Source organism: Saccharopolyspora soli, from assembly GCF_022678645.1.
GTDB lineage: Bacteria > Actinomycetota > Actinomycetes > Mycobacteriales > Pseudonocardiaceae > Saccharopolyspora > Saccharopolyspora soli.
Map to the genome: position 1 here is coordinate 115344 of NZ_JALBWV010000007.1, position 57671 is coordinate 173014.

Annotated in this window: 53 protein-coding genes (2 of these 53 cut by a window edge); 34 read left to right on the plus strand and 19 right to left on the minus strand. The window is 68.9% G+C overall.

The features are described 5' to 3' along the window. From MOQ72_RS07605 to MOQ72_RS07630, 6 genes are all read right to left on the minus strand, one after another. Window positions 1–1127 carry the 5' portion of a type III PLP-dependent enzyme gene (locus MOQ72_RS07605; protein WP_242181421.1) on the minus strand. The gene continues 67 nt to the left of window position 1, outside the view, so the window shows 1127 of its 1194 coding nt (coding positions 1–1127); it begins with the start codon at window positions 1125–1127; the stop codon falls past the left edge of the window. Continuing rightward, window positions 1120–2910 (minus strand): IucA/IucC family protein, encoded by a 1791-nt coding sequence (locus MOQ72_RS07610; protein ID WP_242181422.1) that lies wholly within the window; start codon window positions 2908–2910, stop codon window positions 1120–1122. The genes MOQ72_RS07605 and MOQ72_RS07610 overlap by 8 nt, the downstream gene beginning before the upstream one ends. Window positions 2911–3043: 133 nt before the next feature. Continuing rightward, window positions 3044–4681 carry an IucA/IucC family protein gene (locus MOQ72_RS07615; RefSeq protein ID WP_242181423.1) on the minus strand — a complete coding sequence of 546 codons (1638 nt, stop codon included), beginning with the start codon at window positions 4679–4681 and terminating at the stop codon, window positions 3044–3046. After that, window positions 4678–6423, minus strand: a complete 1746-nt coding sequence (locus MOQ72_RS07620) for an IucA/IucC family protein (protein WP_242181424.1) — start codon at window positions 6421–6423, stop codon at window positions 4678–4680. Before MOQ72_RS07620 ends, MOQ72_RS07615 begins: the two co-directional genes overlap by 4 nt. Window positions 6424–6438: 15 nt before the next feature. Beyond that, window positions 6439–7422, minus strand: a complete 984-nt coding sequence (sbnA, locus tag MOQ72_RS07625; RefSeq protein WP_242181425.1) for a 2,3-diaminopropionate biosynthesis protein SbnA — start codon at window positions 7420–7422, stop codon at window positions 6439–6441. Window positions 7423–7718: 296 nt separating this feature from the next. After that, complete coding sequence (locus MOQ72_RS07630) at window positions 7719–8717, minus strand: pirin family protein (RefSeq protein ID WP_242181426.1); 999 nt, start codon at window positions 8715–8717, stop codon at window positions 7719–7721. A 168-nt stretch (window positions 8718–8885) separates the two neighbouring features. On the opposite strand from MOQ72_RS07630, the gene MOQ72_RS07635 reads away from it, so the two are divergent. Both MOQ72_RS07635 and MOQ72_RS07640 read left to right on the plus strand, forming a co-directional pair. Then, on the plus strand, window positions 8886–9203 hold the full coding sequence (locus MOQ72_RS07635; protein ID WP_242181427.1) for a GNAT family N-acetyltransferase: 318 nt from the start codon (window positions 8886–8888) through the stop codon (window positions 9201–9203). 97 nt (window positions 9204–9300) lie between these two features. Continuing rightward, on the plus strand, window positions 9301–10293 hold the full coding sequence (locus MOQ72_RS07640; RefSeq protein ID WP_242181428.1) for an aldo/keto reductase: 993 nt from the start codon (window positions 9301–9303) through the stop codon (window positions 10291–10293). 4 nt (window positions 10294–10297) lie between these two features. On the opposite strand, the gene MOQ72_RS07645 is transcribed toward MOQ72_RS07640, so the two are convergent. From MOQ72_RS07645 to MOQ72_RS07660, 4 genes are all read right to left on the minus strand, one after another. Further along, a complete protein-coding gene (locus MOQ72_RS07645) occupies window positions 10298–11383 on the minus strand; it encodes a VIT1/CCC1 transporter family protein (protein ID WP_242181429.1) in 1086 nt (361 codons plus the stop codon). Between the two features lie 120 nt (window positions 11384–11503). Further along, on the minus strand, window positions 11504–12394 hold the full coding sequence (locus MOQ72_RS07650) for a nitroreductase family protein (protein WP_242181430.1): 891 nt from the start codon (window positions 12392–12394) through the stop codon (window positions 11504–11506). Window positions 12395–12809: 415 nt separating this feature from the next. Further along, the gene (locus MOQ72_RS07655; RefSeq protein WP_242181431.1) at window positions 12810–13589 is read right to left on the minus strand and encodes an enoyl-CoA hydratase-related protein; all 780 of its coding nucleotides are present in this window, start codon (window positions 13587–13589) and stop codon (window positions 12810–12812) included. 86 nt (window positions 13590–13675) lie between these two features. Continuing rightward, entirely contained in the window at window positions 13676–14629 is a 954-nt protein-coding gene (locus MOQ72_RS07660; protein ID WP_242181432.1) for a DUF1177 domain-containing protein, read from the minus strand. Window positions 14630–14813: 184 nt separating this feature from the next. On the opposite strand from MOQ72_RS07660, the gene MOQ72_RS07665 reads away from it, so the two are divergent. Both MOQ72_RS07665 and MOQ72_RS07670 read left to right on the plus strand, forming a co-directional pair. After that, window positions 14814–15623: an IclR family transcriptional regulator gene (locus tag MOQ72_RS07665; RefSeq protein ID WP_242181433.1), complete on the plus strand. Its 810-nt coding sequence runs from the start codon at window positions 14814–14816 to the stop codon at window positions 15621–15623. Window positions 15624–15694: 71 nt separating this feature from the next. Beyond that, complete coding sequence (locus tag MOQ72_RS07670; RefSeq protein WP_242181434.1) at window positions 15695–15880, plus strand: hypothetical protein; 186 nt, start codon at window positions 15695–15697, stop codon at window positions 15878–15880. A 7-nt stretch (window positions 15881–15887) separates the two neighbouring features. On the opposite strand, the gene MOQ72_RS07675 is transcribed toward MOQ72_RS07670, so the two are convergent. Continuing rightward, window positions 15888–16838 (minus strand): zinc-binding dehydrogenase, encoded by a 951-nt coding sequence (locus MOQ72_RS07675; RefSeq protein WP_242181435.1) that lies wholly within the window; start codon window positions 16836–16838, stop codon window positions 15888–15890. A 699-nt stretch (window positions 16839–17537) separates the two neighbouring features. Between MOQ72_RS07675 and MOQ72_RS07680 the strand changes: the two genes are divergently transcribed. Continuing rightward, window positions 17538–17717 carry a hypothetical protein gene (locus MOQ72_RS07680; RefSeq protein WP_242181436.1) on the plus strand — a complete coding sequence of 60 codons (180 nt, stop codon included), beginning with the start codon at window positions 17538–17540 and terminating at the stop codon, window positions 17715–17717. 161 nt (window positions 17718–17878) lie between these two features. After that, the gene (locus MOQ72_RS07685) at window positions 17879–19726 is read left to right on the plus strand and encodes an ABC transporter ATP-binding protein (RefSeq protein WP_242181511.1); all 1848 of its coding nucleotides are present in this window, start codon (window positions 17879–17881) and stop codon (window positions 19724–19726) included. Between the two features lie 78 nt (window positions 19727–19804). Here the strand turns inward: MOQ72_RS07685 and MOQ72_RS07690 are convergent, their stop codons facing one another. Further along, window positions 19805–20998 (minus strand): FAD-dependent monooxygenase, encoded by a 1194-nt coding sequence (locus MOQ72_RS07690; RefSeq protein ID WP_242181437.1) that lies wholly within the window; start codon window positions 20996–20998, stop codon window positions 19805–19807. A 241-nt stretch (window positions 20999–21239) separates the two neighbouring features. On the opposite strand from MOQ72_RS07690, the gene MOQ72_RS07695 reads away from it, so the two are divergent. Continuing rightward, window positions 21240–22046, plus strand: coding sequence for an SDR family NAD(P)-dependent oxidoreductase (locus tag MOQ72_RS07695; RefSeq protein WP_242181438.1), 807 nt, complete (start codon window positions 21240–21242; stop codon window positions 22044–22046). Here the strand turns inward: MOQ72_RS07695 and MOQ72_RS07700 are convergent. The 3 genes from MOQ72_RS07700 to MOQ72_RS07710 all read right to left on the minus strand — a co-directional run bounded on the left by MOQ72_RS07700 (window position 22008) and on the right by MOQ72_RS07710 (window position 25484). Beyond that, window positions 22008–23999: a beta-galactosidase gene (locus MOQ72_RS07700; RefSeq protein ID WP_242181439.1), complete on the minus strand. Its 1992-nt coding sequence runs from the start codon at window positions 23997–23999 to the stop codon at window positions 22008–22010. The genes MOQ72_RS07695 and MOQ72_RS07700 overlap by 39 nt on opposite strands. Before the next feature lie 103 nt (window positions 24000–24102). Further along, window positions 24103–25023 (minus strand): dihydrodipicolinate synthase family protein, encoded by a 921-nt coding sequence (locus tag MOQ72_RS07705; protein WP_242181440.1) that lies wholly within the window; start codon window positions 25021–25023, stop codon window positions 24103–24105. Window positions 25024–25148: 125 nt separating this feature from the next. Next, a complete protein-coding gene (locus tag MOQ72_RS07710; protein WP_242181441.1) occupies window positions 25149–25484 on the minus strand; it encodes a TetR family transcriptional regulator C-terminal domain-containing protein in 336 nt (111 codons plus the stop codon). A gap of 316 nt (window positions 25485–25800) precedes the next feature. On the opposite strand from MOQ72_RS07710, the gene qcrB reads away from it, so the two are divergent. After that, complete coding sequence (qcrB, locus tag MOQ72_RS07715; RefSeq protein WP_277953694.1) at window positions 25801–27453, plus strand: cytochrome bc1 complex cytochrome b subunit; 1653 nt, start codon at window positions 25801–25803, stop codon at window positions 27451–27453. An 18-nt stretch (window positions 27454–27471) separates the two neighbouring features. On the opposite strand, the gene abc-f is transcribed toward qcrB, so the two are convergent. After that, a complete protein-coding gene (gene abc-f, locus MOQ72_RS07720) occupies window positions 27472–29109 on the minus strand; it encodes a ribosomal protection-like ABC-F family protein (protein ID WP_242181442.1) in 1638 nt (545 codons plus the stop codon). A 298-nt stretch (window positions 29110–29407) separates the two neighbouring features. Here abc-f and MOQ72_RS07725 point away from each other — a divergent pair, with 298 nt between their 5' ends. The 23 genes from MOQ72_RS07725 (at window position 29408) to MOQ72_RS07835 (ending at window position 53090) form a co-directional block, all read left to right on the plus strand. After that, window positions 29408–30448, plus strand: a complete 1041-nt coding sequence (locus MOQ72_RS07725) for a helix-turn-helix domain-containing protein (protein ID WP_242181443.1) — start codon at window positions 29408–29410, stop codon at window positions 30446–30448. 125 nt (window positions 30449–30573) lie between these two features. Continuing rightward, window positions 30574–31545 (plus strand): alpha/beta hydrolase, encoded by a 972-nt coding sequence (locus tag MOQ72_RS07730; protein WP_242181444.1) that lies wholly within the window; start codon window positions 30574–30576, stop codon window positions 31543–31545. 105 nt (window positions 31546–31650) lie between these two features. Further along, window positions 31651–32565 (plus strand): ribonuclease Z, encoded by a 915-nt coding sequence (locus MOQ72_RS07735; RefSeq protein WP_242181445.1) that lies wholly within the window; start codon window positions 31651–31653, stop codon window positions 32563–32565. Between the two features lie 75 nt (window positions 32566–32640). Next, window positions 32641–33669, plus strand: a complete 1029-nt coding sequence (locus MOQ72_RS07740) for a CobW family GTP-binding protein (protein WP_242181446.1) — start codon at window positions 32641–32643, stop codon at window positions 33667–33669. Window positions 33670–33743: 74 nt separating this feature from the next. Further along, window positions 33744–34454: an SAM-dependent methyltransferase gene (locus MOQ72_RS07745; RefSeq protein WP_242181447.1), complete on the plus strand. Its 711-nt coding sequence runs from the start codon at window positions 33744–33746 to the stop codon at window positions 34452–34454. Window positions 34455–34539: 85 nt separating this feature from the next. Further along, entirely contained in the window at window positions 34540–35052 is a 513-nt protein-coding gene (locus MOQ72_RS07750) for a mycothiol transferase (RefSeq protein ID WP_242181448.1), read from the plus strand. Window positions 35053–35111: 59 nt separating this feature from the next. Then, window positions 35112–35597, plus strand: coding sequence for a DnaJ family domain-containing protein (locus MOQ72_RS07755; RefSeq protein WP_242181449.1), 486 nt, complete (start codon window positions 35112–35114; stop codon window positions 35595–35597). A gap of 310 nt (window positions 35598–35907) precedes the next feature. Further along, entirely contained in the window at window positions 35908–36468 is a 561-nt protein-coding gene (locus tag MOQ72_RS07760; protein ID WP_242181450.1) for a winged helix-turn-helix domain-containing protein, read from the plus strand. Window positions 36469–36512: 44 nt separating this feature from the next. After that, complete coding sequence (locus MOQ72_RS07765; RefSeq protein ID WP_242181451.1) at window positions 36513–36791, plus strand: DUF6343 family protein; 279 nt, start codon at window positions 36513–36515, stop codon at window positions 36789–36791. Between the two features lie 275 nt (window positions 36792–37066). Next, the gene (locus MOQ72_RS07770) at window positions 37067–38359 is read left to right on the plus strand and encodes a helix-turn-helix domain-containing protein (protein WP_242181452.1); all 1293 of its coding nucleotides are present in this window, start codon (window positions 37067–37069) and stop codon (window positions 38357–38359) included. Window positions 38360–38535: 176 nt separating this feature from the next. Beyond that, entirely contained in the window at window positions 38536–39834 is a 1299-nt protein-coding gene (locus MOQ72_RS07775; RefSeq protein WP_242181453.1) for an ABC transporter substrate-binding protein, read from the plus strand. A gap of 8 nt (window positions 39835–39842) precedes the next feature. Next, the gene (locus MOQ72_RS07780) at window positions 39843–40748 is read left to right on the plus strand and encodes a carbohydrate ABC transporter permease (protein WP_242181454.1); all 906 of its coding nucleotides are present in this window, start codon (window positions 39843–39845) and stop codon (window positions 40746–40748) included. Then, window positions 40745–41635, plus strand: coding sequence for a carbohydrate ABC transporter permease (locus MOQ72_RS07785; protein WP_242181455.1), 891 nt, complete (start codon window positions 40745–40747; stop codon window positions 41633–41635). Before MOQ72_RS07780 ends, MOQ72_RS07785 begins: the two co-directional genes overlap by 4 nt. 7 nt (window positions 41636–41642) lie before the next feature. Then, window positions 41643–42740 carry an ABC transporter ATP-binding protein gene (locus tag MOQ72_RS07790; RefSeq protein ID WP_242181456.1) on the plus strand — a complete coding sequence of 366 codons (1098 nt, stop codon included), beginning with the start codon at window positions 41643–41645 and terminating at the stop codon, window positions 42738–42740. A 146-nt stretch (window positions 42741–42886) separates the two neighbouring features. After that, a complete protein-coding gene (locus MOQ72_RS07795) occupies window positions 42887–43822 on the plus strand; it encodes an acetylxylan esterase (RefSeq protein WP_242181457.1) in 936 nt (311 codons plus the stop codon). Next, entirely contained in the window at window positions 43822–44679 is an 858-nt protein-coding gene (locus MOQ72_RS07800) for an acetylxylan esterase (protein WP_242181458.1), read from the plus strand. The genes MOQ72_RS07795 and MOQ72_RS07800 overlap by 1 nt, the downstream gene beginning before the upstream one ends. Next, window positions 44676–45782, plus strand: coding sequence for an aminotransferase class V-fold PLP-dependent enzyme (locus tag MOQ72_RS07805; RefSeq protein WP_242181459.1), 1107 nt, complete (start codon window positions 44676–44678; stop codon window positions 45780–45782). The genes MOQ72_RS07800 and MOQ72_RS07805 overlap by 4 nt, the downstream gene beginning before the upstream one ends. Before the next feature lie 129 nt (window positions 45783–45911). Next, window positions 45912–46904 carry a LacI family DNA-binding transcriptional regulator gene (locus MOQ72_RS07810; protein ID WP_242181460.1) on the plus strand — a complete coding sequence of 331 codons (993 nt, stop codon included), beginning with the start codon at window positions 45912–45914 and terminating at the stop codon, window positions 46902–46904. A 22-nt stretch (window positions 46905–46926) separates the two neighbouring features. Then, window positions 46927–47928, plus strand: coding sequence for a 2-hydroxyacid dehydrogenase (locus MOQ72_RS07815; protein ID WP_242181461.1), 1002 nt, complete (start codon window positions 46927–46929; stop codon window positions 47926–47928). Continuing rightward, a complete protein-coding gene (gene manD, locus MOQ72_RS07820) occupies window positions 47921–49174 on the plus strand; it encodes a D-mannonate dehydratase ManD (protein ID WP_242181462.1) in 1254 nt (417 codons plus the stop codon). Before MOQ72_RS07815 ends, manD begins: the two co-directional genes overlap by 8 nt. A gap of 3 nt (window positions 49175–49177) precedes the next feature. Next, on the plus strand, window positions 49178–50677 hold the full coding sequence (locus MOQ72_RS07825) for a mannitol dehydrogenase family protein (RefSeq protein WP_242181463.1): 1500 nt from the start codon (window positions 49178–49180) through the stop codon (window positions 50675–50677). A 3-nt stretch (window positions 50678–50680) separates the two neighbouring features. Next, the gene (locus MOQ72_RS07830; RefSeq protein WP_242181464.1) at window positions 50681–51715 is read left to right on the plus strand and encodes an NAD(P)-dependent alcohol dehydrogenase; all 1035 of its coding nucleotides are present in this window, start codon (window positions 50681–50683) and stop codon (window positions 51713–51715) included. Between the two features lie 34 nt (window positions 51716–51749). Continuing rightward, on the plus strand, window positions 51750–53090 hold the full coding sequence (locus tag MOQ72_RS07835) for an MFS transporter (protein ID WP_242181465.1): 1341 nt from the start codon (window positions 51750–51752) through the stop codon (window positions 53088–53090). A 148-nt stretch (window positions 53091–53238) separates the two neighbouring features. Here MOQ72_RS07835 and MOQ72_RS07840 read toward each other — a convergent pair whose 3' ends face one another. The 3 genes from MOQ72_RS07840 to MOQ72_RS07850 form a co-directional block, all read right to left on the minus strand. After that, on the minus strand, window positions 53239–53379 hold the full coding sequence (locus tag MOQ72_RS07840; protein WP_242181466.1) for a hypothetical protein: 141 nt from the start codon (window positions 53377–53379) through the stop codon (window positions 53239–53241). Window positions 53380–53565: 186 nt separating this feature from the next. Next, a complete protein-coding gene (locus MOQ72_RS07845; protein WP_242181467.1) occupies window positions 53566–54537 on the minus strand; it encodes a magnesium transporter CorA family protein in 972 nt (323 codons plus the stop codon). 113 nt (window positions 54538–54650) lie between these two features. Next, window positions 54651–55175, minus strand: a complete 525-nt coding sequence (locus tag MOQ72_RS07850; protein WP_242181468.1) for a hypothetical protein — start codon at window positions 55173–55175, stop codon at window positions 54651–54653. Between the two features lie 144 nt (window positions 55176–55319). Between MOQ72_RS07850 and MOQ72_RS07855 the strand changes: the two genes are divergently transcribed. The 3 genes from MOQ72_RS07855 to MOQ72_RS07865 form a co-directional block, all read left to right on the plus strand. Further along, complete coding sequence (locus MOQ72_RS07855; protein WP_242181469.1) at window positions 55320–55871, plus strand: heme-binding beta-barrel domain-containing protein; 552 nt, start codon at window positions 55320–55322, stop codon at window positions 55869–55871. A gap of 362 nt (window positions 55872–56233) precedes the next feature. Further along, window positions 56234–57277, plus strand: a complete 1044-nt coding sequence (locus MOQ72_RS07860) for an amidohydrolase family protein (protein ID WP_242181470.1) — start codon at window positions 56234–56236, stop codon at window positions 57275–57277. A gap of 68 nt (window positions 57278–57345) precedes the next feature. Next, on the plus strand, window positions 57346–57671 hold the beginning of the coding sequence (locus MOQ72_RS07865; RefSeq protein WP_242181471.1) for an amidohydrolase family protein. It continues 781 nt past the right edge of the window; the window shows 326 of its 1107 coding nt (coding positions 1–326); the start codon lies at window positions 57346–57348; its stop codon lies beyond the right edge, outside the window.

The window sequence follows — 57671 nt, forward strand, 5'->3', positions numbered from 1 at the left end:
TCCCAGCCGTAGGCCCCGGTGTGGCTGAACACCAGCACGTCACCGGGCCGCACTCGCGCCACCGGTGCGTCTCGGGCGAGGACGTCCTTGGGTGAGCACAACTCGCCTGCCACGGTGACCCGCGCGTCACGCAGTTCCGGGCGCGGCGCGCTCGACGACCACTGGTCCACCGGCACCACGGTGAACGGGTGGCTGTGCTGCCAGGACACCGGGAGCCGGAAGTGGTGGGTGCCGCCGCGCACCAGCACGTAGTCCACGCCGTGGTTGCGCTTCACGTCCATCACTTCGACCGCGTACTGGCCGCATTCGGCGACCAGGTACCGGCCGCACTCGAAGTCGATTTCCGCCCAGTGGTCCGGGAACTCGTCGATCACGGCGGGCAGTTCGCGGGCGAAGCGCGTCCAGTCGAACTGCTCGGCCAGATCCGCGTAGTTCACCCCGATGCCGCCGCCGACGTTGAGCACCTCGCAGCGGATTCCGAACTCCTGCTCCCAACCCGACACGGTGTGGCGGTAGTGGTCGAGCAGGTCCAGGTGCGCGGGCGCGGAGAGGTTGTTGGACAGCGAATGCAGGTGGAATCCGGCCAACCGGACTCCGGGCAGTGCTTGCGCGGCAGCGACCGCATCGGGCAGCACTGCTTCGGAGATGCCGAACTGGGTGGGACGCCCGGCCATCGCCAAGGTCGCAATGGGGAATGGGCCGGCGAGGTTGACCCGGAGCAACACGTCCGCGGTGCGCCCGAGCCGGGTGGCGACTTCGGAGATCCGGTGCAGTTCCAACACGCTTTCCACGTGCAGCCGCCGGACGTCCTGCACCAACGCCTGCTCTATCTCCGCCGCGGTCTTGGCCGGGCCGCCGAAGATCACCGGCGTCGTCGCGCTGACCGCCCGCGCCTTGGCGAGTTCGCCGCCGGAGGCGACTTCGAACCCGGCGACCAGCGGCGCGATCGTCCGCAGCAATCGATCAGCGCTGTTGGCCTTCATCGCGTAGAACATCCGGCACCGCGGCGGCAGCGATGCCACGACGCCGCGGACGTGTTCGGTGAGCCGGTCCAAGTCGTAGGCGAACAGGCAGACCGGTTCGCCGCCCGCTCTGTCCTGCACGATTTTCGTCAGCTGATCACGCAACGTGGTCCCCAAGCGGTCGTCGGGATCGGTCCACCTCGGCGAGCGGGTTCGGCACGGTGTGCAGCCGGAGTTCGGTGTCCGGCAGCAGGCGGCGGGTGGTCAACTTCTCCACTTCGATGGTAGGGGTGAACACGTCGAACAGCGCGAACCGATCGGCCAGTTCCGGAAACCGCTGCTGGTAGGCGCGGATCTCGTCGCGCACCACCCGCCAGAACGACCGTTCGCCGAATTCGTAGTGGTCGGCCAGGAACATCGCGAACTCGCCCAGGTTGACGAAGCAGAACGCGTCCAGCAGGAAGTCGGTGACCAGGGCGAGATCGTCGGCCTCGACGAACGAGTTGCGGTTCTGGTGGTGCGCGGGCGTCCCGGCCAACTCCGGGCACAACTCCGGTGCGGCCAGGTGCTCGCGGGCGAAGCGCACGCCGTCGTGGAAGTCCTTGAGCGCCACCCTCGTCGGGGCACCGTTGTCGTGCACCAGCACCATGTTCTGCGCGTGCGCTTCCAGTGCGATGCCGTGTCGGCACAACAGGTGCACCAGCGGCAGGACGCTGGCACGCACCATTCGCCGCACCCACTCCAGGATGCCCATTTCCCGCACCCACGGGTCGATCAGCGGTGCGCCGTCGACCTCGCACGCGGTCAACCCGGTGAACGGCACGGCCTGTTCACCGGGAGCGAGGTGACGATGCAGGCTTTCGCGCCATATGCAGGCCAGCGCACCATAGGTGTCCATTCGCAACAGCCCGGCGTCCGGATTCACCGCGGTGCCGAGCACTTCGCCGAGCAGGATCGGCCGCAGCTCGTCGCGCAGGAACTCGTCGCCGGTGACCACCTCGCGCAGCCAGTCGCTGATTCGCGGTGCGTTGCGCACGGTGTGCGCGGCGAGACCCCGGCTGGTCGAAGTGTTCACAATGGACATCGACAGTTTCAGGTAGGGCCGTTGCGGATCGTCTCGGCAGGCCAGGGTGCGGATCGACTGCTGTGCGACGAACTCGTGCGGGTCTTCGCCGAGCAGGATCAACGCGCCGGTGCTGAGCTGGTCGGCGAACGCGCGCGCGATCCGCTCCTGCCACTGCCACGGGTGCACCGGCACCAGCGCGTAGTCCTGCGGGTCGCCACCGGTTTCCGAGATGCGCCGCTGGAAGGCCGTTGCCGATGCATCCAACTGGGCGGGAACGTAGTGCTCATCGATCGTCTGGGATGCGGATACCTCGGTGATGCTGCGATGGGCGGCGAGCCAGAGCGGGCGCAGCGGGCGCGCGAACTCCGGGCCGTAGGCGATGTTGTCGGCGGCATCGAAGCCCAGCCGGGATTTGTACGTGGGGTGGTATCGGTGCCCGTCGGTGATAGCCGATTCCAGGGTGTCGTAGTCCGCCGTGCGCAGGTCGGTCCGCCGCTGGGTGCGGACGTGTTCCGACAGCGCGTCCTTGAACACGGTTTCCTCCAGTTCCCGCGCGAAACCGGTGAGGCGATCCGGGTCGGCGTCCAGCGAACCGAGCACCTCTGCGAGGAAACCGCTGAGCGACTCCGCTTCCCGGTCGCCGCGTCGGACCTCCGAGGTGAGCTGGACCCGGTCGAAGCCGAACCGGCGCACCGCGTGGAACGAGTAGCGGATCTCCTGACCGGCCGGGTCCACGCCTTCGACGACGTGCTCGTCCCCGTTCTGCCGGGTCCGCAGCGCGCCTTCGTACACCAGCGACGACACGAGCTGGCGGAACACCCGGCGCCGCACCCTCCGGAAGCTCGGCGCGGTCAGCGCGGCCTGCACCAGTTCGGCGGTCACTGGTCGGCCTCTCCGCATTTCACAGTTGTGGTCACGCCAAGCCCGATCTCCCGTTTCATGGTTTCTTGTGGCTGGCTTGCGTCACGTTCCCCTGAGGTGCGGCTCGGGAGGACTGAGGTTGACACACAGGGTGTCATCGGTTGACCTCGCAGATCGGGTTGCGGACTTCGACGTACAGCGGGCGTTCGCCGCGCTCGGCGAAGCGGCTGAGCAGGTTCGCCTTCGCGGGCAGGACCGGCGACTCCAGCAGTTCGGCGGCATATCGGCCAGGACATTCCCGGACGAAATCCCGGACCAGCGCCCACAACCGACGCTCACCGGCCGGTGTGTGGCGACCGAGCACGTGCACCAGGTGTCCGAGGTGGTTGGTGATGAAGTGGTAACGCAGCCGCATCCACGCCTCCGCGTCGTCGTAGCTCGCCGGACTGTCCGGCGGCAGGTCGTCGAGGCGAACGCGATCGCGGCTCACGCTGGTTCCTTCCATGTCTCGGACGAAGAAACGCCGCGGCCACCCGTTCTCCGTGTGCAGCAGAGAGTTCTGCACATGGGCCTCGAAGCTGATGCCGTCGTCGGTGAACACCGCCAGCAGCGGCGCCAGGGAGATCCGCAGGTACTCGCGCAGCCACTCGGCTACGTGGTCGGCGGACAGCGGCCCCGCCTGCGCCACGAGATCCACCAGCGCCGGTGCGCTGCCGTCGAGCCGGTCTTCCAGGAGCCCGGCCAGCACCTGCGGGGCCAGTTCCGACCCGACGAACGGAAAGCAGCGGAACAGCACCGCGAAATCCCCGGTCAGCTCCCCGACCACCCGCGGATCGACCGTTCGGTACCCGGTCTCCAACAGCACTTCGAACCCGTCGTGCGGCCAGTCGCGGGCCGCTGCGGCGATCAGCCGACTGGCGTCGGCGGCGCGGCGCAGGTGTTCCACCGGGTTGTTGCGGATGAAGTTGGTGACGCGGACGTGCAACGGCAGCTTCCACACCGTCCCGAAGCCGGGATCGCACACAGTGCGCACCGATGACGTCGCGTACACCGTTGCACCGAGCGGACCCAGCGGCACCAGCTTCCCCGCGTCGATCAGCGCCCGGACAGCAGGTTGCCCACCGAGGTGTGCTGCCTGCCAGGGGTGCACCGGCAGCAGCGCGTAGTCGGCTTGGTCAGCGCGCAGAGCCGTGCGGGCCTTCTCCTCGACGTCCGTCGGAATCCACGGTCCCTCGGTGACGCGCTCCTCGACCACCAACTCGGCGGCCACCGCCAGGTAGTGCAGCTGGAAGGACGCACCGAGTTCTGGCGCGTAGCAGTCCAGTTCGTCATCGTTGAAGCCCTCCGCGCTCTTCGGCGTCGGGTGGAACGGATGCCCCAACAGCACCGACTGCTCCGCCAATCGCGTAATGCCAGCTGGATCGGTCGGCCGACAACCGGGATCGCAGGCCAAATACCGGGCCGATCGGGCGACGCTGTTGGCCACTTGGCTGACGAACGCCGCCTTGGCACCGATTCCGCCGTTGCGTGCGGCGAGCTCGTCCGCCACGAGCGCCACGAGTTCGTCGTGACCGACTGGAACGCGGTCACCTCCGGGGTGTTCCCGGAACAGGTCGTCGCAGTAAGCGTGGTGACCGAACTCGGAGCGGTACCGCAACGCCGCGACCAGCGCACCAGGTGCGGTGCGCAGCGGAATGCGCACTTGATCGTCGCCTGCTTCCGCACCGGTCTCCCGCGCCAGCGCGTTCAGCAGGCGTTGTCGCGCAGCCGCCCGAGCACGAATCTCGTTCACCGCAACACCTTCTCGGAAAGCGGATTCGGCACGGACCCGGTACCAGCGGGCATGCTCACTCCGCCAGCGCGTCCCTGCCTCAACAGTGGACCGAGCACCGACCTGCTCGGCCACGTCGGGGCGTGCAGCAGCTGGGCGCGCAACACGTTTGCGACGGCCTTCGGCAGCGGTGGTAAGCAATCGAGCACCGCTGCTCGCAGTTCGGACCACAGCACGCGTTCGTCCAGGCCGAAATGTCGGCACAGCGCGTCGGCGATGCCGTACAGGTTGACCTGGCAGCCCAACGTCTGGAAATAGCCGACCAACGCCTCCGCGCAGTCCAAGTGCAACGACTGCGGCGCACCGGGTTTGATCGCGTACCGCGGATCCCTCGTTCCGGCCGCCTTCATCCACTGCGGATACAGCCGCAACGTGTCGTGATCGCGGAGCACGAACCGATCCACCGTCCCACCGCGCAGCGTGACCACCACGTTCTGCCCGTGCAGTTCGGGCAGCACGCCATTGCGCAGAAAACCGAACCCGAGCTCGCAGAATGCCCCCGCCAGCTCTCGGAAGAAACGAACCGCGTCGAACCGCTCCGACAACACCGGTGCCAGCACGTCCCACTCGTGGGCGGCCAAGGCGGCCATCGGCAGCGCCAACCCGTCCAGCTCGGGATACACCCGCACCTGCGCGGCGAGCTGGCCGGGCCGGTTGCCGAACTCGTCGGCGGGATCGTGCCAACCGCACCAGATCCGCTCGTCGCAGAGCGCGACACGACGGCTCAGCACCGCATCCCGGTCGATCAGTTCGCGCATGCTCTGCTGGGCTCGTTCGGCGTTGGCGAGGTAGCGCGGCGGCAACAACCGCGTCGCCCCCAGCGTGGCCACGGCGAGCGGAAGTTTGACCTGTCGGGGCGTTTCCGGTGCGGTGGTCAGGGTGCGGATCGAGGCCGTGGGGTGAAACCGGCCGAGCCCGCGCACCAGCGGAACCACCGCGCCATCGGCCAGTTCCGCGGCGAACTGGGTCGGCAGCACGTGATCGAACTGCCACGGATGCACCGGCATCGGCAGGAATTCGTCGGTGTGCGCCACCAGATCACCGAGCATCCGCTGCGCCGCCGGGTCGAGGATCAGCTCGGGAATCCGCTGCGAGTCGGCCCCCTGACCGAAGCGCAGTCGGTCACGTCGCACTGCCACCCAGTCCAAGCCGAGCGGTTCAGCGCGCATCGGGCCGTACCGGGTCAGCTCCGCCGTGGACCAGCCCGATGCGGCGCGCGCAGTCGGGTGGAACGGGCGGTTGCGGGTCGCGGCCAACCGCTCCCCCACCAGCAACTCCCCTGCCTTGGGGAGCAGGTCGAGCCCGTCCCGCTGGCCGAGCAGCACCGCAGTGTGCGACACGGCCGCTCGCACGTCCTCGGCCACGTCGTCGGCGGCCGGGAACTCACCGCACGCCAGCAACAGCAGTTCCTCCGGCGAAATCGGACGCGGCTGCGCACCGTCCCCCGCATACCAGACCGGGCCGCTGGCGTACCGGTAGCGCTGGAGCGCGCCGCCGGGACGAACCCGGCAGCTCACCCAGCCGGTCGGCACCTTCATCCGACACCAGTACGCACCGGCGAACTCGACCAGGTCCTCCTGCAGCAGCGCGTCGATCAGATCACGCATCACCAGCTCGGCCGGTTCGGCGCGCATCGGTCCAACTCCAGCCAAGCGCCGATGCCCGGGTTCGTCGCCCGCACCGAGGAAGACTTCCGCGGACACCAGGTCTCCTCGTCGTCAGTTGGCGCAGCGCTGTCGGGCGGCGGCGAGCCACTCGTCGTCGTAAACCAGATCCAGGTAGCGGTCACCGCGGTCCGGGAACACCGCGACCACCCGGCAGGGACGCGGCAGCTCCGGCAGCACGCGGCGGATGGCCGCGACCACCGCCCCGGTGGATCCACCGGCGAAGATTCCTTCGGCGGCGAGTAGATCCCGACAGCCCATCGCCGCGTCGAAGTCGTTGACGTGCACCACGTCGTCGATCTCGGCCGGGGACAACAGCTCGGGCACCCGGCTGGCGCCGATGCCGGGCACCTCGCGCGGCCCAGCCGGTGCGCCGAAGATCACCGAGCCGACCGCATCGACCGCCACCACTCGCAGCGCCGGGAAGTTCTCCCGCAGCCGTCGGGCGCAGCCGAGGATGCTGCCGGTCGTGCTCACCGCGCCGAACAGGTACGACGGCGCGCGGACCAACTGCGCGGCGAGCTCAGCGCCGGTGCCGTAGTAGTGCGCCTGCCAGTTCCGGTCGTTGGCGTACTGGTTGATCCAGATCGCGCCAGGTGAGCTGGCGAGGATCTGCCGCACTCGACGGATGCGGGTGTGCAGGTAGCCGCCCAGGCCGTCCGGCTCGGTCACCACGTCCACCTCGGTGCCCAGGTGCCGCAGGATCGCCACGTTGGACGAGGCTGCCTTGGGGTCCAGCACGCAGGTGAACCGCAGGCCGTGGACGCGGGCGGCGATCGCCAGCGCGATCCCGAAATTTCCGGAGCTGCTCTCCACCAGGTGGCTGCCGGGGCGGATCGATCCCTCCCGCAGTCCGCATTCGACGATGTGCCGGGCGGCGCGGTCCTTCATGCTGCCGCCGGGATTCATCAGCTCCAGTTTGGCCAGCACCTCGACATCGGGTGCGGGGAACAACCGGTTCAGCGCGACCACGGGCGTGTTGCCCACGCACTCGAAAACCGACTCGGCAACGGATTCGGTCAGGGTGTCGACAGCCACGTGTCTCCTCAGCTCGGCGACCGGAAGGGGCAGAGCGACGGCCGGAACGTTAGCAAAGGTTAGCCTAACTTAATAGATCGAGAGCGCGAGGTCATGATCACACCAAAGCAGCGAAGTTGACCCGAACAGGGCAGCCGACCAGTGGCGTGACGCCGTAGATGTCGGAATCAGTTCGCGCGGGCGACCACCAAGAAATGTCCAGCCAACACAACAGTTCACAGTGGACACGAATGGAATCCGCCGGTGAGCGGATCACGTGCACCGGCACGAGATCCACAATGGACGCAGCGACTCGATCAGGTCGACCGGCGGGCTCGGCCGCGGGCCCGCAGCTCGACGTTCGGCAGCTCCGGCGCGGGCAGTGCCGGACCGGTGTAGCCGCGCACGGTACCGAAACGACCATCCGGGTCGGCCGCGGTGCGACCGTGCTCCCAGTCCGCACGGGCCTGGACGATCTCCTCGTGGGAGCGGCCGACCAGGTTCCACCACATGACCAGCTGCTCCTCGAACGGGATGCCACCCAGCAGCAGCGCACGCGCCGGGCGGTCGGCGCGCACCAGCACGTCCCGGCGCCCAGGTCCGAGGTAGAGCATGCTGCCGTTGGCCAGCGGCTGGTCGTCGACGGAAATCCCGTCCGACATCGCCAGCACCGCGTGCTCGAACTCGGCTTGCACCGGGAGCCGCAACGCCCGGTCCGCGTTGACCGACAGCTCCGCGCCCAGCAACGGCGTGTAGGTCCGCGCCGGTGACTCGGCCTCGGCGAGCTCGCCCATCAGCACCGTCACGTCGCCGTCCGCCGTGGACAGCACCGGAAGCGCACCGTGGTGCTCGAAGTGCGGTGCGACATCGCGCTGGTCACCGGGCAGCGCCACCCACAGCTGCACGCCGTGCAGCACCGGGCCGTGCCCGCTCGGCGACTCCTCCGAATGCGAGATGCCGAAACCAGCGGTCATCAGGTTCAGCTCACCCGGCCGCACCAACTGCTCGTTGCCCAGGCTGTCGCGGTGCAGCACCTCGCCGCCGAGCAGCCAGCTCACCGTCTGCAGCCCGGTGTGCGGATGGGGCGGCACCTGCATGCCCGACTGGCCGGTGATGTCCGTCGGGCCGTAGAAGTCGGCGAAGCACCAGGCGCCCACCATGCGCCGGTCGCGGTTCGGCAGCGTGCGGCTGACCAGCATCGCCCGCGGACCGCCCAGCGGCACGGTGCGCGGTTCGAGAAGTTCGTGCTCCGGTTCGGCCGCGGTCGCCACGCCGCCGCACTGCACTTCGGCCGGATCACGTTCCACGTTGCTCACCGCGCCAGCCTCCCCTACCCACGCCACCGTGCACAATCGATGGCACTGTCCCTGAGCCGGATCGCACACCTGGTCACCGAGCCGAACCGCAGTACGGTGACCCTGCGTGGCGAACCAGCCACCGCGAAGATCCATTAGACCCGCCACGGACCCGTCTGGAGGCCAAACGTGAGCAGCTCCACCCAGAAGGAGATCGCCGACAACCCCGATGCCAGCCGCTTCGAAATCCACGCCGACGGCGAGTTGGCCGGATTCACCGAGTACAAGCTGCACCCGAAGTCGATCGCATTCATGCACACGGAGATCGACTCCCGCTTCGAAGGGCGGGGACTGGGCAGCGCACTCGCGCGCGCGGCGCTGGACGCCGCCCGGCAACGGGGTCTGGCGGTTCTGCCGTACTGCCCGTTCATCCGCGGCTGGATCAGCAAGCACCCGGACTACCTGGATCTCGTTCCCGCCGACAAGCGGGCGAATTTCGAGCTCTGACCGTCCTTTGTGGTCGGTCCAGATGGTGAACCGGGCGGTCCGGGAGTACTAGGCTGGTGGCAGACCGCCTGCCAACCACAGTGATCGGAGTCCGCAAGTGTCTCAAGTCACTCCGCCCCTGGCCCGTCGTCAGCTGGGTTCCAACGGCCCGAAGGTCAGCGCCATCGGTTACGGCGCGATGGGCCTGTCCGGGGTGTACGGCGCCGCCGACGACGCGGAGTCGGCCCGGCTGCTGAACGAACTGCTCGACCTCGGGGTGAACTTCCTGGACACCGCCGACGCCTACGGCGAGGGGCACAACGAAGAACTGATCAGCGGCCTGCTCGCGAAGCGTCGCGACGAGGTCGTGCTGGCCACCAAGTTCGGCGCCAACAAGGACACCGGGGGCGGCCGACCCGAGTACGTGCGCCAGGCGGCGGACGCCAGCCTGGCCCGGCTGGGCACCGACCACATCGACCTCTACTACCTGCACCGCCTCGATCCGACGACGCCGATCGAGGAGACCGTCGGCGCGCTGGCCGAACTCGTGCAGGCGGGCAAGGTCCGGCACCTGGGCCTGTCCGAGATCAGCGCCAGCACCCTGCGCCGCGCCCACTCGGTGCACCCGATCGCCGCGGTGCAGCAGGAGTACTCGCTGTTCACCCGCGACCCGGAGGAGCAGTTGCTGCCCGCACTGCGGGAACTCGGCGTCGCGCTCGTCGCGTACTCACCGCTCGGCCGCGGTGTGCTGACCGGTGCCTTCAGCGACGTTTCGGACGTGGAGAACCTGGAGGTGCGTTCGAAGCGCTATCCGCGCTTCGAAGAGGAGAGCCTGCGCCGCAACATCGAACTGACCCGGCCACTGCGCGAGCGGGCCGAGGCGCTCGGGCTCACCGCCGCGCAACTCGCGCTGGCCTGGCTGCTCGCGCGGGGCGACGACGTGGTGCCGATTCCCGGCAGCCGCCGCATCGAGCGCGTGAAGGACAACATCGCCGCGGCCACGGCGCAGCTGGATCCGGCGGTCGTGGCGGAATTGTCCGAGCAGTTCCCGCCCGGTGCCGCCGCCGGTGAGCGCTACACGCCCGCCGGGATGGCCCGGCTGGACCGGTGATCACTCACCCGGCGACCGCGCCGAAGACCAATCCCAGCAGGTAGGTCGCCGCTGCTGCGCCCGCGCCGATGGCGAGTTGCCGCACGGCGCGGGGCAGCGGTGCCGCGCCGGAGAGCACGCCGACCGCGGCACCGGTGAGCATCAGCGCGAGGCCCACCAGCACGACCGCGACCAGCACCGCCAGGCCGCCGGTGAGGCCGATCAGGAACGGCAGCACCGGAATCAGCGCGCCAGAGGCGAAGAAGACGAAGCTGGACGTCGCGGCTTTGATGCCGGTGCCGACGACTTCGTGCTCGTCGACGGGTGCTTCGGCGGGTGGCACGGGCGGTTTGGGATTGCGCAGCAGGGCATCCGCGCGGCGCTGCGCTTCCTCGGCCGACATCCCCCTGGCCCGGTAGACCAGGGCGAGTTCGTTGGCGTCGACGTCGAGATAGGGCACCACAGCGCGGGCTTCCGGGTTCGGTGCGGCCGCGGCGAGCAGTTCCCGTTGGGAGCGCACCGAGATGTACTCACCGGCCCCCATCGACAGCGCACCGGCCAGCAATCCTGCCAGGCCGGTCAGCAGCACCGTCGAGGTCGGCACCTGCCCACCGATGACGCCCAGCACCAGCGCCAGGTTGCTCACCAGGCCGTCATTGGCGCCGAACACCGCCGCCCGGAAGGTTCCGGACACCCGAGCGCGACCGCGAGCGGCGAGAGCTCGCACCACTTCTTCGTGGATCCGCTCGTCGGCGGCCATGGCCGGTGGTGCGTCGCGGTCGAAGCGGTACGGCGTTCGGCTTTCCGCGCGCTGCGCCAAGGCGAGCACGAACACCGACCCGAACCAGCGGGCCAGCAACACCAGCACGCGCATCCGGAATTGACCGCGCCGCTGCGGCCCGACCTCGTCGCCGAGCAGTTCCGCCCAGTAGGCGGCGTGCCGTTCCTCGGCCTCGGCGAGTCCGAGCAAGATCTCCCGTTCCTCGCCGCTGCGCCGGGCGGCCAGCCCGCGGTAGACCTTGGCTTCTTCGCGCTCGTCAGCGAGCAGACGCCGCCAACGGCGCACCGACCGCGCATCCGCCCTGCTCGTTCGATCCCCGCCGTCACGCACGGGCCAAGCCTCCCAGCGACCCCTGACAGCCACCACTCGAAACGGCCGCGATCAGCAAGTCGACGGCGTCGTGCAGCCAGCGCGCCAAGAGTATCCACTGTAGACGTCCGCTGTGGACTGCTAAGAACGCGGCGGGAGCAGTTCCAGCGAGTCGGCCAGCACGCGGCGCGGTGTGATCGGCGGCGGTTCCCCGGGCCCCGGCCAGCCCACGCGCAGCACGAGCTGGGGATATCCGGCACCGTCGAGCACGGTGGTCCGAACCTGTTCGCGCGCCTCCCAGACCTCGCTGAGGTGGTTCAGCGGACAGGTCACCAAGCCTTCGCGGGCCGCGTTCAACAACACCGCGCTGAGCGCCTCCCCCGCCGCCAGCCAGCTGTCGACCTGGTCGCTGCGGGTCGCCAGCACGGCGAGCACCGCTTTGTCGTCCAACTCCGGAACCGCCGGTTCGGGGTCGTCGAAATCGGCCAGCGCGTGCTGGTATTCGACGGACTCCCGGTACTGCGAAGCCCGTTTCACCGCATCCACCACAGCCGCGCGGTGCTCGGCGGCCCGCACCAGCGCGCCGTGCTCGGTCTCAGCCGCGGCGCGCAGCGTCGTCAACAGCTCCGGCGGAACCAGATCCGGCAGGTAGGCCCGCCGCTCGGTGCGCCGCTGCGCGGCGACACCGGCCAGCGCGACCGTCGCCGGGGCGACGTGGTCACGGGGGCTGAACTGGATCGACGCCAGGTGGCCGGGCTGGGACGGGTTGGGCAGCCGGTGGATCAGCGCACGCCAGCCCAACGAAGCGAACGCGATCCGCACGTGGTGCAGGGCGGCACCGCAGCTGATCACCTGCGCGCGCGTCGACGGGTCCAGCGCCTCGGGTAATCGGGACAGGTCCAGGAACAGCTGCACCGACCGCTCGGCGAGCAGCCACCGCCACGGCTGGCAGTTGTGCACCGATGGTGCGCGGCATGCCAAGGACAGCGCCGAGCACACGGTGTCGTAAGACGGAGCGACGTTGCGCGTCATCCGAGTGCCAACAACCGCCGGACGCGGCGAGGCAGACGCGGCAGCCACCCCTCATTGAGCCAGCGCCGCGATCCTCGCGGGCGCTTCCCGACGATCGAACCGAACACCAGCACCACGACCTAAACGAACTCCGGACCTCACCATCGTTCGCACGGGCCCGCTGATCGGGCCAGAGCACAAAGTCACGGCGCACAGAGCCTGTCCTAGAACTCGTTTTGCATTGCGGTGCGGATAGCGGAACCTCAGACGCCGTCTCGGTCCGGGATCCCCGACATCAGGTATGCCCAATACACCACGTCGAGGTAGGTCCTCCCAGAGAACTCCAGTGGGCACAGTCTGAGAACCCGCGGCGTTGCCAGTGGCGTAGGCGGGCTAAGCGGCTTCGCCGCTTCAAAACAAGAACAAAGACCGGTGTTCAGTCGGTGAAGGTCGGCTTTCGCTTCTCCATGAACGCCCGCATCCGCTCGTTCGCGTCCGGGGTTTGCGAGGTCGCGGCCATCACCTCGGTGGCGATCGCGTAGGCGTCGTCCTCCGGCCGGTCGAGCTGGGCGTAGATGGTCTGCTTGCCCACCGCCTTGGCGTGCCTGCTGCCCCGCGTGGCGCGGGCCATCAACTCGTCGACCGCGGTGTCCAACTCCGCGTCCGGCACCACCTGGTTGACCAAGCCCCACCGCTCGGCGGTCGCGGCGTCGATCGGATCACCGGTGAGCGCCATCTCCAACAGGCGCTTGCGGCCGATCGAGCGGGCCACCGGCACCGCTGGCGTGTGGCAGAACCAGCCGCCGTTGCCGCCCGGCAGCGCGAACCCGGCCGACTCGGCGGCCACCGCCAGGTCGCAGGTCGCGACCAGTTGGCACCCGGCCGCCACCGCCAACCCGTGCACCCGCGCGATCACCACCTGCGGCACAGCGTGGATGGTGCGCATCACCGACTCGCACAGCCGCAGCAGCTCGCGCATCCCGGCCAGGTCGCGGTCGGCCATGTCGCCAAAGTCGTGGCCGGAGCTGAACACCGGGCCCGCACCGGCCAGCACGATCCCGGTCGCCTTCGTCTCACCAGCGGCTTCGAACGCCTGGCGGAGCTCGGCGAGGTGCCCGGCGGACAGCGAGTTGCGCCGCTCGGGGCGGTTCATGGTGATCCGGACGGTCGGACCGTCTTGTTCGGTCAGCAGGTGCTGGTACTGCGGGCTGCTCATCGACGCTCCAGAGAACTCGACCACATCGTCGTTTCCCCGAGCCTCGCACAAAAACCCGTCCGCACCCAGTGCGCGCCGTCCGGTGCTCAGGCGGCTCCGGACGGCCGATTTCCCATGGTCTGCAGGTGCGCGAGCGAGCCGTAGCGGGCCAGCAGGAGGTCGAACTCGGCCTGGTCGTGGAAGGCCAGCTGACCCGCGCCGAACTCCTTGCCGACCTCGACCGCGAACCGGGCCGCGGCGGCGATGTCGATCTCGTGGCTGGCTCCGGTGGCGCAGCCGGGCACGGCGGTCGCGGCCACGATCGCCAGGCCGACCACCGGGGCGTCGGTCGAGGTGGCGGGCTGCAGGATCGAGTTGATGTGGTACGCGCCGTTGCCGTACGGCGTGATGTCCTGGGTGGTCACCGGGTACGTCACCAGCGGCTCGCCGGTGACGGTCTCCAGCAGGGTGCCCAGCCGGTCCGAGACCCGGAGCACCCAGCCCTGCTTGACCGTCGGCGACAGCGCCAGGCCCTTGTGGTTGATGATCCGGTTGCCCCTGGTGGTGTCGATGGACAGCACCGCGTCCATGTCGTCGGTGACCTCGTGGGCGTTCATGGTGGCGATGTCCACCGGCGAGTCCATGAACGGCACGGGTTCGTGCGGCCTGGTGGGGGCGCTCGGGCACACGTGGGTGCTGATCACCACGTCACCCGGCAGGACGTCGCCGCGAGCGCGCATCGACAACAGCTTCGCCGCGGACGCGATGGCCGCCGCGGCGCCGTCACCGTCGGAGACGAAGCCGATCATCTCCGGCCGGGCGCCCACACCGCCGAGACGACCCACCACGCCCAGCGTCGGAGCGTCGCCGCCGCTGGCCCGGCCCCGTGCGCCGGGGACGCGGACCTGCACGAAGTCGGTCGCACCCTTGTCGCCGCGGACGGTGGTGCTGGACGCCAGTCCAGTCTCCCCGGCCACTCGGTCGAGGTAACCGACGACATCGGCGCCGGTCACCTTCGGGTCATCGAGGAGTTCGACCACGTCCAGGACATGCTTGAGCATCCGAGCCCTTCCCAGCAGGGGCCGCGAGCACCGGGCGAGACGGGGGGTCGCCCGATCTCGCGGCCAGGATTGGGTGGCGTTCGCCGAGGCCCCATTCGGGTGACCCCGACGACCGCCCTGCGATTACTGTGCGCGACCAGCGAAGCGACGAGCAAGAAAATCCCGCTATCCGCAAAATGGAGCCATGTCAGCTCTGGAAACCGAGCGCCGCACCCCGCCTGGACTGCCACAGACCGCGGACCGCGCCCTGCAGGTGCTGCTCGCCTTCGACCGCAACCGGCCGGAATGGGGCGTCACGGAGGTGGCCGCCGAGTTCGGCCTGCACACCTCGATCGCGCAGCGACTGCTGGCGACGCTGGCCCACCGCGGGTTCCTGGTGCAGGACACCGCGAACCGCCGGTACCGGATCGGCCCAGCGGCGCTGCATCTCGGGCGGATGTGGGACCAGGCGGGCGGCTTGGGCATCCTGGTGCGGCCACTGCTGACCGAGGTCGCCCAGGAAACCGGGCACAACGTGCTGTTGGCGCTGCCGGACAGCGCGCACATGCGATGCGTCGTCGCGGTGGCGGGCGCCGACGGGATGCTGCGGGAATACCCGCTGACCAACGAGCTCTTCCCGGCGCACGCGGGGGCCACGAGCAAGTCCTTCTACGCGTTCCTGCCCGATGACCAGCGCTCCCAGCTCTTCACCGACCGGCCGCTGGCGCGCTTCACCGAGTACACCGTGACGGATCTGGCCGTGTTGGAGGAGCAGTTCGCCGAAATCCGGGCGGCCGGTTGGGCCTACACGGCAGGCGAGTACGACCGCGACGCGGCGACCCTCGCGGTGCCGATCTTCCTGCGTGATGAGCCCTACGGGAGCCTGAGCATCGCCTGGCTGTCCGAACCGCACCAACCCGCCCCCACCGAGTGGGTCGAGCTGCTGCAGGACACCAGCGCGCGGATCAGCGTGCTGCTGACCAACCCCGTCCTTCGCCGGCGCGGCCAGCCATGATCGGCCAGCCCACCTCGGCCCGGTAAGGTCTCGTCGGCGTCGAGGGTGGCCGGACGACGGAGGCTGATCTCATGAACCGCAAGGCCGTGATCGCGATCGTGGCGCTGCTGGTGGTGGTCTGCGGCTCGCTGCTGGTGCGCGATCCGGTCGGCGCGGCGGGCGTGGTGCGTTCCGGCTGGGAGTTGTTGATCACGGCGATCACCACCATGGTCAACTCGCTGACGACCTTCTTCCAGCACCTGTTCCGAGGCGCCTGACGCCGGATCAGTCCTCGGGCCGCAGCACCACCTTCAACCGGCCCCGCGCCGGTGTCGCGGCCAGTTCGAACGCGCGTTGTGCTTCGGAGACAGCGAAAACGTGGGTGACGTAGTTGTCCGCCAGTTCCGGATGCTCGTGCAGGTACGCCACGGCACGCTCCAGCCAGTGCCGCCAGTTGGTGGTCCCACCAGCGGCAAGCGTGCCGTTCTTGCGGAACAGCTGCCGGAAGGCGACCGCGTAGTGCTCGTCGTCAGGCACCCCGAAGGCGAAGAGGAAACCGCCCGGCGCCAGCGCGTGGATCGCGTCGTTGAGCGTGGCCGCCTGGTGTCCGACCGCCTCGACCACGATCTCCGGCCGCCCCGCCTCGGACAGCTGCCGCGCCCAGCGTTCCGAGTTGTCCCACACCGGCTCGCTGACGCCGAACTTGTCGGCCACATCGGCACGATCGACCCGGTCGACGCCGATCACCGGGGCCGCGCCGCAGGTGTTGAGCACATGGCTGAACAACAACCCGAGCGGCCCTTGGCCGATGACCGCCGCACGGCGCCCAGCGATCTCGGGCACCCGTTGCAGTGCGCAAAGCACCGTGGCCAGTGGCTGGGCGACGGTGGCGTGCACGTCGTCCAGCGGGGTGTCCAGCACGTGGAGCTGTTCGGCCCGTGCGGTGAAGTACTCCGCCAATCCCTGGAAACCACCAGCCCAGCCGACGACGCGAGCACCGACCTCGATGTCCGGTGCGGCGCTGGCGACGACCTCACCGACCACCTCGTGCAGCGGGAAGCCGGGCAGTTGCCGCTCGGTCAGCCCGCCACCGCGGAAGTTCGGCAGATCGCTGCCGCAGATCGCACCGGCGAGCAGCCGCGCGACCACCTCGCCGGAGCGCACCGCGGCGGTGGCGATATCCGTTGTCTCGCAACGGGAAAGCTGTCCTGGTGCGGTCAACGCATAAGCCCACATCCGGCACCCTCCCGCGTCTGGACAGCCGACCGGCAGCAGACTCTAACCGCTGCGCCGCAGTTTAGAAAGATCTTGATCGCCTCGGCACGAGCATGCGGCAGGCAAATCATTCACCGGACATCCTGTTTGACACTTATCAACCGCACATCCGAACATGTTAAGCGCAAACCAAGTCCATGATTGATTTCCCGGCCATGAAAACGCCGCCAACGACATAAAGAGATCGCACCCGAAACCGGATTTCCCGGCACCAAAAACAAGATTCAACGGAACACCAGGGACTTAATGCCCGAGTCCCAGCGCATCATCAGGGCCCCTGGTCACAAAGGCGAAAAAATTCCTTCCAACCAACACAAAAGTCAGCTTGTCCTCCTCGCATCGACGGCTTACGGTGGGAACTGGTCACATCGACGAAAAGAGTCGGCCGAGGTCAGTAGCAATGACATCGGTTACTGGGGATGACATCAGTTACTGGGGATGACCGGCTCAACGGCGACGTGGCCCGGCGCAACGAAAAGGATTCCGGCCAGCCCGCATGCCGCTAGCTCTCCCACCGAGCAGAACTTCGATCCAGGGCCCAGATCGATCCGCTCGGATGGCCTGCGGGGAGCGGAATCACTTGCGCTGCGTGCAAGCGCGTGCCGGACTGCACGGCTGTTCGGCACCCGACGTGCATCGACCATGGAAAGAGTGATTGGAATGCAGATCAAGGACGTCTTCACCAGGTTCGGCCGTGGCACCCAGAGCAACTGGGGTGGCTGGGGCGGCTGGGGCGGCTTTGGCCGCGGCTGGGGCGGCTGGGGCGGCTGGGGCGGTTGGGGCGGCTGGGGCGGCGGCTGGGGCGGTTGGGGCGGCGGCTGGGGCGGCTGGTGGTGCTGAGCCACCTGTTCCGTACCAGTGAGCCCTGATGCCCACCGAACCAGTGAGCCCTGATGCCCACTGAACCAGTGAGTCCTGATGGCCACTGAACCGACGCGTAGCTCCCACTCCGCTGGGGTGGGAGCTACGCCCTTGCTAGCGGGGGTGAGAGTTTGCCGGGATTGGTGAATTGGCTGCTGCGGCCAGCCGAAAGCGACACCGAAGGACTCGTCGAGCACGCACCGGTGGTGCGGGTGCGCGAGGTTTTCCGCCGCTTCTGGCCGTACGCTCGACCGTTCCGCGGCTGGCTGCTGCTCAGCCTGCTGCTGGTGGTGCTCTCGCCACTGCTGGACACCGCCGCGATCTGGCTGTTCAAAGTACTCGTCGATGACGTCCTCACCCCCCGCAACTTCGCCGCTTTTCCCGCCGTGGCGGCGACCTACGCGGCGATCACCCTGGTGTCCGGGGTAATCGATTTCTCGGGGCACTACCTCGCTGTTTGGATCGGCGAAAACTTCCTGCACAAGATGCGCACCAGGGTGTTCGCACACCTGCACACCCTGTCGGTCGGGTTCTTCGACCGGCGGCGCATTGGTGACACGCTCTCCCGGCTCACCGGGGACGTGGGCGCCATCGAGAGCCTGGTGCTCTCCGGTGTCGCCCAGACGTTCTCCTCGGTGGTGAAGGTCGTGCTTTTCACCGGGGTGCTTTTCTACCTCGACTGGGTGCTGGCGCTGGTGTCCCTGATCGCGGTGCCGCTGTTCTGGGTCGTCGCCAAATTCTTCGCGAAGCGGATCAAGGCCGCCTCCCGCGAAGTGCGCGGCCGCAGCGGGTCGATCAGCACCGTCGCCGAGGAGAGCCTCGGCAACGCGCCGCTGATCCAGGCATACGGGCGGGAAAGCGCCGAGGTGGACCGCTTCGCCCGGCAAAGCCGCGGCAACGTCGTCGCCGAACTGGCCTCCACGCGCGTCGGGGCGCTGTTCTCCCCGCTGGTGGACCTGCTGGAGGTCTTCGGCGTGATGGCCATCCTCGGGGTGGGCATCTGGGAGATGTCGGCGGGCCGGATCAGCCTCGGCGGACTGCTGGCGTTCCTGGTCTACCTGTCCCAGCTCTACACCCCGGTGCGCAGCCTCGGCCAGCTGACCAACACGCTCTTCGCCGCCTCGGCCAGCGCGGAGCGCATCATCGAGCTGCTCGACCAGCGCCCGCTGGTGCGCAGTCCGGCGCACCCGATCCCGATGCCGCAGCGGCCGACCGGGCGTTTGGAGGTCGACCGGGTCACCTTCCGCTACCCGGACACCGCCACCGACGTGCTGCACGACGTGAGCTTCTGCGCCCTGCCGGGCCAAACGACCGCCGTGGTCGGGGCCAGCGGAGCGGGCAAGTCCACGCTGACCAAGTTGCTGCTGCGCTTCTACGACCCGACCCGCGGCCGGATCCTGGTGGACGGGCTCGACCTGCGGGCCCTGGATCTGACCGAACTGCGCGCCAACATCGCGATCGTGCTGCAGGAAACCCTGCTGCTGGACGGCACCATCGCGGACAACATCCTGGCCGGACGCCCGGACGCGGACCGCGACCAGCTCGTCGAAGCGGCGGAGGCGGCCGACGCGCACGAGTTCATCCAGCGCTTGCCGGAGGGTTACGACACTCGGGTCGGGCAGCGCGGCCGGTTGCTCTCGGGTGGGCAGCGGCAGCGCATCGCGATCGCCCGCGCGATGATCCGGGACGCGCCGATCCTGCTGCTGGACGAACCGACCACCAGCCTGGACGCCGACGCGACCCGGCGGATCCTGGCCCCGCTCCGCCGCCTGATGGCGGGCCGCACGACGATCGTGATCTCGCACAACCTGCTGACGGTCAGCGACGCGCAGCAGATCATCTACCTGGATCGCGGGTCGATCGCCGAGGCGGGCACGCACACCGAACTGCTCACCAACAACGGCGGCTACGCGCACCTCTACCGGTTGCACCACCCGGAGCACCCGGCCGGGACACCAGCAAGCGGGGACGGGCACTCACCGAACTGACGCGTCCCGTTCTCGAATGCGTACTGCCGGGAACGGGAAGACGCGGGCGCCCCGGACTTCGCCGGGGCGCCCGGAGTGCTAACGCCAGGTCTCGCCGCGACGGCGTGCCCGGTAGACCCGGCGGCAATTGTTGGCCCACCGAAGTCCCTTGCGCACCATCGGCTTCTGGTTGATCATGTGCCGCTGGTACCGCCACGGCGGCTGCCTGCCGTGCCGCGCGGCCAGCGCGTAGCTGAAGTCCAACGCGTTGCGGTCGGTGTAGCGGTCGAGGCTCTCGAACCACGCCATGCTGGTGCGCGCGGCGGCCTGCGCCACGCGCAGCGCGGCGTGGCCTTCCTCGTCGAACGACTTCAACGCCCCGGCCACGTCCTCGTGCTCGAACAGCTTCTGGGCGAGCATGATGCCGTCCACCATGGCCAGCCGGGTACCGGAGCCGATGGTGAAGTGCGTGGTGTGCGCGGCGTCGCCGATCAGGATCACGTTGTCGTGCCGCCAGGTCTGGTTGTAGACCTGGGTGAACCGCTGCCACGACGCGGCTTTGCCGCGGGACTGGCTGATCAGCGTATGACCGCCCAGCATGCGCGCGAAGATCCGCTCCAGCAGCCGGACGCCCTCAGCGTCGCTGAGCCGGTCGAAGCCCAGCGCCTGCCACGTCGATTCCTGGCATTCGACGATGAAGGTGCTGACGCCAGCGCTGGACGGGTAGGCGTGGAACCAGACCCAGCCCTGCGGGGTCTCCTCGAAGTCGAAGGTGAAGTTGTCGAACACCCTGTCGGTGCCGAGCCAGATGTAAGGGTTGCGGCCCTCGTCCACGATGGTGCCGAACTGCTCGCTGTAGCGCTGCCGGATCCGGCTGTTGGCCCCGTCCGCGACCACGATGAGATCGGCGTCGGCGAACTCCGAGAGGTCTTCGGCGGCCCGCTCGTACTCGATGCGGACGCCCAGCTCGGCGGCCCGCGAGGCGAGGATCTCCAACATCGGAGCGCGGTTGACGCTGTAGCCGTACCCGGTGAGGTACGCCGCCTCGTCGGTGCGCAGCGCGATCTTCTGCTCTTGCCACAGGCTCGACTCGGCGCGGATCCGCTGCGCGCTCTCCCGGTCGTTGCTGTACAGCGTGTCCAGGAGGTCGTCCCAGTACACAACGCCCCACCCGTAGGTGGCGCCCGGTGGATCACGTTCGATGACCGTGACGTCGTGCCCGGCATCCCGGAGCTTCGCCGAAATGGCGAAGTACAGCCCGGCTGGACCGGCTCCGATGCACACGATTTTCACAGCACCACCTCCTGGCAACAGGCGGGCAGCTGCGCAGGCATGCCGGGTGGCACGCCGTTGTCCGCGTGACGTCCCTCGTTGTACCCCGCTGAGCGGTTGGTCGCACCCGCACGCCAGCCGTCCACATGTCGGACCAGTCGGCGCTGATCGATTAGCGTTGTCGAGCGGTCGGTCTCCGGTGCCGATCCGGTGGCCACCAGCTGCGAACCGCTCCCGGCAACCGACGATGCGGAGTGACCCGATGACCAACAGGCTCAAGGCGAGGACGGCGATCGTCTTCGGCGCCGGTACTAGCGCGGTCCAGGTACCGCAGGGCTGCGTCAGCAACGGATTCGCCACCGCGGTCACCTTCGCCGCGCACGGCGCACGCGTGGTGGCGGTGGACCGCGACGAAGCCGCGCTGGCAGGCACTCACCAGGCGATCGTCGAGGCGGGCGGTGAATGCACCGCGGTCCTCGCCGACGTCACCGACGGTTCGCAGGTGGCCGTCGCGATCGACCGCGCGGTCAGCACCTACGGACGACTGGACATCGTGCACAACAACGTCGGCGCGACGATGCTGGGCGGCCCGGTGGAGTTGCCCACGCAGGACTGGAACAGGGCCTTCGACATCAACGTGACCAGCGTGTTCCGGACCTGCAAATACGCGATCCCGCACCTGTTGGAACGCGGTGGTGCGATCATCAACGTCTCGTCGCTGGCCTCGATCCGCTGGATCGGCTACCCGTACCCGGCCTACGCGGCGTCGAAGGCGGCGGTCAACCAGCTGACCCAGTCGCTGGCGTTGCAGTACGCCGACCGCGGGATCCGGGTCAACGCCATCCTGCCCGGCCTGATCCACACACCGCTGATCTACCAGCAGCTGGCTGGCCAGCACGGCGACGCCGAGGCGATGCGCGCGGAACGCGACGCGAGCAGCCCGACTGGCCGGATGGGGTCGGCGTGGGACGTCGCCAACGCGGCGCTGTTCCTGGCCTCCGACGAGGCCGCCTACATCAACGGAGTGGCCCTACCGGTGGACGGCGGCCTGCACGCCAAAGCCGGGTGACACCGGGAAAACCGCCACGCCGAATCCCGTTAGCTCGGTCCGCGATTCCCCGACTTCCACCACGACCGGGTCCGCGTTGTGGTTCAGCACGAAAATCCGGTTACCTCGACGGACCGCCTGGACCCCGGCAGGTAGCCCGGCGACCACCGGTGCCGCGCCGCTGTCGCCGACGACCCGGTCCATCAGCTTCCGCATCCCGTCCGCTGGCAGCCGAGTGCCGAGGTACCAGGCCACTCCGTCGCCGAAGGCGTGCCGGGTCAACGCCGGTCCCCCGGCGAGCCCGCCATCGGTGAACCGCCCGAGCACATCGGCTCCCTCGACCGAGATGTCCTCCGACCACAACGTCGCCGACTGCGCCGAGCCGAGCACCGACACCTCGACGGTCGCCTCGGCGGCCAGCGGCCAGAACTCCGCCACCCGCAGGCCGAGGACCTCGCGCAACGGCGCCGGATAACCACCCAGGTGAACCTGGTCGCAACCGTCGACGATGCCGGAGAAGAACGACACCAGCAGATGCCCGCCGCGCCGGACGTATTCGGTCAGGTGCTGGCCGGTGTCGGCCCGCAGCAGGTACAGATTCGGCACCACGACCAGCCGATACGCGGACAGGTCCGAATCCGGGTGCACCACGTCGCACCCGACGTTGGCGGCGAATAGCGGTGCGTAGTGCGCCAGCAACGCGTCGATCTGCCCCAACGAGGCCGGATGCGAATCCAGCTCCAGGGCCCACCAGCTCTCCCAGTCCAGCACCAGCGCCACGTCGTTGTCCGCGCGAGTACCGACGATCGACCCGGTGTCGGCGAGCTCCGCGCCCAGCGAAGTGACCTCCCGGAAGATCCGGCTGTCCGGACCGGCATGCGGCACCATCGCCGAGTGGAACTTCTCGGCACCGCCCTTGGACTGCCGCCACTGGAAGAACATCACCGCATCCGCACCCTGCGCGACGGCTTGCCAGCTCCACAACCGCATCTGCCCCGGCTGCTTGACGGCATTCCGCTCCCGCCAGTTCACCGCGCTCGGCGCCTGTTCCATCAGCAGCCAGGGCTGACCACCGCGCAGCGAACGCATGACGTCGCAGGAGAGCCCGGCCAGCACGGCCGCCTGCGGATCGTGCGGGTCGGGGTACGAGTCGTAGCTGACGACGTCCACTTCGGACGCCCAGCGGTGCAGGTCCAACGTCTTCGCCAGCGGCACGTGGTTGGTGGTCACCGGCACGTCCGGGGTCGCGGCGCGCAGCACGGCCTTCTCCATGCGCAGCAGTTCGAGGATGGTGTCCGAGGAGAAGCGGGCGAAGTCGAGCTGCTGGGTGGGGTTGGCGAACGTGGGCGCGGTGCGCGGCGGCAGCACCTCGTCGAAGTCGTCGTAGCGCTGCGACCAGAACTTCGTCGACCACGCGTTGTTGAGCTCGTCGACGTCGCCGTAGCGCGCACGCAGCCAATCCCGGAAGGCCACCGCCGAACTGTCGCAGTAGCAAGCCCGCACATGACAGCCGTATTCGTTGCCGATGTGCCACAGCGCGAGCGCCGGGTGGTCGGCGTAGCGCTCGGCGAGTCGCGACACCAGTCGCGCCGCGTACTGGCGGTACACCGGACTGGACGGGCAGTACGCCTGCCGCGCGCCGGGCCACAGCACGGTGCCATCGGCACGCTGCGGCAGGGTCTCGGGGTGCAGCTGGGCCAACCACGGCGGCGGTGAGGCGGTCATGGTGGCCACGGCCGCGCGGACCCCGCCGTCGGCCAGGTTGTCCAGCACCCGGTCGAACCAACCGAAGTCGAACTCGCCGGGCCGCGGCTCCACCAGCGCCCAGCTGAAGATCCCCACGCTGACCAGCGACACACCGGCCTGCTTCATCAACCGCACGTCCTCGGCCCACACCTCCTCGGGCCACTGCTCGGGGTTGTAGTCCCCTCCGTAGGCGATCCGGTCCAGCAACCGGTGCGCGTTCTCGGTCACGACTCGACGCTCCCTCCGATGAGCTTGCCCCGACGGTAACGTTGGCCGAACAGCACGGCGATCACCAACAGCCCAGGACGACCGGCCAGTTCGTCCACATTGGTCACTCCTGGAGCAGACCCGCCTCGACGAGGTGGCGGCGGACCGCGGCGCGTTCGGTCTCGTCCAGCGCGATCATCGGCTCGCTCGTCGTGCCGTGCTCGATGACGCCCAACTGCACCAAGGCTGCTTTGAAGGCGCCGATCGCCGAGGAATACCGGCTCATGGGCCGGGATCCGACCTGAGTCAGCCGGAACAGCCGCCGCAGCCGCGCCTGCTCGGCCGCGGCCTGCGTCCAATCCCCCGCCGTCGCGGCGCGGTGCAGCCGGAGGTATCCGTGCGGGTCGGCGTTGCCGAGGCCGGGCACGAGCCCGTGCGCGCCGAGGCCGAGGCTGGTGTCGGCCATCGTCTCGGAACCGCTGAACACCAGGAACTCCGCGTTGTCCACGGTTTCCAGCACGGCGCGCTGCTCGTCGAGGTCGCCGCTGGAGTCCTTCAACCCGCTGAGCGTGCCGTCCGCGGCCAATTCGGCGACCGTTTCCGGCGCCAGCTTGGTGTGCACCGAAACCGGTATGTCGTAGGCGAGCAGCGGGAGATCCACGGCGGCGCGGATCTGCCGGAAATGCGACCGGATCTCGACCTGATGGGTCGGCACGTAGAACGGCGCAGTCGCCACCAACGCGGCCGCACCCCGCCGGGCCGCGGCCCGCGCCTGTTCGATCACACGGGGCGTTGCGGTGTCGATGACGCCCGCCAGCACCGGCACCGCACCGGCGGCGACACCGGCGACGACTTCCAGCACGCGATGCCGCGTCGCATCCGGCAGGTAGCCGACCTCGCCGGTCGAACCGGTGACGAACAGGCCGTGGACCCCGGCGTCGAGCAGGTGGCCGGTGAGCTTCTCCAGCGACGGCACATCGAGTTCGCGAGGTGGAGTGAGCGGGGTACACATCGGCGGGATGACTCCGCCGGTCAGCTTGGCCATGCCACTCCTCGATCGCCGGTCCGGCATCAGACGTAGGACGTAGTATGTCCAGACGCTAACGGGTCGGACGCGGTGCTGACAAGTACGGACCCGAGCAAAAGGGGTTCAGGGAACCTCCGGGCGGGTCATGCGTGCGATGTGTCGGAGATGCGCGCTGCCAAGCCGATGAGGCCCTGGGTGATGTCGTGTTCGGTGGGGGCGTGATCCGGGTCGAGTGTCCACTGCATGAGCAGGCCGGACATCAGGGCCAGTTGCAGGGCGCCGATGGTGCGCAGGGTCTGGTTGTCGACGGCGTCTTCGGGGATGTCGAGCAGTCCGGCGGCGAGCCCGCTGCGTCCCTCTCGCATGCCTTGCGTCAGGAGTTCGCGGATGCGTGGTGAGTGCTCGGCGTGGACCGCGGCCTCGACCGAGGCCAGCCACAGTTGCAGCCCGCACTCCTGACGATTCGGTCCGGCGTCCAAAGCGGACGTCGCAGCCCAATGCTGTTGCGCCTGCGGGGAAAACCGCTTGCACCGCGGCGAACCGACCGGCGCTGCGGGGTGGCCAGCCCGGCGCGCCCATCGGAACCTCCCCCGACGCACTGCCGTCCGGCAGCTCAGGCGACCACGGACGGTCACAGAACACCCGGAAGGCGGACACCAGTTCGGCTGCCGGTGGCCGGTCGAAGCAGTACGCTCAGATCCGCGCGATGTCGTTTCGCCCAGCCGCCCGGCGGGGTTCGCGGAACCGGCAGGAAGCGACCCCGTCGGCGTTCGGGCGCGGGTGCCAGGAGCCGACATGAGCAGGTTGACGCAACCCACCAAACCCGAGAGCAAACTGTTCCGGAAGCTCCGCCACCAGGCGAACGAGGCGGACCTGCGGTTTCGGATGGCTCCGGGGCTGCGGCGGCAGTTGAGCAAGGTCTTCCCGTCGAACTGGTCGTTCCTGCTCGGCGAGATCGCGCTCTACAGCTTCATCATCCTGCTGATCACCGGCACCTACCTGGCCTACTTCTTCGACCCGTCGATGACCGAGGTCACCTACAACGGCGTGTTCACCAACCTGCGCGGCGTGGAGATGTCGCGGGCGTTCGAGAGCACCCTCGAAATCTCCTTCGAGGTCCGCGGCGGATTGTTCGCCCGGCAGTTGCACCACTGGGCGGCGCTGATCTTCATGGCCGCGATCGTGGCGCACATGTGCCGGATCTTCTTCACCGGCGCGTTCCGCCGCACGCGCGAGGTGAACTGGACCATCGGCATCCTGCTGTTCATCTCCGGCATGTTCGAGGGTTTCATCGGCTACTCGCTGCCCGACGACCTGCTCTCCGGAACCGGGATGCGAATCGCCTCGGGCATCCTGCTTTCGATCCCGGTGATCGGCACCTGGCTGCAGTGGATCCTGTTCGGCTCGGAGTTCCCCGGTACCGAGATCATCCCGCGGTTCTACCTGTTCCACGTGTTCGTGCTGCCGGGGATCATCCTCGCGCTGGTCGCGGTGCACCTGGCGATCGTCTGGTACCAGAAGCACACCCAGTACCCCGGCGTCGGGCGCACCGAGTCCAATGTGGACGGCGTGCGGATCATGCCTTTGTTCGCGGTCAAGAGCACCGGCCTGTTCCTCATCATCACCGGTGTGCTGGCCATCATGAGCGGCATCTTCCAGATCAACCCGATCTGGAACTTCGGGCCGTACGTGGCCTCGCAGATCTCCGCGGCCTCCCAGCCGGACTGGTACATGATGTGGACCGACGGGATGGGTCGGCTGTGGCCGCCGTGGGAGGTCTACCTGGGCCCGTACACCATCCCGGCCCCGTTCTTCCCGCTGGTTCTCGGGCTGGGCCTGGTGTTCACCGTCGCGCTGGCCTACCCGCTGCTGGAACGCAAGCTCAGCGGCGACGAGGCGCACCACAACCTGCTGCAACGGCCGCGGGACGCGCCGGTGCGGACCTCGCTGGGCGCGATGGCGATCGCGTTCTTCATGGTGGTGCTGCTCTCCGGCGCCAACGACATCATCGCGTTCGTGTTCAACATCTCGCTGAACGCGACGGTCTGGGCTGGGCGGCTGGGCGTGCTGCTCGCGCCGCCGATCGCCTACTTCGTCACCTACCGGATCTGCCTGGGCTTGCAGCGCAGCGACCGGGCGGTGCTGGAGCACGGTGTGGAGACCGGCATCATCAAGCGCTTGCCGCACGGTGAGTTCATCGAGGTCCACCAGCCGTTGGGGCCGGTGGACGAGCACGGCCACCCGGAGCCGCTGCCCTACCAGGGCACGCCGGTGCCGAAGAAGATGAACAAGCTCGGCGCCGGTGGGCGGTCGGTGCCTGGCAGCCTGCTGCTGCCGGACCCGAGCGAGGAGACCGAAGCCTTGGACCAGGCCCGCCGCGAGGAGGAGCACGCCCCGTCGCGGGAGCCCGAGGTCCGCTCGGGGCGCCCGCAGGCGCCCGAGCAGTGATCGGCCGCGCCCACGACGTCAGGCACCGTCGGGGGCGCCCATCTCCCGCAGCTGGCCCTCGGCCAGCCGCAGCCAGCGGTCCACCCTGATCTCCGCGAGGAACCGCTCGTCGTGGCTGACCACCACGAACGCACCTTCGTAGGAGTTCAGAGCGCTCTCCAGCTGGCCGACGCTGACCAGGTCGAGGTTGTTGGTCGGTTCGTCCAGCAACAGCAGTTGGGGCGCGGGCTCGGCGCACAGGACGCAGGCCAGGGTGGCGCGCAGGCGCTCGCCGCCGGAGAGCACGCCGACCGGCAGGTGGATGCGCGAGCCCCGGAACAGGAAGCGGGCGAGCAGATTCATCCGCTGCGCCACCGACATCCCAGGTGCGAACGCGGTCAGGTTCTCCGCCACGCTGCGGTCGAGGTCCAACAGGTCCAGCCGTTGGGAGAGGTAGGCGATCCGGCCGTCGGCCCGCTTGGTCCCGCCGCTTTCCGGCTCCAGCTCGCCGCTGATCATCCGCAGCAGGGTGGATTTGCCAGCACCGTTGGGCCCGGTGAGCGCGATCCGTTCCGGGCCCCGGATGGTCAGGTCGACGCCGTCGGTGGCGAAGAGGGCGCGCTGGGCGTAGCGGACCTGCATCCGTTCGCCGAGGAAGACCGTGCGTCCGGCCGGGACATTCGTACCGGGCAGTTCCAACGTGATCTTCTGCTCGTCGCGCAGTGCGCGGCCCGCCTCGTCGAGCCGGGCCTTCGCCGCGTTGACCCGCGAGGCGTGCACCCCGTCGGACTTCCCCGCCGACTCCTGGGCGCGCCGTTTCATCCCCCCGGCAACGATCTTCGGCAGACCGGCGTTGCTGATGTTGCGGACGGCGTTGCTGGCCCGGCGCTGCGCGCGCTCGCGCGCCTGCTGCATCTCCCGCTTCTCCCGCTTGACCTCCTGTTCGGCGTTGCGGACGTTCTTCTCGGCGACCTCCCGCGCGGCGCGCACGGCCTCCTGGTATTCGGTGAAGTTCCCGCCGTAGGACCGGATCTCGCTGCGGTCGAGTTCGGCGATGCGGTCCATCCGGTCCAGCAGCGCGCGATCGTGGCTGACCAGCAGCAAGCAGCCGTTGAAGTCCGCAAGCACGTCGTAGAGCTTGCGGCGAGCGTCGAGGTCGAGGTTGTTGGTCGGTTCGTCCAGCAGCAGGACGTCGGGTTGCTTCAGCAGCTGCGCCGCCAAGCCGAGGGAGACGATCTGGCCGCCGCTGAGAGTGTGCAGGCGCCGGGTGAATTCGAGGTCCCCCAGCCCGAGCCGGTCCAACTGGGCACGGGTGCGCTCCTCGATGTCCCAGTCGTTGCCGATCGCGGCGAAGTGCTCCTCGTTGACGTCTCCTGACTCGACGGCGTGCAGTGCCCTGAGCACCGCGGCGATCCCCAGGACCTCGGCCACGGTCAGGTCGCCGACCAAGGGCAGGCTCTGCGGGAGGTAGCCGAGCACCCCCTCGACGGACGTGCTCCCGCTGCTGGGCCGGTACTCGCCAGCGATCAGCTTGAGCAGCGTGCTCTTTCCAGCACCGTTCGGTGCGACCAGACCCGTGCGGCCGCCGCCCACGGTGCAGGACAGGTCCTGGAAGACAGGCGTGTCGTCAGGCCAGGAGAAGGACAGGTTCGTGCAGATGATGAACGCATCGGACATATGAGAGCCCTCGGGTGTGATGCGGGCGCGCCGAAGCCGCCAGCGGGAATGGGGATTCGTGGGAACGACGAAACAGCCACGGCGGCAGCGCTACCGCGCGCCTGCCAGCGACCGACCACGTCCGGTATCACCCGGAGATGTCGTCGTCACCTACCACGTCAGATCTCCCTCGTTCCGGGGCAATCACGGCACACCATAACAGCGGCATCTTGCCGCCGAGGTGCGCGGGGCGGCCGAGCCAGGTTGTTCGCCGACCATCTGCCCAGCCGTAGGGTGGATCCGACGGGAGGAGCCTGACGTGCGCGAACTGGCAGGGCGGATGCGTTCGGTGGATCCGGATGCCGGAGCGGCGCTGCAAGTGATCGCGCACTTCGACGCCCTCGTCGAGACCCGTGCTGGCCTGGAGGCGACGATCCGGGCCGCTGCGGTGCTCGCGGGCTGTCCGGCCGGACTGGTCGATCGCGCACGTCGCCTCCGAGTACGGGTGCTTCCCGACAGGCAGCGGGCGGACGGCGAGCCCACCGGCATCAGGTCGCCGCTGTCCGCGGATCAGGATGACGCCTTCGTCTGGCTGGAGCGGCCAGGCGATCAATCCGCGGACAAGGCTCGCGCCGAGTTGGACGCGATCCTCGTCGAGAGGCTGGCCGCCACTGTCCGGATCGTCCTGGATCGCACCTGGTCCAACACGCCGAGCCTCGACCCTGCCTCCGTCGAGTTGCTGGTGGACCCGGCCGCCGACGAGAGAATCCGCAGCACTGCGGCCCGTCGCCTCGGGCTGCCGGTGGACGGCGTTTTCGCAGTGCGAGTCGGGATCGGCGGCGCGCATGGGCAGCAGCAGGCCCTCACCGTCCGGCTCGGCGATCTCGACGTCACGATCGAACCCGCCGGTCGCGGCCGCGAACCCTCCGCGCCTCGCTCCGCAACAGGTCCGCTCGTCGAGCTCCGCGACCTTCCGCTGTCCTACCAGCAAGCACGGCTCGCTCTCCGGTTCACCCGCGCGGACGCGGACGAACCCGGACCAGCGCACGTCGAGGCGGCCGCGCTGGGCGGGATGCTGGCACTGGCGGACGGTTGTGACTCACCGGCCGCGATCGCCGAGGTGGCACTCCTCGACCGCGTCACTTCGACACACGCGTGGGCGCTCGCCACCCTCACCGCGGTGGCAGCCGAGTCCAGTCTTCGAGGTGCTGCGGTCGCGCTCCACGTGCACCACTCCACGCTCCAGGGCCGGGTGGAGCTACTCGATCGAGCACTGGGTTATTCGGTCGTCACCCCGCTCGGGCGGACGCGGCTGACGGTGGCCCTGGCGCTGCGGCGACTGCGCCGCAATCGCTGGTAGGACCCAGATCTTGGTGTTGCTTCGGCGAAACCGCCGGTTGGCGGGAAACAGCCGCCGCGCGACGGGTGCGGCTCACGCCATCAGATGCCTAGCGTCAGCCGCGCCTACTCGATGAGGAGCTGGACATGGCAAAAGTGCACCCGCCGTTCGATCCTGAAGTGGCCGCCGCACTTCTGGCGGTCAACCAGGAGCTGCCGCCGTCGCTCACCCCAGATCTGATCGGCCGACTGCGCGAGAGAACGGAGGCGGGGCACACGATGAGCCTGGACGAGATCCGGGGACACGTGCACGCCGAAGAGCTGCTGGTTCCCGGCCGGGGCGGCGCGCCGGACGTTGCACTGCTCGCAATGCGCCCGAAGGGCAGTGACCCCGCGTCTGCCCTGCCCGGTCTGTACTTCATCCACGGCGGTGGCATGGTCGCGGGCAACAACCGGACCGGCATCGCGTGGGCGCTGGAGTGGATGGCGGCCATCCCGATGGTGGTGGTCAGCGTCGATTACCGCCTCGCCCCGGAAAACCCCCATCCGGCCCCCGTCGAGGACTGCTATTGCGGGCTCGAATGGGTGGGCGACCACGTCGTGGAGCTCGGCATCGACCCCGACCGGCTGGTGATCGCCGGGGGCAGCGCCGGAGGCGGGCTGGCGGCCGCCACCGCGTTGGTCGCCCGCGATCGAGGCGGCCCCCAAGCGCGGGGCCAGCTGCTGGTCTGCCCGATGATCGACGACCGCGCCATCACCCCGTCGAGCAATGAACTCGTCGGCGAAGGCGTCTGGGACAGCATCTCCAACGCCACCGGCTGGTCGTCTCTGCTCGGCGACGCCGCGGGAGGCCCCCGCGTCTCCCCTTATGCCGCGCCTGCTCGCGCCACCGATCTCTCCGGGTTGCCAACGGCTTTCATCGAAGCCGGATCAGTCGAGACCTTCCGCGACGAGTCCGTCGACTACGCTTCCCGCATCTGGCAGGCGGGTGGGCAGGCCGAGTTGCACATCTGGCCCGGCGGCTGCCACGGCTTCGACGAGGTCGTTCCGGAAGCCCCGCTGTCCCGCGAGGCGCGCGCTGCCAGGGTCAACTGGCTACGTCGCGTACTCGCCGAATGAACCCGCCACCGCCTCCGCACCCGAGCACCGTCCGACGCTCGCGGGGTTGTCGTCGGTGCTCGGACCACCACGCGAGTCGCGGGTGGGAACACTAAGGTCCCGCGTGTGTCCAATCGGGAACTCGTCGTGCTGGGCACGGCCAGCCAGGCGCCGACGCGAGCTCGCAACCACAACGGCTACCTGCTGCGCTGGGACGGCACCGGCGTGCTTTTCGATCCCGGCGAAGGCACCCAGCGGCAGATGATCCACGCGGGGGTCACCGCGCACGACATCGACCGGATCTGCATCAGCCACTTCCACGGCGACCACTGCCTCGGACTGCCCGGCGTGGTGCAGCGGCTTTCGCTGGACCGCCTGCGGCGGCCGGTGCACGCGCACTACCCGGCTTCCGGCGCCGGTTTCTTCCGGCACCTGCGTTACGCGTCCGCCTTCGACGAGGTCGTCGACCTGCGGGAACAGCCGATCGAGCGGGACGGCCCGATCGCCACCGGCCCGTTCGGCACGCTGGCGGCGGTGCGGCTGGACCACCGGATCGAGACGTTCGGCTACCGGCTGGTCGAGCCGGACGGCCGACGGATGGTGCCGGAGCGGCTGGCCCGCTTCGGGGTGCACGGCCCCGACGTGGGGCGGCTGCAACGGGAGAGGAGGCTGCGCATCGACGGGCGTCTGGTGGCGCTGGAGCAGGTCAGCGATCCGCGTCCGGGGCAGCGGTTCGGGTTCGTGATGGACACCCGGCTGTGCGACGGCGTCTTCGCGATCGCCGACGGCGCCGACCTGCTGGTGATCGAGTCGACGTTCCTGGACGAGGACGCGCGGCTGGCCGACGAATACCGCCACCTCACCGCGTCCCAGGCGGCGCGGGTCGCCGCCGAGTGCGGGGTGCGCTGCCTCGTGCTGACCCACTTCTCGCAGCGCTACGCCGACGCGCACCGCTTCCACGACGAGGCCGCGGCGATCTTCGACGGCGCGGTCGTCGTCGCCGAGGACCTGACGCGGGTCCCGGTGCCACCGCGCCGGTAGCGGCCAGCGGATCACCGAGCTCGCCAGATCGATAAGCTGCGCAGGGCGACCGCGATCTCGTGGAGGCACGTTTCCTTGGTTCGGCAATCGATTCCGGTCATCATCGTCGCGGGGTTCCTCGGATCCGGGAAGACCAGTCTGCTCAACCACCTGCTGCGCAACCCGCAAGGCGCTCGGATCGGCGTCGTCGTCAACGACTTCGGGAAGATCAACATCGATGCGCTGAGCGTGGCAGGTCAGGTCGACTCGACGGTGTCGCTGAGCAACGGATGCCTGTGCTGCGCGGTCGATTCCAGCGGGCTGGACGAGTTGCTGGCCAAGTTGACGCGGCCGGGCGGCGGCATCGACGTGATCGTGATCGAGGCCAGCGGGTTGGCCGACCCGCGCGGCATGGTCCGCTTGCTGCTCAACAGCACGAATCGCCGCCTCGGCTACGGCGGGCTGGTCGAGGTGGTCGACGCCGCGGAGTTCGACCGGACGCGACGGCGGCACCCCGAGATCGACCAGCACCTGCGCTTCGCCGATCTGGTGCTGCTGAACAAGGTCGATCGCGTCGACGAGACGGCCCGATCGCGGCTGGCGGAGTTGGTGGGCGAACTCGCCGACGGCAAACCGGTGCTGCCGACCGCGCACGGCCGCGTCGATCCGACGCTGCTGTTCGACCGCGAATCGGTGCGGCAGCGGCAGGTCACCGCGCGCCAGCTGTCCTTCGACGAGCTGCTGTCCGAATCGCCCGAGGACTGCCACGAGCACCTGCACACCGCGTACCAGAGCGTCGAGTTCACCGACGACCGCCCGGTGGATCCGCGAGCGCTGATGCGCTTCCTCGACGACCGCCCGGCCGGGGTGTACCGGATGAAGGGCCAGGTCCACTTCGGAGCGGCCGGGCAGGGCCAGAAGTTCACCCTGCACACCGTTGGTGACTTCCTGCGCTTCCACCGGACGCGGTGGGGTCGGGACGAACCACGCCGCACCCAGCTCGTCGTGATCGGCTCCGGCCTGGACCGCGAGCGGGTGCACCGGGGTCTGGACGCGTGCGTGGGTGAACCCGACGGCGCGGACGAGCACTGCATGCTGGACGTGCTCAAGTACACCCGGTCCTGATCACGGTCTTGCCAAAGCAGCCCGACGCGGGCAGCCTACGGCTGATCACGAATCGACGTGGGAAGGATTCAGCCATGCAGGGCCATCTTGGCCAGGATCCTGCCTCGGCGGAATTGTTCGAGAACCTGCCGGAGACGCGCACTTCCGCCCAGCAGAACCGGGGATTCCTGCAACGCGTGGTGCGCTACCTGGCCGCCGACGCGGGCATCACCCAGTTCCTCGACCTCGGTTCGGGCGTCCCGACCGTCGGCAACGTGCACGAGATCGCGCAGGGCGTGGCTCCCGCCGCACGGGTCGTCTACGTGGACCACGAACCCGCGGCGGTAGCCCAGTCGCAGCAGATGTTGGCCGACAACGACCGGGCCATCATCATCCGCGCGGATCTGCGCTACCCGGATCTGGTGCTGCAACACGCCGAGACGCGTCGGCTGCTGGACTTCTCCCAGCCGGTGGCGGTGCTGATGATCGAGGTGTTCCCGTTCATCGCGGACGAGGACGACCCGATCGGGATCATCGAGCACTACCGGAACGCGTGCGCACCCGGCAGCTACCTGGCGTTGTCGCACGGCCTCACCCCGGAGTTCTGGGCCAGCAAGCCGCAGGAGTCCAGCGCCCACCCGCCGCACCTCCGCGACCCCGACCAGGTCGCGGAGTTGTTCAGCGGCTACCGGATGGTCGAGCCGGGGCTGGTGTTCACCTCGGACTGGCGGCCGGATCGCCCGATCACCGACGAGCAGGCGAAGCAGAACCGCGCCCTGGCCGGGCTGGGCGCACTGCCCGAATAGCGTCCACTGTGGACGAGCTGCTGGATCCGGACGGCGGTCGTACCGTGACGCAGACCGGTTCTGACCCGCGACAGGAGCGTGCCCGATGACCAGCGCCGAGGTGCTCGTCGATGCCTTCACCAGAATCCGCGAAGTGGTGCACGGGGCGGTCGCCGACCTCGATGCCGACCAGCTCGCGTTCCGCCTCGACGCCGAGGCCAACTCGATCGCGTGGCTGGTGTGGCACCTGACCCGAGTGCAGGACGACCACGTCTCGGACGTGGCCGGGACCGAACAGGTCTGGACCGCGCAGGACTGGCTGGGGCGCTTCGGGCTGCCGTTTCCGCAGGACGACATCGGCTACGGCCACGATCCCGACGAAGTCGCCGACGTCCGCGTCGACTCCGCCGAACTGCTGACCGGCTACCACGACGCGGTGTACGAGCAGACGGTCGAATACGTCCGGAACCTCACCGACGCGGACCTGGCCGAAGTCGTGGACACCGCGTGGCGGCCCCCAGTCACCCTGGGCGTGCGCCTGGTGAGCGTCGTCGCCGACGACCTACAGCACGCCGGTCAGGCAGCCTTCATCCAAGGCGTGCTGCAACGCCGCAGCTGAGCGCGTCGATCGCCGCTGGCTGGTGGCACCGCGGGTCCGGTATGACGGATAATCGCCGCATGACCGAGCGCAAGCCACCTGGTACGACGTTCGAATCATGGGTGGAAAAGCAGATCCGGACCGCTGCGGAGCGCGGCGCCTTCGACGACCTGCCTGGCGCGGGCAAGCCGCTGCCCGGTGCGGGCGCACCGGTCGAGGACCTGTGGTGGGTCAAGGATTACATCCGGCGCGAGGGGTTGTCCGGCGAGGCCCTGCTGCCGACCCCGTTGCAACTGCGCAAGGAGATCGAACGGCTGCCGGAGACCATTCGGGAGCTGACCACCGAGCAGGCCGTCCGCGACGTGGCGGCGGAGCTCAACCGCCGCATCGTCGAGCACCTGCGCGCACCGATCGGACCGCAGGTGGCCGTCCGCCCGGTGAACATCGACGACGTGGTCGAACAGTGGCGTGCTGCGGTGCCGAAGCCGTCCCAGCAGTCCGCGCCGCAGGCGGCAGGGCCTTCGACCCCGCGGAAGTCCCGGTGGTGGCACCGCTTCCGGCGGTGAGCCAGTCCACCAGCGATTTCCCATCTGCTGAGCGGCTTTGACGGCATCCTCGCGCGGTGCTTTCATCAGTGCCATGACGCTGGGACCGCTGCTCGTGCAGCGCGCGCACATCGACCTGTTGTGGGTCGCTTCCGCGGCTTGTCCGCGCGGTTGATCTCCCCTGCCCCGGCGTCGCACTCCAGCTCACCCGAACCCCCGGACGCCGGTGCGCCTTCGCCTCGCCGGTGACGTGCCGCCGAGGTGCGTTGTTCGCGCCGGTGTCGGCGGAAATCCCGTACCGGCACCGCGATGTGGGACGGAGACCTGTGTCATGACGCTGGGAGCTGCTTTCGGGGAGCCGACGGGGTCGGACTCCCCCGACGTTCGGCCGGTGGAGGGCGCGGTTGTCGAGGTGACCGCCCGGTTCGTCGTCGCCCGCCACGACCTGCCCGCGCTGCAACGGGATTTCGCCCGGAAGCTCCGCGCACTCGCGAACCTGCCGAACCAGTCCAATGTGGAAATCCAAACTGGACCGGAGGTGCCGCACCTGCGATCGCTGCCCACCCCGGCGGAGCCGGAACTGCGGATCCTGGTGGCGCCGCGCAAGGTGGTGCGCGCGGACGGAACGCTCGTCGAGCTGACTCGCTTGGAGTTCGACCTGCTGCTGTTCCTCTGCCAGAATCCGGGGCGGGTGCACCAGCGCGGGGCGCTGCTCAACGCCGTCTGGCACCTCAACAGCACCCCGAGCACCCGCACGGTCGACGTGCACATCCGCCGGATCCGCAGCAAGCTCGGGCCCGACCTGGACCTGATCACCACGGTGCGCGGGGTCGGGTACCGGCTGGACCGGACCACCGAGGTCAGCATCGAGCCCGATCCTTACGCGTCCTGAGCGCCGCAGGTGACGAGCCGGGCCGGATTGGGTAGCCGGGAGGCATGCCGAAGCGCAAGCGCGAGGACTACGAGCGGGGGCTGCCCGGCTACCACGACCCGATGGCCGGTTTCGCCGGAGCGCCCTACGCGCGAAGCGCACTCACCCTGCGGCTCTGGTTGGCCGGGTTCGGTCTGGTGTTCTGCGCGGTCGCGGCCGTGCTGGTGTTGCGGTCCAGTGCGGAGCTGGCGTGGCTGGGCTGGGTGCTGGCGGTGCTGGCCCTGATCGCCGCGGTCGACTTCGGCTGGGTGTTGCACCGCAAGCGCCGCGGCGAACCCGGCTGATGATCGAGCGCCCGATCACCAGCGTCGCTCCCCTTTGTCCACGGTGGAGCGGCGTTGACCGGGGGTGACCGGTTCGCGCATGCTGGTGCCCAACGATCGTCGGGCCGAATCCGGGTGGCACCAGTGAGTAGCCCTGTGTCAACGTCAGTGCTCATCAACGGCACCTCAGGGGACCGTGACGCAAGCCAGCCACCAGAAACCGCGAAACGGCAGATTGGGCGGAACGCGACCACCACTGAGAATCGCGGAGAGGCGGTACTGGAGGCGGACCAGTCATGAGCGTGGTGATCGGCATCGTGGTGCATGCGCGCCGCTTCGACATCTTCGAGCAAGCCGCGCGGACCGTGACCGGGGTGACCCTGCGCTGGGCCGTCTACCACCAGCAATCGGAGATCGGCGACCGCGTGCGCGAGTTGCTCGCGCAGCCGCGCATGGACGGCGTCCTGCTGGGCCTGCTGCCCTTCGAGTTGGCCCGCGACCTGCTCCCGGAGTCGGTGGTGGTGGCGGTCCCGCAGCCGTCCGCGTTGGACTTGGCGTTGGCGTTCGCGCGAATGCGCGCCGAGTTCCCGCTCGAAACACCGGTGAGCATCGACACCTTCGGACAGGAGATCGTCAACGAGGTCACCACCGCGCTGGGGGTGGACGCGACATCGCTGCCCTACGCGCCCGGACAACGGACTGCCGACATCGTCGAGCACCACCGGAGCGCGATGCGCGAACGCGGCGGTGTCGTCATCACCATGCGCATGGACGTGGCGGACCAGCTGCGCCCTGACGTGCCGGTCATCAACAGCAGCACCGTGCCCTCGACCGTCCGCGCCGATCTGCACGAGCTCGTGCTGCGGATCCATTCCGGACAGGCCAACGCCTTCCGGTTCACCGCGGGGATCTTCCAGGTGCGCGACCGTGCCAGCGAGATCGATGTCGAGCAAGCGCGGAGCGGCCTGACGAACCTGCTGCTGCACAATCCGGACATGGCCGGGGCGTGGGTGGAGAACCACGGGCGTCGCGGGCTGGTCGTCTTCGCGCACAAGGCGTTGTTCGAACGCGCCACCGCGCGCTGGCGGGTCGTGCCGATCCTGCGGCAGGCCGAGGAACTGCTGGGCATCAGCGCCGACGCGGGCTTCGGGATCGGCGGCTCGGCGCGCACCAGCGTCTCGCTCGCCGAACGCGCCGCGGCCCGCGCGGCGACGGAGTCCGAGCCGTCCGGATTTCTCATCGAGGACAACGGCGTGATCATCGGGCCGATGAACCGGGACCAGAGCCTGGCCGAGTTCACCTACCGAGACCACGGAGCGGCCCTGGAACGCCTCGCCCGCGACGCCGGACTCAGCCCCACCACGCTGTCCAGACTGGTAGCCGTCGAGCGCAACCTGCACGGCCGCCCGGTCGCACCGAGCGAATTGGCCGCACTGCTGGGAATCACCGATCCCAGCGGCCGCCGAGTGATCCGCAAACTGCAAGCCGCCGGTCTCGCCGTCGCCGAAGGCATCGCGCAACACGCCCGCAAAGGACGGCCCACTCGGCTGTACCGCCTCCGCCTGGACGACGCGCTGAGCGAGGACTGAATCCCACCGCCCGATCGGTAACACGCGCTTATCGCGAGGTGTTCAGTTTTTCGTTGCGATGCGTTGACCATTCAGTGGTCGTCGTGCATGCTCGCTGCACCACGAGAAAAGCACCAATTACGAACCTGGTTCGTTAGTGATCGCGCCGATCGCGGGCGATCGAGAGGGGTGCTGCCATGGACCGTCGAAGTCTGCTCAAGGCGATGCCGCTGCTCGCCGCGCCGGGACTGCTGGCCGGTTGTGGTCGCGCGGCGCTGGCTGGCGTGGTGCGCTTCGAGGGCTGGGATTACGAAGCCGGGCTGGTGCAGCAGAACGTGGACCGGTTCATGCGGCTCAACCCCGATGTTCCAGTCGAGTACACACCGATCACCAGCGCGCAGTTCATCCAGAAGATCACCGCCGAATTCATGGGCGGCGGCGGTCCGGACGTGCTCTACATGTACGACGATTCCCTGGCCGCCTCGGTGGAAGCCGAATACCTGCAACCGCTCGACGGAATCGCGGGCGTGGACGAGATCTACCAAGCGGCGTACCCGTCGGTCGCGGCGGCGATGACCTACCAGGGCAAGCGCTACGGACTGCCCTACTACACCGACTCCCAGGGCCTGGTCTACAACGCCGACCTGCTGCGCCGGGCCGGGATCAGCACGCCGCCCCGAACGCTCGACGAACTCGAAGCGCAGGCGTTGCGCATCAAGGCCGCCGGTCTGCTGGAATACCCGATCGGTTTGGCCGCGCAGCTCAGCGACACGGCGATGATGTGGATCTGGGCTTTGGTGCACGCCAACGAATCCGATCTGTTCGACCGGTCGCGGCCGGTGATGGCCCGTTCCGGCTCGGCGTTCGTCGCGATCCTGGAGTGGTTGCAACGCGCGACGCAGCGTTCTCGGGTGCTCGACCCAGCGTCCATCCAGACCCTGCCGGTTCCGCTGGACAACGCCATGATGGCCGGGCGGTACGCGTTCACCTTGGCGCCGCGCTATTCGCTGCGCAACTACAACAATCCCGAGAAATCGACCACGGCGGGCGCGATGCTGCTCGCCGCGGTGCCCACCCTCGACGGGCGCACCGAAGGCACCGCGAGCACCGCCCGGATGTACTGCCTGAGCAGGGAAACCGAGGTCCGCGACAAGGGCATTCGACTGCTGCACTACCTAGGCGGCTTCGACGAGCACGGGGTGCCCTACACCGCGAAGTTCTGGTTCGTCCAGCGCGGACTCGGCTTCGCCTACGACTCGTTGCGCGCGGATTCCGAAGTGGACGCCACACTGCGCAAGTTCGCCGATCCGACGGCGTATGCATACCTCGCGGAAGTCAGCCGGGCGCGCAGCATCCTGTCCGTGCCGTGGTACGCGGAATTCGAGGCGGCGCTGCAACGAGCAATGCAGCGGGTGCTCACCGGCGGCGCCGCGCCGAGCGCTGCCGCTGCGGAGCTGGACCGCGCGGCAGCGTCGTTGGCCAGCCGGTACGCATAGGGGGCGTGATGACGAGTGCGGAGTTGTCGGTGCGACGAGCCGACGCGAAGCGGGCTTACCTGCTCAACGCCCCCGCGATGGTCATCCTGTTCGCCCTGGTGGCCTATCCGATCGGCTATTCGCTGTGGGTGAGCCTGCACCAGTTCAACCTCAAGCGTCCCAAGGACATCGAGTTCATCGGGCTGGGCAACTACCTGACGCTCTGGCAGGATCCTGCTTTCCTGCAGTCGCTGCGCACCACCGGGCTGTTCGTGCTGGTCGTCGTGTCGATGACAGTGGTCCTGGCGCTCTCGCTGGCGATGGTGCTCAACGAGTCGTTCCTCGGCCGCGGACCGCTGCGGAGCCTGGCGCTGCTGCCGTGGGCCATGCCGGGGGTGGTCAACGGCCTGATGTGGCGGACCATCTTCGACGCGAAAACCGGTGCGCTCAACGGGTTGCTCACCGAACTCGGCCTGATCGACAGCTACCAGGCGTGGCTGGCCTCGCCGGTCGGCGCGTTCCTGCTCGCGGCCTTCGCCCAGGTCTGGAACATGTTGCCGTTCGCGGTGATCCTGCTGCTGGCCGGGCTTTCGGCGATCCCGTCGGACCTCTACGACGCGGCGCGGGTGGACCGCGCCGGGGTCGTGCAGCGGTTCCGCGAGGTGACCCTGCCCTGGTTGCTGCATCCGCTGCTGATCGTGCTGATCCTGGAAACGATGAACTCGTTCCGGGCCTTCGACACGATCTACGTGCTCACCGGCGGTGGTCCCGGCGAGGCGACGAACATCATCGCGGTGCTCAGCGTGCGCACCGCGTTGACCTACACCGACTTCGGGCTGGGCAGCGCTTACGCGTGGGTCATCACGCTGATCACGTTCGTGATCTCGGTCGGCTACGTCGCGGCCCTCTACCGGAAGGGGAACTTCGAGGTATGACTGGACATTCCCCGCCACTGCGCTACCGGATCCGGTGGAAGAAGATCTTTGTGACGGTGGCCGCGATCGCCTTCGCGGCGTACCTGTTCCTGCCGTTCTACTGGATCCTCGCGATGAGCTTCATGCGCGAGGTGGACGCGATCGCGGTGCCGCCGAACTGGATTCCGCCGAACCCGACGCTGGACAACTACGCCAGCTTCACCCAACCCGACCAGGTCGAGGTGCTGGTGGGCGGCCGGGCGATCAAGGAAACCCCGTACGCGCTGGGCAACAGCATGGTGGTCGCCACCTCGACGGCGCTGCTCAACCTGGTGCTGGCGGTGCCCGCCGCCTACGCCTTCTCCCGGCTGCGGTTCACCGGCAGCCGGTTCTTGCTGGTCGGCTACCTGGTGACCAGGATGGTGCCCAGCGTGGCGATCATCATCCCGTTCTACCTGATGATGCGCGCGCTCGGGTTGCTCGACACCTACTGGGCGCTGATCCTGTCGTACCTGACGTTCTCGCTGCCGGTCACGATCTGGGTGCTCAAGGACTTCTTCCGCACCGTGCCGCGGGAATTGGAGGACGCCGCGCGGATCGACCGCTGCGGTTGGCTGCGCACCATCTGGTCGGTGTTCCTGCCGGTCGCCGCGCCGGGTCTGGTGGCGGCCGCGGTGTTCTCCTTCATGACCGCCTGGAACGAGTTCATGTTCGCCCTGTTCATGACCTCCACCGAGGCGGCCAAGACGATGCCGGTGGTGGCGGCGAACTTCGCCACCGACATCAACACCCAGTTCACGCTGATGGCCGCCGCCGGGGTGGTCGCCGTGGTGCCGCCACTGGTGCTGGCGCTGTTCTTCCAGCGGTTGATCGTGCGCGGCATGGCCGCCGGATCGGTGAAGGGATGAGGGGCTGATGGCCGAGGTCCGATTGGCGAGCATCCGCAAGGCGTTCGGCGGCAACGTGGTCGTCGACGGGCTCGACCTCACGGTGTCCGATCGGGAGTTCCTGACGCTGGTCGGCCCGTCGGGTTGCGGCAAGTCGACCACGTTGCGGCTGGTCTCCGGGTTGGACCAGATGACCAGCGGGCAGGTGTACTTCGACGACCAGCCGGTGGGACATCTACCGCCGAACAAGCGCGACGTCGCGATGGTCTTCCAGAGCTACGCGCTGTACCCGCACCGGACGGTGGCGCAGAACATCGGGTTCGCGCTGCGCATGATGCGGGTGCCCAAGCCGGACATCGACCAGCGGGTGCACCGCACCGCCGAGGCGCTGAACATCTCGGAGCTGCTGGACCGCAAGCCCCGCGAGCTCTCCGGTGGCCAGCGGCAGCGGGTGGCGCTGGGCCGGGCGATCATCCGCGACGCCGGGGCATACCTGCTGGACGAGCCATTGTCCAATTTGGACGCCCAGCTGCGCGGCGACATGCGGGTGGAGCTCAAGCGCCTGCACGCGGAGCTCAACCGCACGTTCATCTACGTCACGCACGACCAGGTCGAGGCCATGACGATGTCGGACCGGATCGCGGTGCTCAACCACGGCGTCCTGCAGCAGTGCGCGCCGCCGGAGCAGATCTACCAGCGCCCGGCGAACACGTTCGTCGCGGCGTTCATGGGCAGTCCACCGATGAACTTCTTCACCGGCCAACTGGTGGACAGCGACGGAGAGCGCTTCTTCCGCGGCAAAGCCTGCGCCGTGCCGCTGACCCCCGAGGCCGCGCACGTCGCGCAGTCCCTGCCCGACGGCGAGGTGGTGCTCGGCATCCGGCCAGAGGACGTCACGTTGTCCAACGGCTCCGGTGCGCTGCGCGGCAAGGTCTTCGTGGCCGAGCCGCTGGGCGCGGACGTGCTGGTCACCGTCGACCTCGGCGGCGAACTGGTCAAATCCCGCGTCCCCGCGCCGTTTCGGACCAGCATCGACAGCACCGTTGGCGTGCTGCTCGATCCCGCTCGGATTCACCTGTTCTCCGCTGCTGACGGCACCGCACTGCACTCGCCGACCACCACATGAGAGGAGGCACAAATTGACTTGCGTGGCGGTGCGGGTAGCGGAACCTCAGAAGCCTTCTCGACTCCGGGATCCCCGACATCATGTATGCCGGTTCGAGCCCGTCCACAGCCCTTATCCGCGCGAACTCCAACTCCAGGAAGGTGCACATGACCAGGAATCCGGAGTCAGCCGACATCACCGTGGACCGCCCGCCGGATTTCGACGAGTTCTGGACCCAGTCGCAACGCCTGCTCGACGCGGTACCCGCCCAACCCCGGCTCACCCATCGACCGGACCTGTCCACCGACGCGGTCGAGGTGCACGAACTGCACTACACCAGCTACCAGGACGTCCGCATCGCCGCGTGGTGCACCGCGCCGACCGGCGCGTCCGGCAGGCTGCCAGCGGTCGCGCACATCCCCGGCTACATCTCCGAGCCGTCGATCCTGAAGTCCTGGTCCCGGCGCGGCTACGTCACGGTCGGGCTGGCACCGCGCGGCAAACTGCGCTCCAACACCGCGGTCAACCCCGGATATCCGGGCCTGCTGACGCAGCACATCATCGACCGGTTCAGCTACGGTTACCGCGGTTTCTACCTCGACGTGATCCGCGGTCTCGACGTGCTCGCCCAACTGCCGCTGGTGGATCCCGACCGGATCGGGGTGTTCGGTTCCAGCCAGGGCGGCGGGCTCGGCATCATGGCCTCAGCGCTGCGGCCGGAGCTGGTCAAGTGCGTCGCCTCGGGCGCCCCGTACCTGTGCGGCATCATGGCCGCGACCCGGTTGACGCATTCCTACCCCTACGAGGAGATCACCGAATACCTGCGCGTCCACCCGGACCACGAACCACTGGTGGCCGAGACGGCGGAATACTACGACGGCTTGAACTTCGCACCGCAGGTGACCTCCCCGGCGCTGGTCCACTTGGGACTGCGCGACGACGTGTGCCCACCGGAGACCGGCTACGCGGTGTACCGGAAGTTGGCCGGTCCCAAGCAGTTGCTCACCTACGCCCGATCCGCGCACGACGCGGGCCGACGCTTGGTGGAACCCAAGATAAGGGACTTCATCGACGGTTTTCTGCAACCGGTGGAGGCGCACTGATGCGATTCGACGAGTACTGGCGGCAGGTCGACACCGAGCTGGCGGGGTTCCCGGCCCGGCCGTCGCTGACCCCGACCCCGGCCCGTTCAACGGCCGATTTCACCGGTTTCGAGGTGCGGCTGACCGGCCTCGCCTCGTACCGGCTGTTCGGCTACCTCAGCGTTCCCACCGGCAGCGGCCCGTTCCCGGCGCTGCTGGAGACGCCGCGCCACGGGAGCGTCAACCACGTCCCCGACTACCAGGACCGGATGCGGTACGTGGTGTTCACCGCGATGCATCGCGGACAGCGGCTCGCGGACAGTCCGTTCGCCGCGTCGTACCCCGGCCTGTTCACCCTCGGCATCGACGCGCCGGAGACGTTCATCTACCGCGGTATCGTGGCGGACTGCCTGCGCGCCGCCGAATTCCTCTTCGACCGCCCCGAGATCGACCCGCAGCGGGTCGGCATTTCCGGCGATGACCTCGCACTGCTCACCGCCGCTCGGCGGCCGGGCTTCGCCGCGATCCGGGTGACCGGACCGCTGCTGCACCAACCGCTGACCCGTCGGCACGGCACTGACGAATACCCGCTGGAAGAGCTCAACGACCGGCTCCGGCACCGCCCGGACGACGAATCCGCCCTCGCCGAAACGCTTTCGCTGTTCGAACCGACCCGGCACGCGACGGCCATCAAGGCGCGCACGCTGCTCGCCACCTCCGATCCGTCGCCGTGGCACGAATCGCTGCTCACCGCGCTCGCGCCGGAAACCTACTCGCGCACCGACGACGAAGCCGACGACGCGGTGGAACTGGACGCGTGGCTGGCCCGCTGCCTGGGTGTCGAGCCCCGGTCCCGGTTTCTGGATGATGCCCGATGAACGCCGCGATCTACCGCAAACTGGGCGTCCGACCGGTGATCAACGCGGCTGCCACGCTGACCCGGCTGGGCGGTTCGCTGATCGCGCCACCGGCTGTCGAGGCGATGGTCGAGGCCGCCGGGCACTTCATCGACCTGGGAGAACTGCACCGGGGTGTGGGCGCCAGGCTGGCGGAGTTGACCCGCAACGAAGCCGGATACGTCAGCTGCGGGGCCGCGGCGGGGATCACGCTCGCGGTGGCCAGCTGCATGACGGGCACCAACCCTGATCTGGTCGAGTCCTTTCCCTCGATGAAGGGCGTTTCCCGTACCGAGGTGGCGATCTTCCGGGGCCACCGCAACCCGTACGACTACGCCGCCCGCCACTTCGGCGCCGAGGTGGTCGAGTTCGACGCGACATCGGAGTCGTTGCGCGCCACGATCGGTTCCCGAACGGCCTGCGTGCTCTGGTTCGCTGGCGCGCACTACGCGGCCGGGGCGCCCGAGTTCGCCGAGGTGCTCGAAGTCGCACGGAACCGGGGCGTGCCGGTGCTGGTCGATGCGGCGGCGCAGATCCCACCGATCGCTTCGCTGTGGCATTACACCGCCGAACTCGGGGCGGACGCGGTGCTCGTCAGCGGCGGCAAAGGTCTGCGCGGCCCGCAGTCCAGCGGCCTGGTGCTGGGCCGCCGCGACATCATCGAAGGCTGCCGGATGCACGGCTGCCCGAACCACGCCATCGGGCGCAGCATGAAGGTCGGCAAGGAAGAACTCCTCGGCCTGCTCACCGCGGTCGAAACCGCACTGGACCAAGACGAAACAGCGCTGCTCGCCGCCTACGAACGAACCGTTGAGCGGTGGATCGAAGGACTGCGCGATCTGCCAGGGGTGACGGTGACCCGTGGCTACCCCAGCGAGGCAGGTCAGCCGCACGGCCGAGCGCTGCTGCGGCTGGCACCGGACAGCGGCTGGACTCGCGAAGCCCTGGTCGATGCCCTCTGGGATCGCGATCCCCGCATCGCCGTCGGTCTCACCGACGACGCCATCGCCTTGAACCCCCAAACGCTGGCCCCCGGCGAAGATCGTCTCGTCCTCCAAGCACTCCACGAACTACTCCGCCCCTGACCCACCGCAGGGCCCGAGCGCGTCCTTCGCCGCTGGCAAGGTGTTGACAAGGTTGCGCAAGGTTGGCAAGTATTGGCGCGCTCCGGTCGGCCGACCGGAGCGGATCGTCTGCGATGGAGCGGAGCTGCGATGGCGCCGACCTTGACCGATGTCGCCAAACGGGCCAACGTCGCGCTGTCCACCGCTTCCCGCGCCTTCAGCGATCCGCGCCGCCTCGGGTCCGAAACCTTGCGCAAGGTGCTCGCCGCCGCGCAGGAGATCGGCTACGACCCCGGCTCCGGCAGACAGACCGATAGCGCGCCCGAGCCGCGCACCAGCACGGTCGCGATCGTGGTGCCGGACATCGCCAACCCGATCTTCGGCGCGTTCGTCAAGGCCGCGCAGGGCGAGGTCTGGCGCGGCAGGCAGACGCTCGTGCTGCACGACACCGACTTCGCGCCGGAGCGGGAGCGCGAGGCGATCGGCCACCTGCGCACCAAGGCCGACGCCATCGTGATGTGCTCGGCTCGACTGGAGGCGGAGGAGATCATCGAACTCTGCGGCCGAACCCCGGTCCTGCTGGTCAACCGGGAGGCCGAGGGCACCGACTGCATCCTGGCCGACGCCGCCGACGGCCTGCGCCAGACGATCGACTACCTGGCCGCACTCGGCCACACCCGGATCGCTTACGTGCAGGGTTCGGAGCACTCCTGGTCCAACCGCCGCCGGGTCGCCCTGGTCCGCACGCTGACCGCCGAGGCCGGGCTCGAACTGGCGGTCCTCGGCTGGCAGTCCGAGACCGTGGCAGGTGGCGCGGCCGCCGCGGCGAGCGTGGTGGCCTCGGGCGCATCCGCGGCGATCACGCACAACGACCTCGTCGCCTTCGGCGTCATCGAAGGCGCCCGAGCGCTCGGCGTGGAGGTGCCCGCCGGGCTCAGCGTGGTGGGCATCGACGACATCTCGCTCGCCGAGGTGTCCCGCCCGTCGCTGACCAGCATCGCGGTGCCCTGGGCCAGGGCGGGATCGCTGAGCCTGGAACTGCTCGGGCCGGTGCTGGCCGGTGACCGGCGCCTGCCCCGCAAGCATCGGTTGCCCACCCAGCTCGTGGTGCGCGGTTCGACCGGCCCGGCCCCCGCGCGCTGAAACCGTTCCACCGAGGAGTCCCATGAACAACCCTGGTCTGCACGTCGTCGTCGCCGAAGCGAACCTGGTTCCGCTGCGCGCGGAACTGGAGGCGGCGTTGCCGCCGGGCACCGATGTGCAATGGGTCCACGACGCCACTGCGGAGACCGTCGAAGCCGCCGTCGCGACGGCTGATGTGTTGATCTCCCAACGGGTTTCCAAGGAACTGGCGGCTGCGGCCAAGCGGCTGAGGTTGGTGCACGCCCCTGGTGCGGGCACCGAGAAGATCGAGGTGGACGCGTTGCCGCCGGGTGTGGTGGTCGCCAACACCTTCCACCACGAAGACGCCATCGCCGAGCACGTCGTCGCCGCGAGCATCATGTTGCGGCGCGGCTTCCTCCGGCAGGACACCGCACTGCGCAAGGGAATCTGGGAATCCCCCGTGCACGACCGCCGACTGCCGTGGCCGAGCACGCTCGCCGACGCCACTGTTGGTTTCGTCGGGTTCGGCCACATCGGCGCGACAGCGTGGGAGCGCCTGCGGATCTTCGGTGCGCGCGGTGTGGCGGTCACCCGCCGCGGTCAGGCCGATCCGGCCGCTGGTCTGACCTGGGTGGCCACCAACGATGAGCTCCACGCGCTGCTCGCGGAATCCGACATCGTGGTGGTGTCAGCCCCGCTCAACGCCGAGACGACGGGCCTGATCGGTGCCGCCGAGTTGGCCCGGATGGGCTCGGACGCGGTGCTGGTCAACATCGGCCGGGGTCCGCTGGTCGACGAGGAAGCGCTGTACAACGCGTTGCGCGACGGCGTGATCGGCGGCGCTGCGATCGACGTCTGGTACCAGTACCCGACCGGCGGCAATTCCGCCGCGCCCAGTCGATTCCCCTTCCACGAGTTGGAGAACGTGCTGATGACACCGCACTCGTCCGGGATCGCCCGGCAGACCTTCGCCCACCGGGTCGCCGACATCGCGGCGAACATCCACCGCTTCGCGGCAGGCGAACCGGTGCGCAACGTGGTGGCCGGAGGCTCGCATGAGTGACGACGCCCAGTTCCGCGCGGATGCCGCGCGCGGCACCGACCGCATCGTTGCCGCCGAGGTCATCGTCAGCAGTCCGAGCCGCAACTTCGTCACCCTCAAGATCACCACCGCCGACGGCGTCATCGGGTGGGGCGACGCCACGCTCAACGGCCGCGAACTCGCGGTGGCGTCCTACCTGCGCGACCACGTCGCGCCGCTGCTGATCGGCCGCGACCCGGCGCGCATCGAGGACACCTGGCAGTACCTCTACCGCGGCGCGTACTGGCGGCGCGGGCCGGTCACCATGACCTCCATCGGCGCGGTGGACATCGCGTTGTGGGACATCAAGGGCAAAGTCACCGGGCAACCGGTCTACCAGCTGCTCGGCGGCGCGGTCCGGGACCACGTCCTGGCCTACACGCACGCCACCGGCTGGGACGTGCCCGCGCTGCTGGACTCCGTGGACGCGGTGCGCGAACGCGGCTTCCAGGCAGTCCGGGTGCAGACCGGGGTGCCCGGCCTGGGCACCGTCTACGGCGTGAGCGAGGCCGCCGCGTACGAGCCCGCTGGGCGCGGTGCCGTTCCGACGGAAGAGATCTGGGACACCGACGCCTACCTGCGACACGTCCCGGTCGCGCTGGCCGCCGCGCGGGAGCACGTCGGCCCGGAACTGAAGCTGCTGCACGACGCCCACCACCGGCTCACCCCCGGCCAAGCCGCCCGGCTCGGCCGCAGCGTCGAAGACGTGGACCTGTTCTGGCTGGAGGACGTCACTCCGGCGGAGAACCAGGAGGTGCTGCGGCACGTCCGCAACCACACCACGGTGCCGCTGGCGATCGGCGAGGTGTTCAACACCGTCTGGGAATGCCAGTCGTTGATCATCGAGCAGCTGATCGACTTCGTGCGCACCTGCGTCACCCACGCGGGAGGGATCAGCCACCTGCGCCGGATCGCCGCGCTCGCGGATCTCTGGCAGGTCAAGCTGGGGCCGCACGGTCCTTCGGACGTCTCGCCGATCGCCCTGGCCGCATCCGTCCACGTTGGACTGTCCACGCCGAACTTCGCGATCCATGAGTACATGGGCTATCCGGACGTGGTGCACGAGGTGTTCCGGCATTCGTGGAGCTGCACCGAGGGGCAGCTGCATCCGGGCGACGCACCGGGTGTCGGCATCGAGGTCGACGAGGAGCTGGCCGCCCGATTCCCCTACGAACGAGCCTATCTGCCGGTCGCGCGCCGCCGCGACGGGTCGATGACCGATTGGTGAGCCATGAACCGCCTCAACGCCACGACGACTCCGGACAGCGCGCTGCTGCACCGCCGTACCCTGCGCGAGACGGGCATCGTCCACTTGGGACTCGGCAACTTCCACCGAGCCCACCAGGCCGTGTTCACCGCGGCCGCGCTCGACCACACCGACGGCCCGTGGGGCATCCTCGGGGTGGCGAGCCGTTCGGGCCGAGTCGTCGATGCCATGCACGAGCAGGACTTGCGCTACAGCGTCGTCGAGATCTCCCCGCAAGACACCCGGATCGTCGTTCCCGCAGTGCACACCGGCGCATTCGTCGCGGCCCAGCAGCCCGAGGCGGTGCTCGACGCGATCGCCGCACCGGGCACGGCGATCGTCACGCTCACCGTCACCGAGAACGGTTACACCTACTCACCACGCACCCGCGGACTGGACTTCGACAACCCAGCCGTGCGCGCAGACCTCAGCGGTGCGTCGCCGACGACCACGATCGGCCAGCTCACCCGCGCGTTGCAGCGCAGGCTCCGCGCGCACGCCGCCCCGATCACGATCCTCAGCTGCGACAACCTGACCGGCAACGGCACCCACACGGCCCGCCTGGTGCGCGAGTTCGCCGCCGCGTTGCCCGCCGATGAGCGGGATGAGCTCACCGCGTGGTTGGCCGAAGCGGTGACCTTCCCCAATTCGATGGTCGACCGGATCGTCCCGGCCACCACCGACGCCTACCAGGCGGCGGTCGCCGAGCAGCTCGGGCTGTGCGACACGGTGCCGGTACCGGCCGAACCGTTCAGCATGTGGGTGCTGGAAGACGACTTCGCCGCAGGGCGACCACGTTGGGAGCACGGCGGTGCGCGGTTCACGGCCGATGTCGTGCCGTACGAACTGCTCAAGCTGCGGCTGCTCAACGGCACCCACTCGCTGATCGCCTACCTCGGCGCGCTCTCCGGCTGCGACACGATCGCCGCGTCCACCGCGCAGCCGTTCGTCGCCGAAGCGGCGCGGCGCGTGCTGTGCGAGGACTACCTGCCGACCATCGCGGTCCCCGCCGACATCGACATCGACGACTACATCGCGCAGCTGTTCGACAGGTGGGGCAACACCGCGCTGGGCCACCGCACCCGGCAGGTCGGTTCGGACGGATCGGCCAAGCTCGCCCAGCGAATACCGGATGCAGCCCTGCGACACCTGCGCGCTGGCCGGGTGCCGCAGCACCTGGCGCTCACCGTGGCGGCGTACCTGTGCTGCATGGCCCCACCGGAGGGCTTCGAGGCCGGACCGCACGCCGCGGCGATGGCCGACCCGAATCGGGCCTCGCTGGTCGCCGCTGCCGAACGAACCGGGTCCACCGCCGCGTTCGTCACCGAGGTCTTCCGCAGCGGATTGCTCGGCGACGAGTTGGCCACGCGCACCGAGTTCGTCAGCCGGGTCGCCGAATTCGTCGACATCATCGCGGTGCACGGTCCGGCCGCAGCCGCCGCCGAAGCCGCCGACCAGGAACCAGCATCCGCCTGGAGGACGTGAACCATGACTACTCCCGAATCAACCCGCGGTGCGGTGCTGCACGCCGCCGGTGACCTGCGCATCGAAGAAGTTCCACTGCCGCGGCTGGGCCCGGACGACGTGCTCGTCCAAGTCGACGCCGTCGGCGTCTGCGGCTCTGACATGCACTACTTCGCCGACGGCCGCAACGGGCAGAACGTGCTGCGCCAACCGACCGTGCTGGGGCACGAATCCTCCGGGACCGTCCTCGCAACCGGCTCAGCCGGGTCGTTGGCCCCTGGAACCCGCGTCGCGGTGGAACCCGCGGTCGGCTGCGGCTCGTGCCCGACGTGCCGTTCGGGCCGCTACAACCTGTGCCCGACGGGCACCTGCTTCGGCTCGCCACCCACCCACGGCACGTTCGCCGAACACGTCGTCGCGCCGAGCCGAGCTGTGCACCCGCTGCCCGACGCCATCGGCCTGGAGGTCGGTTCGCTCATCGAGCCGCTCGCCGTCGCGGTGTGGGCGGTCCAGCGCGCCGACGTCCACTTCGGACACCGCGTGCTGATCACCGGAGCAGGTCCGATCGGCATCCTCGCCATGCAGGTCGCGCTGGCCGCTGGAGCCACCGAGGTGGTGGTCACCGACATCAACGGCGCCCGGCTCGCGCACGCCGCCGAGCTCGGCGCCACCGACGTGATCAACACCGCCGAGCAGGCCCCGGACCTTTCCGGAATGGATCGGCTGCTGGAGTGCTCCGGACATCCGGCCGCGCTCTGGCAAGGCATCCGGACGCTCGGGCCGGGGACCCGCGCGACCGTCGTCGGGCAGGCATCGCCGCAGGTCGACGGACTGCCGCTGGCCCACCTGCAACGTTGGGAGATCGACCTGGGCTGCGCGTTCCGCTACGCGCACGCCTTCCCCACCGCGATCGACCTGGCCGCCAGCGGCCGGGTCGATCTGACACGCCTGCTCACCGGCCGGTACCCATTGGACCGGACCGCCGACGCGCTGCGCGCGCCGCAGCAGGACCCCACCCACCTCAAGGTCGTCGTCCGCCCCGCGGACCGAACCCGCTGACCCTGCCCCGCTATCCATCCGAGGAAGTATGGACATGGCCAACCCAGCACCTACCACAGTGGACAGATCAACTCCGGCGGACCCGAGGGCGGTTCGCCGGGCGGCCTGGGCCGGTCTGATCGGCACCACGCTCGAACAGTACGACTTCGTCATCTACGGCACCGCGTCGGCGCTGATCTTCAGCAAGCTGTTCTTCCCCAACGTCTCGCCCGCGGCGGGCATCCTGGCCAGCTTCAGCGCCTACGCGGTCGGCTTCGCCGCCCGGCCGCTGGGCGGGCTGTTCTTCTCCCGCTTCGGCGACCGGCTGGGCCGCAAGTGGGTGCTGGTCGCCACCCTGCTGCTGATGGGCGGCTCCACCCTGGCAATCGGCCTGCTGCCGACCTACGGCCAGGTCGGCCTCCTCGCCCCGGTGCTGCTGGTGATCTGCCGGTTCTTCCAGGGCATGGGCGCCGGAGCCGAACAGGCCGGGGGCGCCACCCTGCTCACCGAGACGGCCCGCACCGGGCGACGCGGCCGACTCGCGTCCCTTGTGATGACCGGTGCGGCACTGGGCACCGCGCTCGGCGCGGTCGCCTGGATCCTGGCCCAACTGCTGCCGGAGGACGCGCTGATGAGCTGGGGCTGGCGGCTGGTGTTCGGCAGCAGCCTGCTGGTGACCATCGCGGCGCTGGTCATCCGGCGCAAGCTCAACGAGAGCCCGGTGTTCCAGGAGCTCAAGGAGCAGCACGAAGAACCCAAGGCACCGGTGTTCGAAACGTTCCGGCAGGGCCGCAAGCCGCTGCTGCTGGTTTTCTTCATGAACCTCGGGATGAACGCGCAGTCCTACACCTACCAGGTGTTCATGGCGTCGTACCTGGTTTCCACGGTGGGTGTGGACCCGGCGTTCGTGCCGAAGGTGCTGCTGGTCGGCTCGATCTGCGGCGGCATCGCGGCGATCGGCTTCGGCGCGCTCTCCGACGTGATCGGCCGCAAACCCACCTACACGGCGATCGTCGCAGCGCTGGTGCTGCTGCCGGGCCCGACGTTCATCGCGCTGAACACCGGCTCGCCGGTGGCCATCACGGTGGCGATCATCGTGGGCTTCATCCTGGCCTGCCAGGGCGCGGTCGGCGTCCAGATGAGCTACTTCCCGGAACTGTTCGGCAACCGCTACCGCTACGCGGGTGTCACCCTGGGCCGCGAGTTCTCGGCGGTGTTCAGCGGCGGCGTGGCCCCGCTGATCTGCGCGGCCCTGCTGGCGGCCTTCAGCGGCTCCTGGATCCCGGTGGCGATCTACATGATGGCGATGATGGCCATCAGCCTGGTCGCTTCGCTGCTGGCCCCGGAAACCAGGGACCGGGACCTGAACACCTCTCGGGACGCCACCGCCCGGTGACCCGATCCGTTTCAGGTGACCGGCGTCAGGAACGCTCCGCCGCGGTGCGCGCCAGCACCCATCCCCGCATCGGGGAAGGCGCACCCCGGCGGAGTACCCAGCCGCACGACGCAGCGTGGTCAGTCCACATCGGACTGATGATCGCGGGTCAGGCGGCGACGGGAGTTCTAGGGCGTCGGGTTGCGGCTTCCTCGCTGGACGGGTTGCGCCTGGCGTCCAGCAGGTAGCCCACCCAGAAGCCCAACACGCCCGCACCGACGACGGCCAACGTTCCGACAGCACGCACCATGGGAGATTTCCCTTTCTCCGCGGCGCTCGATCCCCAGGCCCCGACTAGCCAGGTTGCGCATCATGTTGAACCTGTCCGGTGGCAGCGCCGTTGCCCAAACGATAACGCCCGATTAACTCGCCATCCACGCCACCCCGTGCTTAACCCACGACGGAGTGTCACCCGGCTACCGGACCGGGGATCCGGCTACAACCAGTCCCGTTTCCGGAACGACAGGTAGAGCGCCCCGGAGATGACGAAGATCATCACCGTGGAGGCCCAGAAGCCCCAAATGCTCTGGAAACCCGGGTACGGCACGTTCTGCCCGTAGAATCCGGTGATGGCGGTCGGCACCGCGATGATCGCCGCCCACCCGGTGACCTTCTTCATGATCGTGTTCAGCTGGTAGCTCTGCAGGTTCAGCTGGGTCTCGCGGATGGTGGTGATCAGGTCGCGCAACGACTCGGTCCACTCCGAGGCCCGCAGCACGTGATCGTAGACGTCCTGGTAGTAGGGCGTCATCGCGTCGTCGACGAGCGCCAGGTCGCGGCGCATCAGGGTGTTGACGACCTCGCGCATCGGGAGCACGACGCGTCGCAGGTGCACCAGGCTCTTGCGCAGGTGCAGCGAACGGCGCTGCAGCCGCGCGTGCTGCGGCCGCTCGTCGAAGACCAGGTCTTCGAGTTCCTCGATCTGCTCGTCCATGATCTGCGCGGCCTCGAAGTGCCCGTCGACGACGTAGTCCAGCAGCCCGTGCACCAGGAAGCCGACGCCGGACTTGGCCAGCGCGCTGGCGGAATCCCAGCGCTGCACCACCGCGTCGATGTCGAACCGCTCGTTCTTGCGAACCGTCACCAGCGCGCGGTCGGTGATGAAGGCCGACAGCTCGCACGACGCCAGGGTGCCGGTGCGGCCGTCCAGGTGCACGGAGTAGGCGGTCAGCAGCGCGTGGGTGTCGAAGCAGTCGACCTTGGCGCGTTGGTTCTGGTGCACCGCACCTTCCACCGCGATCTCGTGCAAGCCCAACTCGTCGGCGATGGCGGCCAGATCGGCCGCGGACGGACCGCAGAAGTCCAGCCACACGGTCGCGCTGGGATCGGCGAGGTGTTCGGAGACGTCATCGACCGGGAAGTTCTCCGATTCGAGAACCCCGTTGCGGTAGAGGCGGGTACGAGCCATAGCGCGGCGTAGCGTAACCCGATCAAGTGAACGAGGACAGCACGGGCTGAAACATCCCAAACGCCCGGTTCAACCGTCTTCGGGCGGTGCGTCGGGCTTGTCAGTGGTCGTGCCTAGATGGGTGCGAGACCGCGCGCGTCCCGCCGCACCTCCGGCCACGGCTTGCGAGCCTCGTCGAGGATCGTCGACACGCACGCCACGATCTGGTCGGTCGCCCTCGCCAGTTCCCGCACGTCGTCGGCATGGTCGGCCGGATCGATCCCGGCCCGCTGCAACAGCGGCGCGACGTCCCGCAGCCGGTCGCCGAGCCAGCCGGTGGGGTCCTGGCTCAGCGCCGGGTCGAAGACCCGCCGCCCCGGCTCGCCGCCGGTCATCATCGGGTGCCAGTGCATCCGGTCGGCGGCACCGGGACGCGATTCGAGCAGGTCGAACCGGCACACCCCGTGGCCCAACCGGACCGGGTGGGAGGCGTAGATGGACCCGGCATCGGCGACCTCGACCAGCCCGCGCAGCTCGATGCGCACGCCGCGCTCCCGCACGTCCGGATCGGTTGCGCGGTTGGGATCGAGGAAGTCGATGCCTTCCACCGTCACGGCCAGGTTCTGGAAGCAAAAGACGCGGTACACACCAGCACTCAAGCACACCTCCGGCGGGGGCCACAAGGAAAGCCACCCGGATCGACGTCTGATCCACAGTGGACACGTCCCAGCGGGGAACAACACCGCCGCGCTCCAGCGGGTCCCGTGGTGTCGCGGCCTGGGGTCGGTTCTACCCTGCCGGGTATGGGTACTTCCAGTGATCGCGCTCCGCTGCCCATTCCGGCCGATACCGCGGACCTGCGCAGCGGGCCGTCGCTGCACGACGCGTGTGGTCCGCTGCGAGCGCTGGTCGGGGTGTGGCGCGGGGATGGCGAAGTCGATTACCCGAGCATCGAGGGGCCGTACCGGTTCGGGCAGCAGCTCACGATCTCCCACGACGGGCGGCCGTTCCTGCGCCACGAAGCCCGCGCTTGGCTGCTCGACGCCGCGGGCGAGGTGATCCGCCCGGCGGCCTGGGAGACCGGCTGGTGGCGACCGCAGCCCGACGGCACCGTGGAGCTGTTGATCTCGCACTGCACCGGAATCCTGGAGCTGTTCTACGGCACGGCGGGCCAGCAGCACTGGGAGCTTTCCACCGACACCGTCGTCCGGACCGCGAGCGCGAAGGACGTCGAGGCCGCGCAGCGCAGCTACGCGCTCAACGGCGAAGGGGCGCTCGATTACACCGAGAGCCGCGCGATGGTCGGACTGCCGATGACGCCGCACGTCGCCGCCCGACTCAACCGCATCGTCTGATCCGAAGTCCAATGTAGACATGATTCGGCTACTCCTTCGAACAGCTCAAGTCAATCGCCACATCCGTCTTTTCTGGCGCGGCGACCGCCCCCTGGCATCACTCGATCGGCCGTGCGGGACAACAAGATCCACACTGGATCTCGCCGAAAACCACTGCACCAGCGGAGGAATCAACCGTCAGGTTGACCGATCCCGATGATGCGACGCCTTCCACCGCAGGACACCCGTTTGCTAGGCTAACTTCAGCTCGTCCCGGCTCGGAAACGACAGTCACGATTCCGACCGAACCCAGTGCTGCCGCGCCGATTCTCGCCGACGCCGCAGCGACCGCCGAACGCTCCGCTGCGAAGGAGACACGGCAAATGACCGGGCTCATCGACTGCGACGTGCACCATGCGGTGCCGGAGATCTCCGCGCTCTTCCCCTACCTGCCGAGCAGGTGGAGCGATTACTGCGTCGAACACGGCGTGCAGAGCCTCGCCCCGGACTTCTACCCGCCGAACATGGCGCTGTCCGCCCGGCCCGAATCGCGCACCGGCACCACGCCGCCGGGCTCGGATCCCGCGGTGCTGCGCACCCAGGTCCTCGACGACGCACCGGCGGAGCTGGCGATCGTGAACTGCCTCTACGCCGTGCAGCCGATCCACAACGAGGACTGGGCGGTGGCGATGGCCGCCGGGCTCAACGACTGGCAGGCCGACCAATGGCTGGACGCCGACCCGCGGCTGCGCGCCTCGATCGTGGTGCCGCCGCAGAATCCCGCGCGGGCCGCCGCGGAGATCCGCCGAATGGCCGATCAGCCGGGCTTCGTCCAAGTCCTGCTGCTGGCCTTCTCGGAAATGCCCTTGGGACGCCGCCACTACTGGCCGATCTACGAGGCCGCCGCCGAAGCCGGGCTGCCGGTGGGCGTGCATCCCGGCGTCGCGGGCGCGAACCCGCTGTCACCGGTGGGCTGGCCGTCGTACTGCATCGAGGACTACGCGGGCGTTTCCAACGTGATGCAGTCGCAGCTGATCAGCCTCGTGTGCGAAGGCGTTTTCCAGCAATACCCGAACCTGCGGGTCGTGCTGCTGGAAAGCGGCGTGAGCTGGCTGCCATCGTTGCTGTGGCGGCTGGACAAGAACTGGAAGGGCACCCGCCGGGAGGTCCCCTGGGTGACCGTCCCACCGTCGGAGGTGATCCGCGAGCACGTCCGATTCACCGTCGCGCCCTTCGACGGCCCGCCGGAGACCGCCGACGTCCTGCGGCTGGTCGAACAACTGGGCTCGGCGGACGTGCTGCTGTACGCCAGCGACTACCCGCACTGGCACCACCGCGACGCCGCAACCTCGCTGCTGCGCCACCTCAGCGCCGACGACCGCGCCAAAGTCGAACGAGGCAACGCCGAGGCGCTCTACGGGCTCTAGTCCTCGGCTTCGCGGCGCACCTACCGGAACGGCTCACGGACATCGCGAACTCAACGAGGAGGTCTCCGATGGCTCGCCCGCTGACGGCGTCGTCGGTCGCGGACCCGACCAGCACCGGTCTGATCGACTGCGACGTGCACAACACCGTGGCGTCCCCCGCCGCGCTGCACCAGTACCTACCGGCCAAGTGGCGCCGCTACGCGGAACTGGTCGGCTCCCGAACGTATTCGCCTTACCAGAACGGGTATTGCTACCCGAAGATGAGTCCGGCGGGCGGTTCGCGCATCGACTCCTGGCCGCCGTCCGGTCAGGTCCCCGGCTCCGACCTGGACTTCATGCGCGAACAGTTGCTCGACCTGTACCAGATCGACTTCGCGATCCTGAACTGCCTGTA

Bases quoted from the DNA above. Each gene is read 5' to 3' on its own strand.
- MOQ72_RS07650 (WP_242181430.1), bottom strand. From the start codon at position 12,394: ATGACGCGCAACGTCGCTCCGTCTTACGACACCGTGTGCTCGGCGCTG.
- MOQ72_RS07655 (WP_242181431.1), bottom strand. From the start codon at position 13,589: ATGAGCAGCCCGCAGTACCAGCACCTGCTGACCGAACAAGACGGTCCG.
- MOQ72_RS07660 (WP_242181432.1), bottom strand. From the start codon at position 14,629: ATGCTCAAGCATGTCCTGGACGTGGTCGAACTCCTCGATGACCCGAAG.
- MOQ72_RS07665 (WP_242181433.1), top strand. From the start codon at position 14,814: ATGTCAGCTCTGGAAACCGAGCGCCGCACCCCGCCTGGACTGCCACAG.
- MOQ72_RS07670 (WP_242181434.1), top strand. From the start codon at position 15,695: ATGAACCGCAAGGCCGTGATCGCGATCGTGGCGCTGCTGGTGGTGGTC.
- MOQ72_RS07675 (WP_242181435.1), bottom strand. From the start codon at position 16,838: ATGTGGGCTTATGCGTTGACCGCACCAGGACAGCTTTCCCGTTGCGAG.
- MOQ72_RS07680 (WP_242181436.1), top strand. From the start codon at position 17,538: ATGCAGATCAAGGACGTCTTCACCAGGTTCGGCCGTGGCACCCAGAGC.
- MOQ72_RS07695 (WP_242181438.1), top strand. From the start codon at position 21,240: ATGACCAACAGGCTCAAGGCGAGGACGGCGATCGTCTTCGGCGCCGGT.
- MOQ72_RS07705 (WP_242181440.1), bottom strand. From the start codon at position 25,023: ATGGCCAAGCTGACCGGCGGAGTCATCCCGCCGATGTGTACCCCGCTC.
- qcrB (WP_277953694.1), top strand. From the start codon at position 25,801: ATGAGCAGGTTGACGCAACCCACCAAACCCGAGAGCAAACTGTTCCGG.
- abc-f (WP_242181442.1), bottom strand. From the start codon at position 29,109: ATGTCCGATGCGTTCATCATCTGCACGAACCTGTCCTTCTCCTGGCCT.
- MOQ72_RS07730 (WP_242181444.1), top strand. From the start codon at position 30,574: ATGGCAAAAGTGCACCCGCCGTTCGATCCTGAAGTGGCCGCCGCACTT.
- MOQ72_RS07745 (WP_242181447.1), top strand. From the start codon at position 33,744: ATGCAGGGCCATCTTGGCCAGGATCCTGCCTCGGCGGAATTGTTCGAG.
- MOQ72_RS07750 (WP_242181448.1), top strand. From the start codon at position 34,540: ATGACCAGCGCCGAGGTGCTCGTCGATGCCTTCACCAGAATCCGCGAA.
- MOQ72_RS07755 (WP_242181449.1), top strand. From the start codon at position 35,112: ATGACCGAGCGCAAGCCACCTGGTACGACGTTCGAATCATGGGTGGAA.
- MOQ72_RS07760 (WP_242181450.1), top strand. From the start codon at position 35,908: ATGACGCTGGGAGCTGCTTTCGGGGAGCCGACGGGGTCGGACTCCCCC.
- MOQ72_RS07765 (WP_242181451.1), top strand. From the start codon at position 36,513: ATGCCGAAGCGCAAGCGCGAGGACTACGAGCGGGGGCTGCCCGGCTAC.
- MOQ72_RS07770 (WP_242181452.1), top strand. From the start codon at position 37,067: ATGAGCGTGGTGATCGGCATCGTGGTGCATGCGCGCCGCTTCGACATC.
- MOQ72_RS07775 (WP_242181453.1), top strand. From the start codon at position 38,536: ATGGACCGTCGAAGTCTGCTCAAGGCGATGCCGCTGCTCGCCGCGCCG.
- MOQ72_RS07780 (WP_242181454.1), top strand. From the start codon at position 39,843: ATGACGAGTGCGGAGTTGTCGGTGCGACGAGCCGACGCGAAGCGGGCT.
- MOQ72_RS07785 (WP_242181455.1), top strand. From the start codon at position 40,745: ATGACTGGACATTCCCCGCCACTGCGCTACCGGATCCGGTGGAAGAAG.
- MOQ72_RS07790 (WP_242181456.1), top strand. From the start codon at position 41,643: ATGGCCGAGGTCCGATTGGCGAGCATCCGCAAGGCGTTCGGCGGCAAC.
- MOQ72_RS07795 (WP_242181457.1), top strand. From the start codon at position 42,887: ATGACCAGGAATCCGGAGTCAGCCGACATCACCGTGGACCGCCCGCCG.
- MOQ72_RS07800 (WP_242181458.1), top strand. From the start codon at position 43,822: ATGCGATTCGACGAGTACTGGCGGCAGGTCGACACCGAGCTGGCGGGG.
- MOQ72_RS07805 (WP_242181459.1), top strand. From the start codon at position 44,676: ATGAACGCCGCGATCTACCGCAAACTGGGCGTCCGACCGGTGATCAAC.
- MOQ72_RS07810 (WP_242181460.1), top strand. From the start codon at position 45,912: ATGGCGCCGACCTTGACCGATGTCGCCAAACGGGCCAACGTCGCGCTG.
- MOQ72_RS07815 (WP_242181461.1), top strand. From the start codon at position 46,927: ATGAACAACCCTGGTCTGCACGTCGTCGTCGCCGAAGCGAACCTGGTT.
- manD (WP_242181462.1), top strand. From the start codon at position 47,921: ATGAGTGACGACGCCCAGTTCCGCGCGGATGCCGCGCGCGGCACCGAC.
- MOQ72_RS07825 (WP_242181463.1), top strand. From the start codon at position 49,178: ATGAACCGCCTCAACGCCACGACGACTCCGGACAGCGCGCTGCTGCAC.
- MOQ72_RS07830 (WP_242181464.1), top strand. From the start codon at position 50,681: ATGACTACTCCCGAATCAACCCGCGGTGCGGTGCTGCACGCCGCCGGT.
- MOQ72_RS07835 (WP_242181465.1), top strand. From the start codon at position 51,750: ATGGCCAACCCAGCACCTACCACAGTGGACAGATCAACTCCGGCGGAC.
- MOQ72_RS07840 (WP_242181466.1), bottom strand. From the start codon at position 53,379: ATGGTGCGTGCTGTCGGAACGTTGGCCGTCGTCGGTGCGGGCGTGTTG.
- MOQ72_RS07845 (WP_242181467.1), bottom strand. From the start codon at position 54,537: ATGGCTCGTACCCGCCTCTACCGCAACGGGGTTCTCGAATCGGAGAAC.
- MOQ72_RS07855 (WP_242181469.1), top strand. From the start codon at position 55,320: ATGGGTACTTCCAGTGATCGCGCTCCGCTGCCCATTCCGGCCGATACC.
- MOQ72_RS07860 (WP_242181470.1), top strand. From the start codon at position 56,234: ATGACCGGGCTCATCGACTGCGACGTGCACCATGCGGTGCCGGAGATC.